The 57671-nt window shown below is 73.8% G+C and carries 23 protein-coding genes (2 of these 23 only partly in view); 12 read left to right on the forward strand and 11 right to left on the reverse strand.

The window, feature by feature from the left end; genetic code table 11:
• From IEZ08_RS16285 to IEZ08_RS16300, 4 genes are all read right to left on the reverse strand, one after another.
• On the reverse strand, window positions 1-69 hold the beginning of the coding sequence (locus IEZ08_RS16285; RefSeq protein WP_229803159.1) for a branched-chain amino acid ABC transporter permease. 951 nt of this gene lie to the left of the window's left edge; 69 of the gene's 1020 nt are visible here — the first part of the coding sequence; it begins with the start codon at window positions 67-69; its stop codon lies beyond the left edge, outside the window.
• Window positions 70-154: 85 nt separating this feature from the next.
• On the reverse strand, window positions 155-1036 hold the full coding sequence (locus IEZ08_RS16290; protein WP_189242412.1) for a branched-chain amino acid ABC transporter permease: 882 nt from the start codon (window positions 1034-1036) through the stop codon (window positions 155-157).
• A gap of 2 nt (window positions 1037-1038) precedes the next feature.
• Window positions 1039-1764 carry an ABC transporter ATP-binding protein gene (locus IEZ08_RS16295; protein ID WP_068923261.1) on the reverse strand — a complete coding sequence of 242 codons (726 nt, stop codon included), beginning with the start codon at window positions 1762-1764 and terminating at the stop codon, window positions 1039-1041.
• Complete coding sequence (locus tag IEZ08_RS16300; protein WP_068923260.1) at window positions 1761-2519, reverse strand: ABC transporter ATP-binding protein; 759 nt, start codon at window positions 2517-2519, stop codon at window positions 1761-1763. The genes IEZ08_RS16295 and IEZ08_RS16300 overlap by 4 nt, the downstream gene beginning before the upstream one ends.
• A 234-nt stretch (window positions 2520-2753) precedes the next feature.
• On the opposite strand from IEZ08_RS16300, the gene IEZ08_RS16305 reads away from it, so the two are divergent.
• Both IEZ08_RS16305 and IEZ08_RS16310 read left to right on the forward strand, forming a co-directional pair.
• Complete coding sequence (locus IEZ08_RS16305; protein WP_068923259.1) at window positions 2754-4151, forward strand: PucR family transcriptional regulator; 1398 nt, start codon at window positions 2754-2756, stop codon at window positions 4149-4151.
• The gene (locus IEZ08_RS16310) at window positions 4138-5616 is read left to right on the forward strand and encodes a long-chain-fatty-acid--CoA ligase (protein WP_068928733.1); all 1479 of its coding nucleotides are present in this window, start codon (window positions 4138-4140) and stop codon (window positions 5614-5616) included. Before IEZ08_RS16305 ends, IEZ08_RS16310 begins: the two co-directional genes overlap by 14 nt.
• A 122-nt stretch (window positions 5617-5738) precedes the next feature.
• On the opposite strand, the gene IEZ08_RS16315 is transcribed toward IEZ08_RS16310, so the two are convergent.
• From IEZ08_RS16315 to IEZ08_RS16325, 3 genes are all read right to left on the reverse strand, one after another.
• On the reverse strand, window positions 5739-8000 hold the full coding sequence (locus tag IEZ08_RS16315; RefSeq protein WP_141703923.1) for a hypothetical protein: 2262 nt from the start codon (window positions 7998-8000) through the stop codon (window positions 5739-5741).
• Between the two features lie 15 nt (window positions 8001-8015).
• Window positions 8016-17561 (reverse strand): calcium-binding protein, encoded by a 9546-nt coding sequence (locus tag IEZ08_RS16320; protein ID WP_189242413.1) that lies wholly within the window; start codon window positions 17559-17561, stop codon window positions 8016-8018.
• A 218-nt stretch (window positions 17562-17779) separates the two neighbouring features.
• Window positions 17780-18619, reverse strand: coding sequence for an alpha/beta fold hydrolase (locus IEZ08_RS16325; protein WP_068923256.1), 840 nt, complete (start codon window positions 18617-18619; stop codon window positions 17780-17782).
• A 717-nt stretch (window positions 18620-19336) separates the two neighbouring features.
• Between IEZ08_RS16325 and IEZ08_RS16330 the strand changes: the two genes are divergently transcribed.
• Genes IEZ08_RS16330 through IEZ08_RS16370 form a run of 9 tightly spaced genes read left to right on the forward strand, consistent with a single transcriptional unit; the run spans window position 19337 to window position 36897 of the window.
• The gene (locus IEZ08_RS16330) at window positions 19337-25171 is read left to right on the forward strand and encodes a non-ribosomal peptide synthetase/MFS transporter (RefSeq protein WP_189242414.1); all 5835 of its coding nucleotides are present in this window, start codon (window positions 19337-19339) and stop codon (window positions 25169-25171) included.
• Window positions 25168-26676, forward strand: a complete 1509-nt coding sequence (locus IEZ08_RS16335) for a class I adenylate-forming enzyme family protein (protein WP_068923254.1) — start codon at window positions 25168-25170, stop codon at window positions 26674-26676. The genes IEZ08_RS16330 and IEZ08_RS16335 overlap by 4 nt, the downstream gene beginning before the upstream one ends.
• Before the next feature lie 4 nt (window positions 26677-26680).
• On the forward strand, window positions 26681-28297 hold the full coding sequence (locus tag IEZ08_RS16340; protein WP_189242415.1) for a condensation domain-containing protein: 1617 nt from the start codon (window positions 26681-26683) through the stop codon (window positions 28295-28297).
• A complete protein-coding gene (locus tag IEZ08_RS16345) occupies window positions 28291-28530 on the forward strand; it encodes an acyl carrier protein (RefSeq protein ID WP_068923252.1) in 240 nt (79 codons plus the stop codon). The genes IEZ08_RS16340 and IEZ08_RS16345 overlap by 7 nt, the downstream gene beginning before the upstream one ends.
• A complete protein-coding gene (locus IEZ08_RS16350) occupies window positions 28527-29921 on the forward strand; it encodes a condensation domain-containing protein (RefSeq protein WP_068923251.1) in 1395 nt (464 codons plus the stop codon). Before IEZ08_RS16345 ends, IEZ08_RS16350 begins: the two co-directional genes overlap by 4 nt.
• Entirely contained in the window at window positions 29918-30106 is a 189-nt protein-coding gene (locus IEZ08_RS16355) for an MbtH family protein (RefSeq protein ID WP_068923250.1), read from the forward strand. Before IEZ08_RS16350 ends, IEZ08_RS16355 begins: the two co-directional genes overlap by 4 nt.
• Entirely contained in the window at window positions 30103-31611 is a 1509-nt protein-coding gene (locus IEZ08_RS16360) for a condensation domain-containing protein (RefSeq protein ID WP_176728477.1), read from the forward strand. Before IEZ08_RS16355 ends, IEZ08_RS16360 begins: the two co-directional genes overlap by 4 nt.
• Window positions 31612-31615: 4 nt before the next feature.
• Entirely contained in the window at window positions 31616-33544 is a 1929-nt protein-coding gene (locus tag IEZ08_RS16365; protein ID WP_084780039.1) for a non-ribosomal peptide synthetase, read from the forward strand.
• Window positions 33541-36897 (forward strand): AMP-binding protein, encoded by a 3357-nt coding sequence (locus IEZ08_RS16370; protein WP_189242416.1) that lies wholly within the window; start codon window positions 33541-33543, stop codon window positions 36895-36897. Before IEZ08_RS16365 ends, IEZ08_RS16370 begins: the two co-directional genes overlap by 4 nt.
• A 145-nt stretch (window positions 36898-37042) precedes the next feature.
• On the opposite strand, the gene IEZ08_RS16375 is transcribed toward IEZ08_RS16370, so the two are convergent.
• The 4 genes from IEZ08_RS16375 to IEZ08_RS16390 form a co-directional block, all read right to left on the reverse strand.
• On the reverse strand, window positions 37043-37372 hold the full coding sequence (locus tag IEZ08_RS16375) for a nuclear transport factor 2 family protein (protein ID WP_084780980.1): 330 nt from the start codon (window positions 37370-37372) through the stop codon (window positions 37043-37045).
• A 91-nt stretch (window positions 37373-37463) separates the two neighbouring features.
• Window positions 37464-39641 (reverse strand): PLL family lectin, encoded by a 2178-nt coding sequence (locus IEZ08_RS16380; protein WP_189242417.1) that lies wholly within the window; start codon window positions 39639-39641, stop codon window positions 37464-37466.
• 54 nt (window positions 39642-39695) lie between these two features.
• A complete protein-coding gene (locus IEZ08_RS16385) occupies window positions 39696-42914 on the reverse strand; it encodes a Tc toxin subunit A-related protein (protein WP_189242418.1) in 3219 nt (1072 codons plus the stop codon).
• Between the two features lie 18 nt (window positions 42915-42932).
• Window positions 42933-49496, reverse strand: a complete 6564-nt coding sequence (locus IEZ08_RS16390) for a neuraminidase-like domain-containing protein (protein WP_189242419.1) — start codon at window positions 49494-49496, stop codon at window positions 42933-42935.
• Between the two features lie 174 nt (window positions 49497-49670).
• Here IEZ08_RS16390 and IEZ08_RS16395 point away from each other — a divergent pair, with 174 nt between their 5' ends.
• Window positions 49671-57671, forward strand: partial view of a SpvB/TcaC N-terminal domain-containing protein gene (locus IEZ08_RS16395; RefSeq protein ID WP_189242420.1) — the 5' portion only. The gene runs 87 nt beyond the window's last position; only the first 8001 of its 8088 coding nucleotides appear in the window; its start codon is at window positions 49671-49673; its stop codon lies off the right edge, out of view.

The following is a 57671-nucleotide window of genomic DNA, read 5'->3' on the forward strand; positions in this document are numbered from 1 at the left end:
GGGGGTGATGCTGCGCGCCAGGGCCCTGCCCCGGGCGGGCGCGTCCGTCCGCGCGGGTCCGTCCGTCACTTCCGCCGGCCCTCTCATACGATCCCCTCGCCCGGCGGCTCGCAGCCCGTGTCCGCGGACACCCCGCGCCTGCTGGTCGGCTCGCTCATACCCGCTCCACCACCGCTCGGCCGAACAGGCCCTGCGGCCGCAGCAGCAGGACGAACAGGATGATGGCCAGCGGCACGCCCACCTTGAGGTCGGATCCGATGAAACCGACGTACGCGCCGGCGAGCGTCTCGGCGACTCCGACGGTGAGCCCTCCCGCCACCGCTCCCGCCGGGCTGTCGAACCCGCCGAGGGTCGCCGCGGCGAAGGCGTAGATGAGGACGCCGCCCATCATGTTGGGTTCCAGGAAGAGCAGCGGAGCCACCAGGATCCCCGACACCGCGCCGACGGTGGCGGCCAGTCCCCAGCCGAGGGCGAGCATCCAGCCCACCCGGATGCCGACGAGCCGGGCCGAGTCGGGGTTGGCCGCCACGGCGCGCATCCCCAGGCCGACCTTCGTGTGCTGGAACAGCAGGTACAGCAGGCCCATCACCACGGCGACCACGGCCAGGACGCCCAGCGTCGAGTAGCCCACGCTGAGCCCGCCGGCCTCGACCGCGCCGCCGGGGAACGGGTTGGGGAAGTCCTTGATGAGGAAGGTCCAGATCCATCCGGCCGCGGCGTTGACGAAGATGAACAACCCCACGGTGACGATCACCACGGTCAGCTCGGGGGCGCCCTCCACCGGGCGGATGACGATCCGCTCGATCAGCATGCCGCCCGCGAAGGACACCGCCAGCGTGAGCACCAGGGCCAGCCAGAACGGCAGGCCCGCGACCGTGAACTGCCAGGCGATGTAGGTGGAGAACATCGCCATCTCCCCCTGGGCGAAGTTGACGATGCCGGTGAACTGGTAGATCAGCACCAGGGCCAGGGCCAGGCTGGCGTAGACGGCGCCCGCGCCGAGCCCCTCGACGAGCTGCTGCAGGAAACCGGCCATGGCTAGACCCGGTATCCGAGATACGACTGGGCGACCTGCTCGTCCGCCCGGATCTCGTCCGCCGATCCCGAAAGGACGATCCTTCCGCTCTCCAGCACGTGGGCCTGCTGGGCGATGTCGAGGGCGAGATGGGCGTTCTGCTCGACGACGACCACGGTGGTGCGCTCCTGTTCGTTTATCGTCCGCACGATGCGGAACAGCTCCCGGGTGACCAGCGGGGCGAGCCCGAGGGACGGTTCGTCCAGCAGGAGGAGCCGCGGTCGCGACATGAGCGCCCGGCCGATGGCCAGCATCTGCTGCTCGCCGCCGCTGAGGCTGCCCGCGACCTGCCGCAGCCGTGTCTTCAGCACCGGGAAGTAGCCGTGGATCCGGTCGAGGTCGGCCTCCACCTCGCCGCGTCCCCGCCGGGTGAAGGCTCCCAGGCGCAGGTTCTCCTCGACGGTCAGCGGCATGAACGTGCCGCGCCCCTCCGGCACGTGCGCGACCCCGCGCCGGGCGATCGCGTCCGGTGAGCGCCGGGCCAGGCCGGCGCCGTCGAGCCGGACGCTCCCGCGCGTCCAGACCGCGCCGGACAGCGCCCGCAGCAGGGTGGTCTTGCCCGCCCCGTTGGGCCCGAGGATCGCGCAGATCTCCCCCCTGCCCACCGAGAGGTTCACCCCGTGCAGCACGCGGGCGTCCCCGTAGCCGGCGCTCAGGTCCGAGATCGTCAGAAAGGAGTCGGTGCTCATCGGGCCGTCCCCAGGTACGCCTCGATGACCGCGGGATCGCGCTGGACCTCTGCGGGAACCCCCTCGGCTATCTTGCGGCCGAAGTCGAGGCACACGACCCGGTCGCAGATCCCCATGACGAAGCCCATGTGGTGCTCGACCACGACCACCGTCACGTCGAACTCCTCGCGGATCGCCCGGAGGGTGCCGGAGAACTCCGCGACCTCCCCGGAGCTGAGCCCGTTGACGGGTTCGTCGAGCAGCAGCAGCCGGGGCCGCCCGGCCAGGGCCCGGGCCAGTTCCACCCGCTTGAGCGTGCCGAACGGCAGCCCGGTCGCCGGGTGGTCGGCGACGTGGGTCAGCGCCAGCCGCTTCAGGATCCGGTCCGCCTCGGCGCGGAGCCCGGCCTCCTCGCGGCGCACCCGGGGCAGCCACAACGACGCGGTCAGGAACCCGGCCCCGCCGCGGTGGTGCGCGCCGACCAGGACGTTGTCACGTACCGACAGGTGCGGGAACAGGCCGAGGTTCTGGAAGGTCCGCGCGATGCCCGCCGACGCGATCGCGTGCGGCGGTACGGCCAGCAGGTCTTCGCCCTCGTACCGCACGGTCCCCGCGTCGGCGCCGTAGCGCCGGGTCAGGCAGTTGAACAGCGTGGTCTTGCCGGCGCCGTTCGGCCCGATGAGCCCCACCATCTCACCGCGCTCCACGGAGAAGCCCACGCCGTCCAGCGCGGTGATCCCCCCGAAGCGAACGGTGAGGTCGTGTACCTCCAGCATCCGGCCTCCTGGAAGCGGCGGGTGAAGCACGCGGGCGTGAGCACGCGAACGCGGGCACACCATCGGAAGAACAATGTTCTGAGGCTGTGGCCAGCGTAGGTTCCGCCCGTCGAGGACCGCATTGGGCGCGGGCACCCAAGATGTGCCGGAGGGTGTTGTCCACCGCGCACAGCGTCCGTCTCGGACCGGTCACGAGTCGTTGACCTCCCGGCGACCAGCGGGGACCATCCCGACATGTCCGGTGGTTTCAGAACGGGAACATCCACTGCGCCGGGAGCGGTCCGCGCGGAGCGCGCGCGCATTCTCTCCGAGATCCTCGACGATCTGGACGAGCTGGCCGGCACCGCCGTCAGGACCATGCGGGCCGAGATCCCCGCGTACGCGGCCCAGGACGAGGCCTTCCACGCGGACGTGCGCGACCAGGTGATGCGGCACTACCGCAGCAAGCTGGCCGTCCTGTTCGAGGACCGTACGGTGACGCTCGACGACATCGCCTTCACCCGCCGGGCGGCGATGCGACGGGCCCGGGCCGGGGTCGCCCTGGCCGACTACATCAACGCCTTCCGCGTCGGCCAGCAGGTCTTCTGGGAGTCGGTTCTCGAACGCGCCGGCTCCTCCTTCGCCGGGCACGACGCCGCGCTCTCGCTGGCGGCCCCGCTGATGCGCTACTGCGACTTCGCCAGCACGCACGCGGCCAACGCGTACATGGAGTTCCAGCAGTACGCCGCCGCCGAGGCGGTGCGCGAGAGCAGGGACCTGCTGGAGACCTTCCTGACCGGGAGCGCGCCCACCCGCGGCCGGCAGCTCGCCGCGGCCCAGGCCCACGGCCTCGGGCCGGACAGCTCGGCGCCGCTGCTCGTCGTGATCGCGGTCCTGCTGCCGCGCGTTCCCGGGCCGCGCGGCCACGCCGTGCCGACCGGCCCGGACCAGGGCGCGGACGCGCGCCACGCGGCCTGCGCGGCGATCGCCCGCACCTGGGGGAACGGCACGAGGACGCTCTCGGTCGTACGGCACTCGGAGATCGTGGCCGTCCCCGTGCTCGGCCCGGGGACCGGCCCCGGCGAACTGTGCGACCGGCTCCAGGCGATACGGGAGAACCTGCTCAGCGAGCAGATCGTGCTGGCGATGGGGGTCAGCACCGTGATCGCCGAGACCGCCCAGATCCCGCAGGCCTACCAGGAGGCCCGTGCCGCGCTGGAGTTCCTGCCCGAGGAGGGAGGGGTGGCGGCGCTGCCCAGGATCACCCCCTTCCAGTACCTGGCGCTGAAGGCCGACGACACCGCCCGGCACCTGATCGACCCGCGGGTGACGTCCCTCCTGGCCGAGGACCGGGCGCGCGGCGGCGTGCTCACCGCCACGATCCGGGCCTTCGCCGTCGCCGACCTGAACCTGCGCGCCGCCGCCGAGCGGCTGCAGATCCATCCCAACACCGCCCAGTACCGCCTGCGGCGGATCCGGGAGCGTACCGGGCGCAACCTGCGCCGGGTCAACGATCTCGTCGACATGCTCGTCGCGATCGCTCTCCACGACTCCCTGCCGCCGGACACCGACCCCGAGCGGAGAACACCGGTGACCGCGGCCGATGACCGCCGTGCCGGCCGGACGTACGGTCGTTCCGATGAACCTCGCTGACCGGCTCCTCCTCACCGCCGGACGGCTCACCGGGAGGGCGGCCGTCACGCTCGACGAGGTGGAGATCACCTACGGCGCGCTGGAGCGCATGAGCGGGCGCGTCGCGACGCTGCTGCGGCGCCGCGGGATCCGCGCCGGCGACCGGGTGGCGATCATGTTGCCGAACGTCCCGGAGTTCGCCGTCGTCTACTACGGGGTCCTGCGGGCCGGCGCCGTGGTCGTCCCCCTCGACCCGCTGCTGAGGAGACGGGAGATCGCCGCGTACGTCGGTGACTGCGGGGCACGGCTGCTCATCGCCTGGCACGCCCTCGCCGAGACCGCGGAGGCCGGGGTCGCCGGCACCGGCGCCGACTGCTTCTTCGTGGTCCCCGAGGAGTTCCGCCGGCTGCTGCGCGGCCTGACGGCCGAGCCCGGGACCGCCCCTCGGGGGGCCGGCGACACCGCCGTCATCCACTACACCTCCGGGACGACCGGCCGGCCCAGGGGCATCGAGCTCACCCACGCCAACCTCGGCGGCAACGCCGCGACGGTCGCCCGCATGCAGGCGCTCGGGGTGGACGACGTCCTCCTCGGCGCGCTGCCGCTCTACCACTCCTTCGGGCAGACGTGCTCGCTCAACGCGAGCGTCCACGCCGGCGCGCGCCTGACGCTGCTGCCGCGCTTCGAGCCGGGCCGCGCGCTGGAGGTGATCCGGCGCGACGGCGTCACGGTCTTCCAGGGCGTGCCCACCATGTACATCGCGCTGCTCGACCATCCCGGGGCCTCCGACATGTCGCTTCTGCGGGTCTGCGTCTCCGGCGGGGCCGCCATGCCCCTGGACGTCCTGCGGGCCTACGAGACCCGGTTCGGCTGCTCGATCGTGGAGGGGTACGGCCTCAGCGAGACCTCCCCCGTCGCCGCGACCAACCGCACCGGCCCCGGCCGCAGACCCGGGTCGATCGGCTGGCCCGTCAAGGACGTCGAGATGAAGGTGGTCGGCGAGGACGGCCGCGAGGTGCCGTGCGGCCAGGTCGGCGAGATCGTCGTCCGCGGCCCCAACGTGATGAAGGGCTACTGGAACGACCCGGCGGCGACCGCGGAGGTCATCCGCGACGGCTGGTTCCACACCGGCGACCTCGGCAGGGTCGACGCCGACGGGTTCTTCTTCCTGGTCGACCGCCGCCGCGACGTGATCATCCGGGGTGGCTACACGGTGTACCCCCGCGAGGTGGAGGAGGTCCTGTACGAGCACCCCGCCGTACGGCAGGCGGTGGTCGTCGGGGTCCCCCACCCGGAGCTCGGCGAGGAGATCGCGGCCGTGGTGGCGCTGCGCGCCCCGGCCGAGCCCGACGAACTGCGCGACTTCGCCAGGGAACGGGTGGCGGCCTACAAGTACCCCCGGCGCATCTCCTTCACCGACGAGCTGCCCGTCAGCCCCACCGGCAAGGTCCTCAAGCGCGTCATCACACTGTCGCTGAACGACTGACCCGCTCCCCGGCGGCGTCTGCGGGCGCCGCCGGGGAGCCGGTCGCACGGGTGAGGGCTGAGCGGGCGGGGATCACATCCGGGCAGAGATCACGTCCGGCGGGGATCGCGTCCGGGCAGAGATCACGTCCGGGCCAGGAGGACTCCTCCCTCACCGCTCTTCCTGATCACGATGACCGCGTAGACGCCGGTCACCTTCGGATCCGTGATGGTGACCCGCTCGGCCTTGTTCGGGCCGCCGCCCGCCGAGCCGCGGGCGCTGGAGCGCGGCAGGCCCCACTTCGCGGAGTCCGGTGCCAGCACGAAGAGATCGACGTCCTGCCCGTTGCGCGGGACGACGCTGAGCGTCGCGGGCACGCCCTTGTCGATCCAGGTCGTGCGGATCTCCACCAGCCGGTCGGCGCCCATGCTGAACTCCATGGGCGTGCCCTTCTCCAGGTCGCCGTCGGGTGCGACGGCCACCTCCGTCAGGTGCTCCTGGTAGTCGGTGCCGGAGGTGACGGTCGCCGCGAAGGGCTCGTCGCCGGGAGTGGGCTGCACGGCGACGAAGTCCGGGCTCGAGGCGGACCACTGCGCGCTGGTGACGGCCGACTGCGGGTCGCGGGCCACCTTCAGGTCCACGTCCGAGCCGTCCGCCCCGGAGGGGGTCGTCGCCACCACGGACCAGCTGCCGGCCACGGAGAAGAAGTCCTGGACCAGCGGGACGTTCGCGGGCCGGTACGCCGCCTTCCTGTCGTCGAGGATCTCGTAGTGGTCGAGCCGGACGGTGTTGTGGAACAGCACCGCGCGCGCCTCGGCCTGGTTCTGGGCGGGCAGCGCGGCCGCGAAGTCGTGGACGCCGGCGACGGGTGCCTTCAGGAAGGCCGCCACCACCCCCTCGGGCCCCAGGCTGGAGACGTCCCAGTACTTCTCGTTGCGCGTCCCGGAGTCGGCCAGGTCGAGCAGGGCGCCGGCCACGCGACCCTCGGTCCAGTCCGCCTTGACCCCGCTCGGCCAGCCCTCGCTGAACCAGCGCGGGCTCTCCAGGTCGATCGCGGCCTCGGTGCCCCAGCGGTAGTGCGTGTCGCCGTAGGTCTGGACCGCCACCCAGTCCGCCCACCCCTCCACCCAGGCGCAGACCGGGCCGGAGGGCTCCTTCATGTAGTGCTCCTGGCAAGCGTCTTCGGGCCGGGGCAGGGAGCCGTGGGTGTAGTCCATGATGAAGTGCCCCAGCTCGTGCGCGACGGTCATCTTCCGCAGGTGAACCGGCGCGGTCAGCTGGATCTCGTACCGGTCGGCGCACTTGCCGGGAACGGTGCCCGGACAGTAGTAGGAGCTGTCGAGCACCCTGTCGGGCGCCCAGACGACGGTGACCAGCTGGCACGACGCCTGGCCGGGTTTCCAGCAGTCGTTCCCGGGCCGGTTCAGCCAGCCGGTGTAGGCCTTCCAGGTGTCGAAGGCGGCGGTGAAGACCCGGAAGGCGCCCTCCACCGGGCTGCCGCGCTCGCTCTCGTAGTCGATGATCGTCAGGTTGGTGCCGGCGGGCACGTCGTGCGTCACCTCGCCGGTGGCGATGTAGTCGTCGTAGTCGTCCCCGGCGTCCTCGCCGTCGGGCCTCACGACCTGCCAGCGGTAGCCGATCGGCCTCACTTCGAGGTAGACGTCCTGGCCGCTGCCGTCCTCCTCGGTGCCCGGGAAGCACACCGTGTAGTCGCCCGCCTCGTCGGTCAGCGCGAACCCGATCTTCTGGGACCCGCCGCCGCCGTCGTCGTCCCGCGCCTCCACGGACACCATGGGCACGCCCCTGACCGTGCCGTCCTCCGCCTGGACGTGCTTGACGCGCCCGCGCACGCACGTGTCCCCCGCCAGGGAGGTCGTCCGCGCCGGCGTCCGCGCGCGGCGTCCGCCCTCGCCCGGCGGCATGCCGAAGATCGACGACTTCTCCCCGATCGTGAGGTAGACCAGCCCCTCGCTGACCGGACCGGGCCGCGCGTCCCGCGCCCAGGCACGGACCGCGGCGGGGCCGGGCGCGACCGCGGTGACCACGCCCTCGTACCGGACCGGCGTCCCGCGCCGGACGCGCCCGGTGCGGGCGGCCCGGTCCACGGGGCTGCGCCCGATCATCGCCGCCGTGCGGGTGAGCCCGGCGGGCGGGCTCGCCCACCGCAGGGTCTCCGGCAGCTCGATGACCGTCGTGGCGTCCGGCACGTCCTGCCCGGCGACCACGTCCACGGTGAGTTTCGCGCTCTCTCCCACCGCCGGGGCCCGGTCGAGGGAGACCTTCACGGTGAAGCAGTCACCCGGATCACACGAGGGCGATCCCGCGTGGGCGGGAGCGGGGGCCGCGGCGAGTCCCGCGGCCACCAGCCCGCCGGCCAGCACGGCCGTCAGCAATCGGCGCAACATCGGTATATCTCCTGATCATTCCGCGCAGGCGATGGGGTCGTCGAAGTGTCCGGGTGAGGTGGGGTACGGCGAGCCGCTGTCGTTGGCGGGGATCGCCAGCTCCCGCTGTCCCGAGGCGTCACCCGGGCTGCGGCCCGCGCCCGCGCCCCAGGCCACCTTGGCCAGGAAGTCCCGCATCGCCGGGGAGTGCTGGCGGACGATGTTGTGCCCGCCGTTGGCCGGGCCGCAGTGCGTGAACAGGTTGAACGAGCCGTTCCAGTCGATCATCTTGTCGCCCGGGTTGGGTCCGTTGGCGGTCCGGTCGCCCTGCATCACGTCCCGGTCCGCCCCGCCGTACTGCCAGTCGACTCCCTGGTGGTGCTGGTCGTCGGGGACGGCGGCGTTGTCCTTGCCGGTCATCCGGAACCACAGGCAGGGATCGACGACGGTGGTGAGCGTGCCGTCGGGCATGCGGCCCGGTGCGCAGTTGCCCGGGTAGGAGCCGCGCGGGTTGTAGTCGAGCAGGTCGGCTCCGGCCCCGCCGAAGACGTGATCGACGAAACGGTCGCCGGTGCCCCGGGCGGCCGGGTCGAACACGCCGCCGGTGCGGCAGTCGGCGGTGGCCGCGTCCAGGACGGGGTCGCAGCCCTTGCCACCCCAGATGACGTCCGCGCCGTCGCCGCCGAAGACCTCGTCCCCGCCGCTGTCACCGTTGATCAGGTCGTCGCCCGCACCGCCGTGCAGGCTGTCGCGGCCCGGCCCGCCGCGCATGCGGTCGTCACCGCCCGCGGCGAACCCGTCGTGCGCCATGACCGCCGCCACCCAGGTGTCGCCGTCCGCGTCGTGCAGCAGGTCGGTGCGGCGGTCGTAGGACCCGACCGGGAAGCCCCGGTAGGTCTCCTTCGGCGGGGCGTTGAGGCTGACGGTGAAGCCCAGGCGCTGGGCGTCCGCGGCGTCGATGCGCTCGTTCACCACGCCGCCGCGGTCGCCGAGCATGGCGTCCTCGCCCTCGCCTCCCTCCAACTGGTCGTCGCCGAGCTCGCCGAACAGGTCGTCGTCGCCCGCGCCGCCGGAGAGCCGGTCGTCGCCGTCCTGCCCCCAGAGCCCGTCGTCGCCCGCGTCGCCGTACAGCTGGTCGGCGCCGGAGGAACCCGCCGGCTCACACGTCGGCTGGGCCTCGGTGCAGAACCGGGTGGAGCCGCCGGGCAGGGCCGGGTCGTGGGTACGGCTGCGCGTCGCGTCGGCGGGCGCCTGTCCGGCCGGGTAGCGCTGGGTGTAGGCCCGCTCACCGGCCGGAGTGAGCGTGCGGACGAGCGAGCCGTTGTCACCGAGCAGCGCATCGGCCCCGCCGCCGCCCTCGATGGCGTCGGCCCCGTCGGCCGCGCCCGGGGTGGCCGAGCCGCCGATCAGGTCGTCCTGGCCCGGGGTGGCGTCCTGGCCCTCCAGCTCGGCGGGCCCGCTCCCGGTGCCGCGCCAGTCCGGGTGCTCCAGCGGCTCGGCGGCGGTCTGGGTGGAGGCGGCCGACAGCGGGAGGTCGCCGCGCAGCTGGTCGGCGCCGCCGCCGCCCTCGGCGTAGTCGCCGTGGCCGCCGCCGGAGAGGTGGTCGTCGCCGTCCTGTCCCCACAGCACGTCCACACCCGAACCGCCGGAGATCCGGTCGGCGCCCGAACCGTGGCCCAGGAGCCTGACCGCCCGCGGGGTCATGGGCGTGCCGTCCGCCCCGGCCCGGACCGTGACCCGGGCGGGCCCGCCCGCCGGAGCGGCCGGAGCGCCGTCGTCTGTCCGGGCGGCCGGGGTCCCGCCGCTCTCCGGAGCGGCCGGAGCGTCGCCGACCAGCGTGACCAGGGCGTTGTCGCCCGCGACGACGTCGTCGCCGGGACCGCCGAACAGCGCGTCGTCGGCGTCGGCCGCCGCCGTGTGCGAGCCGCCCACCACGTCGTCGTCACCCTGGTCGCCCTCGACCCAGTCGATGCCCTGGCCGCCTTCGGCGTAGTCGTCGCCCTCCTGGCCGCGCAGCCGGTCGGCGCCGCCCTGCCCGAAGATCGCGTCGTTGGCGGGGCCGCCGTCGGCGACGTCCGCGCCCGAGCCGCCGTCCAACAGCTCGACCCGGTGCGCGCGGAGCTGGCCGGTCCTGGCCGCGACCGGGGTCGCCGTGCCGGACGTGCTGAGGACCGCGTTGTCTCCGGCGATCACGTCGGGGCCCTCGCCGCCCAGCAGGGTGTCGCCCGCGTCGGGGTGCGGCCCGGAGCCGCCGCCGACGAGCTCGTCCTCACCCGCCTCGCCGGACACCCGGTCAGCGCCGTTGCCGCCCTCGAGGTGGTCGTCCCCGCCGTCGCCGTGCACCTCGTCGGCTCCGATCCCGCCGAAGGCGGTGTCGGCGTCGGCCCCGCCGTGGATCACGTCCGGGCCACCGGCCTCCCCGGGGGTGCCGTCCCGGTCGAAGGAGCCCGTGGCGTCACCGTTGTCCCCGACCAGCCGGTCGGCCCCGGTGTCGCCGTAGAGCGTGTCGCCCTCGTCGGGCTCCCCCGCCGTACGGCTGCCGCCGACGACCAGGTCGTCACCGGAGCCGCCGAACGCGGTGTCCTCACCCCGCTCGCCCGCGACCGTGTCGTCCTGGGCCCCGCCGTACAGGGCGTCGTCGCCCGTGCCGCCGGTCACCTCGTCGGCCCCGTCGTCGCCGAAGGCGGCGTCCGCCCCCGAGCCGCCGGTGACCGTGTCGGCGCCGGTCCCGCCGTACAGGGCGTCGTCGCCCCGCTCACCGCAGACCCGGTCGTCTCCGCCCCCGGCCTCGACCCGGTCGTCTCCTCCCCCGGCCGAGACGATCTCTTTGCCCGAACCGCCGAGGACGAGGTCGCGGCCGTCGCCGTCCGCGTCCGTCCCGGTGCAGGGCTCGGCGCGCCACCGGTCGCCGAAGACGGTCGCGCCGCCGTCGCCGCCCACGATGTGGTCGTCGCCGTCGCCGCCGACCAGCAGCTTGGCCGAGGGCTCGACGCCCTGGGGAAGCGGCAGGCGCCGTACCTGCCGGGCCGGGCCGTAGTCGTCGCGGCCCGCGGCCTCGCCGACGTCGGACGGTTCGGCGATCACCCAGTCGTCACCGGGTCCGCCGAAGATCTCGTCCTTGCCGTGGCCGCCCGCGAGCACGTCCTCGCCGCCGCCTCCGTGGATCTTCACGACCTCACCGGGCCGGGAGCCCCCGGCGACCAGGTCGACGGCCTGCCCGCCGTACACCGTGTCGTCGCCCGCGCCGGTGTCGACGGTGTTGGGACCCGAGTCGGCGGGGCCCGCGGCGTCGGGGCCGGTCTCCTCCTGCGGTCCGGTGTAGATCTCGTCGTCGGCGGAGCCGCCGGTGAGGGTGTCCCGGCCCGGGCCGCCGACCAGCAGGCTCCGCTGGGCGCGGAAGCGCGGGGAGGGATCGGTGGCGGCCAGCGGGCTGTCGGAGGCCACACCGATGGTGTCGTCCCCGCCGTTGCCCCACAGCCGGTTGCGGCCGAGCCCGGCGGCGATCCGGTCGTCGCCGTCGCCCGCGCCGTCGCCGGGCGCGCCGGGCAGGCCGTCGGCGTCCCAGTCGGCGACCTCGACCTCGCCCACCCGGCGGCTGCCGGGGTTCAGACGGCCGTCACCGGCGACCCAGCCGCCCGCGCCGCCCACGGTCAGGTAGTCGTCGCCCGGACCGCCCGCCACGATCACGGCCGTCGTGCCCTGCTCGTCGTACTGGTCGGTGCTGGTGATCTGGTCGTCACCCGCGCCGCCGTCCACCACGTTGTTCCCGGCCCCGGCCAGGATCAGGTCGTCGCCGGAGCCGCCGAACGCGACGACCTTCCGGTTGAAGGAGTACGGCGTGCCGGAGCCGTCGGCGTACCCCTGGAAGACCATCCGCAGGCTGCCCGTGGCGCCGCGGCCGTCGGCCAGCACCCGGTCCATGCCCGCCGTACGGTGCTCCTCGCGCACGCCCAGCGCGCTGACCACGAAGCCCTCGTCACCGGGGAGCTGGCTGACGGTCCACTGCTCGGCGTCGTCACCGGGCTCGGCGGTGCTGCCGCCCCTGGCCCCGCGCATCGGGCCGATGTGCAGGACCAGCGCGTCGCCGCTGGCGGTGGCGAGTTTGGGCGGCGGCTCGTCGCACTTCGGCCTGGCCGAGAAGTCGAGCAGCGTGGCCTCGACGATGGTCCAGTCGAAGCGCTTCTTGAAGATCGAGACCCCGATCTCCACCCAGGCCCTGAGGTAGACCTTGAGCTTGCCGTCCATGGTGAACAGGCACAGCGGGTTGCGCAGCAGGACGGCGGAGAACTCGGAGAACCTGAACTTGCCGTCGTTGGTCGGGTCGGCCCAGTTCATCGAGACGGTCAGGGTGATGCCCCCGCTGACCCCGGCCTTGACGAGCAGCAGGTCGACGGCCGCTCCGGCCTCCAGCCGGCCGGACAGGGTGATCGCCGGCAGGGGTTCGCCCCGCTCGTCGGTGGTCTTCAGATACAGGCTGTCGAGGATCTGGAGATCGACCTTGCCCTGCTCGATCGCCTTGCGGATGCCGTAGGTGTCGAAGCCCGCCCTGATCCGCGCCTCGACGCCGGCGGTGCCGGAGATGACCACCATGATGGGCGGCGGCGCGTAGACCGGGCCGAAGGACTGGCTGTAGGTGAAGCCCAGGCGCAGCGGGCCGGAGTCGAACTCGACCAGCTCCACGTCCTTGCCCATGAGCAGGCTGAAGATCGACCGGCCGGCGTTGTCGAGCACCGGGAAGGTGAAACCGGCGCTCGCGGCGTGCCGCATCGGCCCCTGCCCGGCGGCGGTCGCGGTCCTGTCCCCGGGATCGCCTCCCGTCTCGTCCCCGGTCTTGTCCCCGGCCTCGCCCTCGGTCTCGGTCTCGGCCTTCGCGCAGTTTCCGGCCCCCTGGTCGAGCGCCGCCAGCAGGTCGTCCGTCTCGGGGCTCACATCCTCGATCAGCGAGTCCGCCGTGTCCGGCGAGTTCTCGACGGCCAGCGCCCGGTCGCCGGCCACGGTGAAGCCGCCGAGCGGGATGTGCAGCTCGCCCTGGCAGTCGGGCAGCGCGGAGGCCAGCTCGACCACCTCGGTCACCCGCTCGACGAACTGCGTCGTACGGTTGCCGCCCAGGGTGTTGAACTTCTTGGCGATCGTCATCAGGTTGACGTCGCCGCCGCCCGCGGCCCGGCTCAGGTCCGACAACACCGGGATGGGCGCGTAGAGCTGGTCGATCACCGGTCTCACCGGGTCGGTGACCCGCTTGACCTGGGTCACCACCGGGCCCAGGACGCTGCGGAAGAAATCACCGGCCTCCAGGTTCACGTTCGTGAAGGCGATGGTCAGGTTCGCCGGATCGGGGGCGCCGCCCTTCGTCAGGTCCCAGTCGAGGTGGAAGTCGCCGAACAGGCCCGGGAGCATCGGCGAGCCGGGGGTCACGGTGAAGCGCCAGTCGACGGCGGCGTCGGCGCGCAGCGAGGTCTCCACCAGGTCGGCGGCGTCGGCGAGCTGCCGCAGCCCGATCCGGCCGACGGGCTTGAGCCCGACGGTGAAGGTGCCCGCGAACAGGTCGGGGGCCTGCTGCGCGGTGTTCTTCAGGGTGACGTCCAGGATCGCCAGCTTGGCGTTGATCTCCTCGGGGAGCGAGACGTTCACCCCGATACCGGCCCGGGGCCGGTTGTCCTGCGCGGCCTCCAGGAAGAAGCCGCTGGTCCGGTCCAGCCCCACGGTGGCCTCGAGGTGCCAGCCGATCTCGGCCCGCACGCCCTTGCCCGGCCCCTGGCGCAGCGCGAGACCGGGGATGCCGATGTCCAGCGGGCGCTCCAGGCCCTCGCAGTCCTTGACGCAGCCCCGCTCCGGGTCGATGGTGCCCCTGCCGATATTGATCTTGAATTTGATGCCGGTCAGCTCCGCGCCCTTGGCCTTGTCGCAGGCGGCGGGGTCGGTGGGCTCCGGCGCCTGCACGCAGGTGATCACCAGTTCCGCCCCCGAGCCGATCGTGGGGGCCAGCTCCGCCTCGTACCACTTGCGCAGGTCCTCGCCGGTGAGGGCCTTTCCGCCGTTGGGCAGTTTGCCGATCGCCGCCTTGATCTCCAGGCGCTTGGCGCCGACGAAGTCCGCGCCCTGCTGGAGGTCGTGGCCGACCAGGGGCAGCTTCCCGCCGTAGGCGGCGGTGCGCATGCCCGACTCCAGCGCGGTGAGGTAGCGGTCGATGCCGTCGCCCAGGTTGGCCCAGTCCAGCTCCATGTCGGCGGGCAGGGTGGAGAAGTCGAAGGCGGGCAGCTCCAGCCGGTCGATGTCGCCGGGCAGCTTCGCGGTCAGGTCGAACATCTCGGCCAGCGGGGCGGCCCTGGGCAACCGCAGGACGAGCGCGTGCTTGCCGTCCGCGGTGATCGGGCTGCCGTTGAGGTAGGCGGGCAGCATCGCGCACAGCGCCAGGTCGGTCTCCTCGCGCCGGGGGTCGCGCTCGCACGTGACCGGCTCGCTCGTCTCGTTGAGCGCCAGGTCGAGCCCGGCGAAGAAGTCGGCCGGCGGCACGGCCTCGCCGGGCTCGCCGGCGTAGCGGAGGGTCACGCCGTAGCCGAGCCTGGCCTGCAGCGGGTCGTCGCCCTCCTTGCCGACCGCGACGGGCAACGGCCCGATGTCGGCCTTGATGGCGCCGTCGAGCTGCGCCCTCGCCTCCAGGCCGAGACTGGAGTCGGTGTCGATGAGCAGGTCACTGGCGGGGTTGAAGTCGCGCTTGAGCGCCACCCGCAGGCCCAGCTGGATCTGGCCGTCGATCGTGGCGTCGAGCGTGCCGGAGCCGACGGCGCCGACCAGGCTGCGCTCCCCGAAGGAGAAACGCAGCGGCTCCTTCAGCGCCGCCTTCTTGTCGTAGGCCAGCCCGAGCCGGAGCCGTCCCTCCTCGTAGCCGATGTTCACCTGCCCGCCCAGCGCCTTGTCCAGCTCGGCGGCCAGCGCCTGCACGGTGTCCGGCGGGGCGGCGGTCAGCCGGTCGACCGCGTCCCTGAGCGGCGAGCGCAGCGTGTAGGCGGTGCCCGGTCCGGGGAGGGCCTGGCCGAACGTCGTGGTGAAGGCCATCGTGTGCGTGTCGCAGACGGCCGCGACGATCATCAGCCGGGTACCGATGATCACTCCGCGTCCCACGTGCGCCGGGGTGAAGGTACGCGAGGGGTCGGTGACGAAGCCGTTCTGGCTGCCGCAGGCGCCGTTGCCGTAGACGACGCCGGGACCCGCGCCCATCTCCTCGGCGGCGACCAGGTCGGAGAGGGAACGGCCCAGCAGCGGCAGCTCCGCCGTCATCGCCTCGCCCACCGGTCCGCTGCCCTTGACCTGGTCGAGCCGGTCGGCCAGCGTGTTCAGCGAGGTGATCAGGGCGCCGAACAGCGCGCGCGGGTTGCCGGGGTCGAAGGCGAACGCCTTGACCTTGCCGAGCTGGTCGAAGCCGTGGAAGAGCACCGTGTCCGGCGCGGTGATGTCCGGCATCTCCACCTCACCGGTCACCTTGCCGCCGAAGAAGTCCGCCATCCCCGGGACGCCCACGGTCAGCCGGGCCCGGGCCGCGGCGTCCACCTGGGACGTCAGGAGCTCTCCCGGGTTGCCCACCAGGCGCTCGAAGAACTGCGTCAGCCGTACGTCGCCGACATCCTTCAGCGCCACCTTCACCAGGTCACCGCCGCCCCTGCCGGACATGGCGAGGTCTCCGGTGAGCCGTACGCCCAGGTAGCCGGCGACCGCGTCGACGTCGACCGGGGTGCGCACCGACACACGCGCGCCGAACAGGTCGCGGCCGGTGCGCAGCATGATCCGGTCGGCCGGCCGGGGCAGCTCGGTCACCACGGTCGAGCTGCCGTCGGGGTTGGTGTGCCGGTAGGGACAGGCTTTCTGCTGGCCGTCGGGCCGGGTGGCGCACGCCTGCCCGGTGGCCGGGTCGCCGAGGTCGAGCACGACCGTGGCCTCGGCGTGGTAGCCGCGCATCACACCGGCCGTCGAGGTGGCCGCGTTGAGCTGGGCGAGCCCCGCGCGGCTCGCGAAGGTGTCGCCGAAGACGACCTGGCCGGTCATCGGGTCGGCGGCGGCGATCCGGTACGGCGCGCCGGCCGCGGGCACGCCCCCGCGCCACCCGTCTCCCGCGATGGTGACGGTGTCGGCGGTGTTGCCGGACACGATGCCGCTGGAGGCGCCCGCGGTGACCGTACGGCCGGTGAACTCCCCGGGCGTCCACTTCCGGCCGGCGTGCTTGAGGGTCGTGGCCGTGTAGCTGACACCGGTACCGGTACCGCTGCCGGCCTGGCCCGCGGGGTTGAGCGGCTCGGGCGCGGGGTTGACCGGACGGTCGATGACGAGCGTGAAGACGATTTTCTTGGTGGCGTCGTCGTAGCCCGCGCCGGCGACCTTGATGATCGCTCCGCCGGGCAGGTTCCGCGCCTTGCCGAGCGCGGCGAACAGGTCCTGGATCGAGGTGAACGTCGGCTGGCCGGTGGTGCGGTCGACGTTGTCGGCGACGAACTTCTCGATCGCCTCGGAGACACGTACCGCGTCGGCCAGGGAGCCGCGCATGAACGGCAGATCCACGTCGCCCTGGCCGCCCTGACCGTTCTGACCGCCCCAGCGGGCGCGCTGCGCGGCGGTGATCGCGTTGGCCAGGTGGGTCAGGCCGTCGAGCAGATCCTTCGGGGTGAGCGTCTGGAACCGGGCGAGCCGGTCGAGGTCGGGCTGGCTCACACTCACCTGCGGGCCGCCCGTCGCGAGGTCCGGCCAGCTGACGTCGACGGTCGCGGTGGCCCCCTCGACCTGGGCGCCCGCGAACGGCTGGGCCGTCACGCCCAGCTTCGCGGTGGCCGAGCCCTTCCTGGCGACGGTGAACAGCCCGGCCGCCGCGCCGTCCGCCCCCAGCTCCCGGAGGTCCAGCCGGCCGTCGCCGTCGGGGTCGGTGGAGGTGGAGGTGAGCGTGGAGGTGAAAGCGAGCTGCGAGCCCGCGGACAGGTCGACGCCGAGAATGCCGAAGGCCCCCGTGGGCCGGGCCCCCGCCGCCAGTCGCCCGTCGGCCTGGACGGTGACCGTGGTGTCCCTGCCCAGCCAGACGGATGTGGTGGCCGGATCGTAGAAGAAGGAGAGCTTCGCGCCGAGCTTCAGGGTGACGTTCACTCCTCCCGAGGTGACCAGCGAGACCCGGGGCTGGGAACTGCTGACGGACACGGGCCTGTCGGCGACCGTCCTGGTGATCTCCAGGGTCAGATCGAGGCGTCTGACCTGGCCCTCGGTCCCGGCCTTCGCCAGCAACCGGCCCGAGCGGGACCCGGTGATCGGGTACTCGTCCTTGAGGTCGGCCAAACTGGTGAGGTCTTCGAGCTGGTCGCGCACCGCCACGTCGAACAGGTCGTTCAGGCCCAGGCCGTGCTCGCCGCCGGGGACCAGGCCGACCAGGGGCAGTTGCGCCCCCATCGGGCCGAGGGTTTCCAGGCCCTTGCCGACCCGGGCGAAACGCTCGATCGCCGACAGGAAAGCGGTGGTCTCCGCGTCCCGCCGGACGGCCGCCGCGGCGGCCGTCGGCAGAGCCGGAATCAAACCCGCCAGGAAGCCCAGGACGCACAGGACTCTCAGCAATCGTTGCCTTACCACCACAGACCCCCATGGCCAGCCCACGACTATTCAGGGAGCTGTCTAGTGATCACGACTTGTGGATCACTTGGAGATCGGTTGGAGGCTCTCTCCACCCCACCGGTCCCACGGAGATCGCTCGGCGGCGTCACCCATCCGCCTGCGCACGGCGGACCCTGTCCCGCGGTCCATCGCGCCGGCGGCCGGGTTCACGCACCGATCCGTCAGCGCAGGAACCCCGCCAGCGTCTCCGTGAACCACCCGGGGTCGTCGAGCCAGGGATAGTGACCGCCACCCGGCAGCACGGCCAGCTCGGCCCCGGGGAACAGGCCGGCGTACTCGGCGGCCCGCTTCGGCGGGAGCGCCACGTCGTACTCCCCCGCGACGAGCATGACCGGCGCCCGGAGTCGGGCGAGGGCGGATCTGACGGCTTCCGGGTCGAAGGCTCCGGCCGAGTAGTAGACGGCCGCCGCGTCCGCGTTCTTCTGGCTCGCTCCCCGGGCGGCATGAGCCTGGGCGGCGGCGTCCCACCGGCCGTGGAAGAACGGGGTGATCGCCTCCCAGTCGTCCTCCGTGGCCCGGCCCGACCAGATCCGCTCGAACGCGGCGAAGGCACCCGGGAACCAGGGCTCCCCTCGACGGGGTTCGGCGCACTCCCGGCGGTCCAGGTCCGCGATCTCCAGGTCGACCACCCGCGGGCTGGGAGTGATCAGAACGAGGCGGCCGACGCGGTCGGGGTACCGGGCGGCGTACAGGAGGGCGACCGCCGCGCCGGCGGAGTGCCCGGCCAGGTCGAGCCGGTCCAGCCCGAGGTGGACGCGCAGTGCCTCGACGTCCTCCGCCTGCCGGTCGCACCGGTAGCTCGCCGGGTCCGCCGGGACGGCCGACTCCCCGGTCCCGCGCAGGTCCAGCAGCGCCAGCGGGTGACGCGCGGACAGCCCGCCCAGATCACCGAGGTAGGCCGAGGCCTGCATGGGACCACCGGGGACGCACACCAGCGGGCGGCCCTCGCCGGTCCGGTGGTACACGAGCCGCGTGCCGTCGGCGCCGTCGAAGATGACCATGCGGAGATCATATGCGCCGAGATCGGTAAGAGATCGTCAGGAGGTCACACGGCCGGACTGGCGGAGATCCTGACGGCTGCCTGATCGCCGTCGATCGACCGCGCGTACCGCGCGCCGGCCACGATGCCCACGCCACCTTCGACGCCCGTGTGTTCATCATTCCCGGCCCTGTCGAGGTCGCCGACCACTTCTTGTGACGGCAGCGCGACCGCGTCCGCAACAGCATCGCCATGGCCGCCCAGGCGGTGTTCCCCACAAGCGGTTCCACGGCGGCTCCACCGGTCAGATGCGGGAGATGCCATGGAGATGGCGGGTCTTCCTGTCGTGGGCAGCGCGTAGGGCAGCCCAAATAAAAGCGGGCGATACCCCACAAATCATGCATAAACCAGTGCGGGAGCGCTCCCACAACGCCCGGAAAACGCCCCTAAAACTAGGGAAGCGGTAGGGGAGTGTCAAGAAATCAGGAAGGCGCCGTATCCACATCCAGCGTAACTATCGGTGTAATCCTCGTGAAACACCAGGCCAGGCGTTTAACCCGCCAGTAATGCCCAAGTAACGCCTTGACGCGTTCGATCACGGCTACCTACTCTGCTCCGCAGTGGGAGCGTTCCCACGACTTCTGGCGGCCCTCGACGGCGACCCCTCGACGGAGAGACGCCCTCCATCCCCCACCGCCTCATCCTCGGCGGGTTCGTCCCGACATGAGGGAGAAGAACCATGCTCGACGAGCTGGACTCGCGCGTCGCCGCGTTGAGCCCCGCCAAGCGCGCCCTGCTGCTCCAGCGGTTGCGCGGTGGTGCCGCCGCGGCGGTCGCGCCGATCCCGCGCCGTCCCGCAGGCGCACCGGCTCCGCTCACGTTCGGCCAGGAGCGGATCTGGTTCCTCGACCAGCTCGACCCCGGCGACGTGGCGTTCAACATGTGCCTGACACAGCGGTGGCGGGGCAGGCTGGAGCTGGACGCCCTGCAGAGCGCCGTCACCGCCGTCGTCGGACGGCATGAGAGCCTGCGCACCCGCTTCCGGGCCGAGGACGGCACGCCGGTGCAGGAGGTCGTCCCGGAGGCCGCCGTACCGGTCGAGTTCCTCGACCACTCCGAGGCGGGGCCGGACGCGCCCGCGCCCGGGGAATGGGCGCGGGCGGCGGTCGCGGCGCGCACCAACACCCCCTTCGACCTGGCGCAGGCGCCGCTGCTGCGGGTGAGCGCGCTTCGCCTGGGCGCGGAGGACCACGTGATCTGCGTGGTCTGCCACCACATCGTGGCCGACGGGGTGTCGCTGAACCACTTCGCCGACGAGCTGGCCGCCCGGTACGGCGCGGGCCCGGCCTACGAGCCGCCCCCGCTGCCCGTGCAGTACCCCGACTTCGCCGCCTGGCAGCGGGAGCGCCTGACGGAGGAGGCGGTCGGGCGGTCCCTGGCGTACTGGACCGCGCGCCTGGCCGACCCGCCCGTGCTGGAGCTGCCCACCGACCGGCCCCGGCCGGCCGTGCACTCCTCCCGCGGCGACGTCGTCACGGTCACGCTCGGCGCGGAGCCGGCCGCGGCCCTGGAGGAGCTGGCCTCCCGGCACGGCGCGACGCTGTTCATGACCCTGCTCGCGGCCTACCAGGCGCTGCTCGCGCGGCACACCGGGCAGGAGGACATCTGCGTCGGATCCCCCGCCGCGGGACGGGACCGGGTGGAACTGGAGCCGCTCATCGGCTTCTTCCTCAACACCCTGGTGCTCCGCGGCGACCTGTCGGGGGACCCGGCGTTCCACGAGCTCCTCGACCGCACCCGCACCGCGGTGCTCGACGCCTTCGACCACCAGGACATCCCCTTCGAGCAGGTGATGGGCGAGCTGCGCGTCGAACGCGACCTCAGCCGCTCCGCGCTGTTCCAGACGATGTTCGTGCTGCACACCCAGAACGAGGGACGGGGCCCCGCGGTCCCCGAATCCCTGAGGGACCGGGGGATCGAAGAGATCACCGGATTCGACACCGGTTACACCGCGGCCAAGTTCGACCTGTCCCTCGACGCCTGGCGGACCCCGGACGGGCTGAACCTGGCGTTCGGGTACGCCACCGACCTGTTCGACCGCGACACCGTCACCGCCCTCGCCGGGCGCTTCACCCGGCTGCTCGCCGCCGTCGCCGCCGACCCCGGCCTGCGGCTGTCGGAGATCGACCCGTTGTCCGGGGAGGAGCGCCGGCGGATCCTGGAGTGGAGCGTCAACACCGCGCCGCCCTGCGCGGACACGGTCCCCGGCCTGTTCGCCGCGTCGCTGGCCGCCCGCCCCGACGCTCCCGCGGTGACCTGCGGCGGTCGCACGCTCACCTACGCCGAGCTGGACGCGCGCGCCGACGCCCTGGCACGGGCGCTGCGCGCGGCGGGAGCGGGCCCGGAGTCGGTGGTCGCCGTCGCGATGGACCGCTCCCCCGACCTGATCGCGGCCCTGCTGGCCGTCTGGAAGGCCGGCGGCGCCTATCTGCCGCTCGACCCGGCCTACCCGCCGTCGCGCCAGGCCGCCATGCTCGCCGACAGCGGCGCGCAGGTGGTGCTCACCACCACGGCGCTGCGCGAGCGCCTGCCGGACGGGCCGTACCGGGTGCTCCGCGTGGACGGCGAGCTGCCCCCGGGCACGCCGGACCCGCTGCCCGCCCCCGATCCCGGCCGCGCCGCCTACGTGATCTACACCTCCGGCTCCACCGGACGGCCCAAGGGCGTCGTGGTCGAGCACCGGGCGCTGGCGGCCCGGGTGGGCTGGATGCGGGAGGCGTACGGTCTCACCCCGGACGACCGGGTGCTGCAGTTCGCCACGGTCAGCTTCGACACCCACGCCGAGGAGGTCTATCCCTGCCTGGCCGCCGGGGCCGCGCTCGTACTGCTGCCCGGGGGCGGGGAGTTCCTGCCGGACTTCCTGGCCACGCCGTACGCCAGGGACCTGACCGTGCTCGACCTGCCCACTCCCTACTGGCACGAGCTGGTCACCGACCTGGAGACCGTGGACTGGCCGCCCGGCCTGCGGCTGACGATCCTCGGCGCCGACCAGGCGCAGGCGGCGGCCGTGACGGCGTGGCACCGGCACTTCGGCGGCCGGGTGCGCCTGATGAACACCTACGGCCCCACCGAGGCCACGATCATCGCCAGCGCCGCCGAGCTGCGCGCGGGCGACCGGCGCCCGCCGATCGGCAGGCCCATCGCGGCCACCTCCCTCTACGTGCTGGACGAGCGGCGGCGGCTCGCCCCCGTCGGGGTCCCGGGCGAGCTGTACATCGGCGGGGCCGGACTGGCCCGCGGCTACCTCGGCCGGCCCGATCTCACCGCCGAGCGCTTCGTCCCCGACCCGTACGGCGGCGGCCGCCTCTACCGCAGCGGCGACCGGGCCCGCTGGCGGGCCGACGGGGAGCTGGAGTTCCTCGGCCGCGCCGACGACCAGGTCAAGGTGCGCGGCTACCGGATCGAGCCCGGCGAGATCGAGTCCTGCCTGCTGGCGCATCCCGCGGTCGCCCAGGCCGTGGTCCTCGCCGAACGGGGAAACCTGCTGGCCTACGTGGTCCCGGCGGCCGAGGCGCCGGCAACGGGCGGCGCCCCGGGGGCCGACATGACCACGGGCGGCGCCCCGGCGGCCGGGGCCGGGCTGGGGCCGGAGCTGCGTGAGCACGTGGCGCGGGCCCTGCCCGCCCACATGGTGCCCGCCGCCGTGACGGTCGTGGACCGCCTGCCGCTGACGCCCAACGGCAAGCTGGACCGGGCCGCGCTGCCCGCCCCCGAGTTCGGCGGAGGCGGTTACGCCGCCCCCGCGACGCCCACCGAGCAGGCGATCGCCGGCATCTGGGCGCAGGTGCTCGGGACCGACCGGGTCGGCGTCGAGGACGACTTCTTCGAGCTGGGCGGCCACTCCCTGCTGGCCACCCAGGTCATCGCCAGGATGCGGCGCGCGCTCGGCGCGGGCGTCTCCCTGATGGACCTGTTCCGGCACCCCACCGTCCGCGCGCTCGCCGCCCTGGCCGACACCCCCGCCGACGCCAGGCGGCCCCGCCGCCTGCTGCACGAGCTCACCCCGCCGCTCCCGCAGGACCGGTGCGTGCTCACCTATGTCTGCGTGCCGTACGGCGGCGGCAGCGCGGTGGTCTACCAGCCGCTGGCCGACGCCCTGCCCGAGGGGTACCGGCTGCTCTCGCTGGCCGTGCCGGGGCACGACGTGGGCCTGACCGAGGATCCGCTGCCCTTCGACGAGCTCGCCGCCCGCTGCGTGGCCGAGGTCCTGGAGCGGGTGCGGGGCCCCGTGGTGGTCTACGGTCACAGCAGCGTGGGCTCGGCCCTGGCCGTGGAGGTCGCCCGGCGGCTGGAGGCGGCGGGCCGGGTGCCGGAGGCCGTCTACATCGGGGCGGCCTTCCCGTTCGCCCGGCCCCGCGGCCGGGTGATGAACGCGCTGTCCCGCCTGGCCCGCGCCTCCGCCGTGGCCTCCGACCGGGCCTACGGCAACTGGCTGGCCTCCATGGGCGTGGACCTCAGCGAGCTCACCCCCGAGCAGGCCCTGCACATCGTGCGCACCATGCGCGCCGAGGCCGAGCACGCCGAGCGGTACTTCACCGGTCTGCTCGACGGCGGGACCGCGCGGCTGCGGGCTCCGCTGGTCACGATCGCCGGTGCACGCGACCCGGCCACCGAGTACTACGAGGAGCGCTACCGCGAGTGGCACTTCCTGACCCCGACCAGTGTCCTGGTGGTGCTGGAGGAGGCGGGCCACTTCTTCGTCCGCTACCGCGCCGGGGAGCTGGCCGAGATCATCACCACCGCGCACCTCGCCGCGGATCCGGCGACGGACCCGGCGCAGAGGTCGGCGGCGGACCCGGCGCAGGGGCCTGCGGAGGGAGCGGAGGGGCGGCCGGCGGCGGGAGACGCGGCCGCATCGCCGCCGCGGCGCGAGGCCGGCGCGACCTGGTGGCTGGAGGCCGTCTCACGCTCCCCCGAGGCCGCGCGGCCCGCGGAGGCGACGGAGGTGGCGGAGGTGGCGGTGTCCTCGGGATCCGGGGAGGCCGCGGGGTTCGCGAAGGCCGCGAAGTCTGGGGAGGCCGTGAGGTCCGCGGAGGCCGCGGGCTCCGCGGGACCGGAACCCAGCATGCGGCGGTTCCTCGCGGTCGCCTCCGGCCAGCTCGTCTCGATCACCGGCTCCGCGCTCACCGAGTTCGCCATTCCCATCTGGATCTACCTGACGACCGGCTCCGTGGCCAGTTTCGCCCTGTTCGCGGTGCTCGGCCTGGTCCCCGGCCTGCTGGTCGCGCCGCTGGCGGGGGCGGTGGTCGACCGGGTCAGCCGCAGGAAGGTCATGCTCTGCGGTGACATCGCGGCCTTCGGCACCCAGCTCGCCCTCGGCGGCCTGATCTGGACGGGGAACCTGCAGACCTGGCACATCTACCCGCTCCTGGTCTGCCTGTCCGTCGCGCTCACCTTCCAGCGCCTGGCCTACGCCTCGGCCATCCCGCAGCTGGTCCCCAAGCGGTACCTGGGCCACGCCAACGGGGTCAACCAGATGGTCACCGGCGTCTCCCAGCTGCTCGTGCCGCTGGTCGCCGCCGGACTGGTGGCGGGCATCGGCCTGGAGGGCATCCTCGTCCTGGACGTGGTGAGCTACCTGTTCGCCATCGGCGTGCTGCTGGCCGTGCGTTTCCCCCGGACCATGGCCCACCGCCGCCGGGAGACGGTGACGGCCGAGATCGTCGAGGGCTTCCGCTACTCGTGGGGGCACCGCGGCTTCCGGAGCATGCTGCTCTTCTTCGCGGTCCTCAACGTCTTCCTCGCACCGCTGTTCCTGATGATCTCTCCGCTGGTGCTGTCGTTCGGGACGCTCGGCGACGTGGGACGGGTCTCCTTCGCCTCGGGGCTGGGCGTGTTCCTCGGCGGCCTGGTGATGAGCGTGTGGGGCGGCCCGAGGCGGCTGCGGGTGCGCGGGATGTTGCTGTTCACCCTCGTCCTGGGCCTGTTCTGCCTGGTCACGGGGGTACGGGAGGACCTGGTCGTCATCGGGGCGGGCGCGTTCGGCATGGGGATGGCGCTCACCCTGGTGAACGGGATCTACGCCACGATCGTCCAGGTCAAGGTGGCGCAGCGGTTCCACGGGCGGGTGTTCGCGCTCAACACGATGATCGCGTGGTCCACCATGCCGATCGGGTTCGGCCTGGTCGCACCGTACTCGTCGGCCGTGCTGGAGCCGCTCATGACACCGGACGGGCCGCTCGCCCCGACCCTGGGGGCGCTCCTGGGCACCGGTCCCGGCCGGGGCATCGCGCTGATGTACGTGATCTGCGCCGTGATGATCCTGGTGATCGCCGGTACGGCGCTGCGCCTGCGCTCGCTGACCCGCTTCGACCGGGAAGCGGTGGACTCCGTCCCCGACGACGTGCTCGGGTCCGTCGCCCTGGTCCGCCGGCGCCGGGCGGTCGGCGGCGCGAGCGACCGCGACGTGGGTGACGGCGCCGCAGGTGACGGCGGCATGGACGGCGGCATGGACGGCGGCATGGACGGCGGCGCGGATGAGCGCGTCCCGCACCGGGAGAAGGAGCTGCGATGACGGACACGCCGGTGGTGCGGACCGTACCGGACCTGCTGCGGCTGCGCGCCGCCCAGGACCCCGGACGGACCGCGATCGAGGTGGCGGGCGGTGACGCGCTGACCTTCGAGGAGTGGGAGCGGCGTTCGGACGCCGTCGCCCACGGCCTGCTCGGCCTGGGGGTGCGCCCCGGCGACCGGGTCGGGCTGCTGTTCGGCGGCGGGGACTGGACCGGCTTCGCCGTCGCCTACTGCGCCGCGCAGAAGGCCGGGGCGGTGGCCGTGCCGCTCTCCGACCGCCTCGCCGCGCCGGAGGCCGGGTACATGCTCGACCACTGCTCGGCCTCCGTCGTGGTGCACGCCGAGGGACTGACCCCGCCGGCGGGGCCGTACCCCGCCGTGCCCGCCGCGCGGCTGGAGAACGGCGGCGAGGGTCCCACCGGGATCCGGGTCCGGTCGGGCGACCTGGCTCAGATCCTCTACACCTCGGGCACCACCGGGCGGCCCAAGGGCGTCAGCGCCAGTCACGCCAACCTGGTCCACGGCTGCGAGACCCGGCCGAAGCGGCGCCGCTTCCGGCACTCCGAGCACCTGCTGCACGCCTTCCCGATCGGGACCAACGCCGGTCAGAGCATGCTGATGAACGCCCTGGACGCCTACCCCACGGTCGTGACCCTCGCCCGGTTCACCCCGGGCAGGTTCGCCCGGCTGATCGAGTCGTACCGGGCCGGAACCGTCTTCGTCGTGCCCGCGATGGTGATCGAACTGCTCAACTCGGGGCTGCACGAGCGCCACGACCTGTCGAGCGTCGTGCTCCTCGGCTCGTCGGCGGCGGCCCTCCCCCCGGCGCTGTCCGCCCGGCTGGCCGCGGCCTTCCCCAACGCCACGGTGACGAACTACTACACCTCCACCGAGGCGGCCCCCGCCCAGACGATCATGATCTACGACCCGGCCAGGCCCGCCGCGCTGGGCCGCCCGGCCTTCGGCGGCGCCCTGCGCGTCGCCGACCGCGAGGGCCGCCCGCTGCCGCCCGGCGAGACGGGCGAGATCTGGCTGCGCTCCCCCGCGGCCACCCGCAGCTACTACGGCGACGACCGGGCCAGCGCCGAGACGTTCCGGGACGGCTGGGTGCGGATGGGGGACGTCGGGCACCTCGACGCCGACGGCTACCTCTACCTGGACGACCGGGAGAGCGACGTGGTGAAGACCGGGGCCTTCAAGGTCTCGACGCTCCAGGTGGAGGCCGCGCTGTACGAGCACCCGCAGATCAAGGAGGCGGCGGTGGTCGGCGTCGCGCACCAGGTGCTGGGCACCGTGCTCGCCGCCGCCGTCGTGCCGCGCTCCCCGGACCTGTCCACCGGCGAGCTGCGCGCCTTCCTGATGGACCGGCTGGCCCGGCACGAGCTGCCCGAACGGGTGCTGGTCATGGACACGCTGCCCAGGAACCAGTCCGGCAAAGTCATCAAGGGGCGCCTGCGGGAACTGCTCGACGGCCCCGCGGCCCAGGCACGAACGGAAGGTGCGTGACGCCATGCGATCATCGGTAACCGGGGACCGGGCCTCCCTCGCCCAGCACGGGATGTGGCTCACCGAGCGGACGGGAGTGAGCGGGGGTGCCGCGCACCACATGCCGCTCGCCGTGCACCTGGAAGGGCCGCTGGACGAGGCCGCGCTGCGGGACGCCTGCGCCGCCGTCGCCGCCCGCCACCCCGTTCTCGCCTCCGCACTGGTGGAGGAGGACGGTGAGCTGCGGCTCGTCCCCGGCGCGGCCGGACCGCCCTTCACCGTCGAGGACGCGGCCGAGGACGACGTGCCCGCCGCCCTCGGCGAGGAGGTGGCCCGCCCCTTCGACCTGTCCGCGGGGCCGCTCGCCCGGTTCACGCTGTTCCGGCTGGATCCCAAGCGGCACGTCCTGCTGGTCGTCGCCCACCACGCCGCCTTCGACGGCATGTCGAAGGACCTCCTCCTGCGCGACCTGGCCGCCGCCTACGGCGGTTCTCCCCTCGCCGCGCTGGAGACCTCCTACGGTACGGCGACGGCCGGCGAGCACGACCGGGTGGCGGCGGAACTGGAGGCCGCGGCGGAGTTCTGGCGCCCCCGCTGGAAGGACGGGGGCGGGCTGCTGCTCCCCGGACTGCGGCGTGTGTCGCTGCGGGCCGCTCCCGGCGGCACGGTGGACGTGGCCCTCGGCTCCGGCCTGGGCTCCGCGCTCGGCCCGGCCGCCGAGCGGATCGGCGTCACCCGCTTCGAGCTGCTGCTGGCCGCGGTGCACACGCTGCTGTACGGCTACGGCAACGCCCCGGCCACCGTGTCCGTGGACGTCTCGACGCGGACCGGGCAGACGCGCGACCACGTGGGGATGTTCGTCAACGAGCTCCCGGTGACCGCCTCACCGGGCGGGACGCCCTCCCTGGACGGGGCGTCCTCCCCGGACGGGACGTTCGCCGCCTTCGCCCGGTCGGTCCGTGACGAGCTGCGCGCGGCGTACCGGTTCAGGGAGGTGCCGGTCGCGCGCGCCCTGGGCGGTGTCTCCCCCCGCGCCTCGCTCACCCCGGTCTCGATGAGCTACCGCAGGCGTGGCGAGGACCCCCTCTTCCCCGACCTCGCCTCCCGCGTCGAGTGGACGATGTCCAACGGCACGGTCCGGGGGACGCTGCACCTGCAGGCCGTGGAGGCTCCGGACGGTGGCGTCACCGCGCTCCTGCGGTTCGACCCCGAGTGCCTGGACCGCGCCTCCTGCGAGGCCGTCGCCGGGCATCTGACGACCCTGCTGCGCGCCGTCGCCGCCCGCCCCGACACGCCGATCGCCGAGCTGCCGCTCCCGCCCCGGCAGCAGGGGGCCACGGTGACGGCCGCCCCCTCCGCCGCCGGGTCCGCCGCACTCACCTCTGCCGGGACCGCAGTCACAGGCGGGTCCGCCGTACTGGAGGAGGTCCTGGAGATCTGGCGCGAGGTCCTCGGCTTCGACGACATCGCCCCGGACGACGACCTGTTCGACCTCGGCGGCCACTCGTTGTCCATCACGCAGATCATCGCCAGGGTCCGCGACCGGATGGGCGTGGAGCTCTCCTTCGAGGTGTTCATCGACACCCCGACCGCCGCGGGCGTCGCCGCCGAGGCCGACCGGCTGCGGGAGGAGGCGTGCTGAGGCGGCGCCTGGCCGAGCTGCTCTCCCGCGCGAGCGACGGTGACCTCGGCGTCGAGGAGATCATGTCGGCCTCCGGCTCGCTGACCGCCCTGGGCGTCACCTCCCTCACCTACCTGCGGCTGATCGACGCGGTGGAGGAGGAGTTCGGCGTCGAGCTGGACGGCCCGGCCGTCCTCGACACCCTGGACGGGCTGGCCGCCCACATCGCCGACCGGCAGGCGGCGCCGCGATGACCGGGCGCCCCTTCGCCCGGCTGCGCTCGACGACGGTGGAGTTCACCGGGGAACGCGGCGGCGAGGCCCCGCTCACCTGGGGGCAGCGGTCCATCTGGCGCATCACCCGGTGGCTGGAGGACGGCGACCCCTACTTCAACACGCCGTGGGTGCTCCCCGTCCTCGGCAGGCCGGACCTCGACACCGTGCTGCGGGCGCTGGGAACGCTCGTCGAGCGGCACGAGTCCCTCAGGACCACCTGCCGGGAGACCCCGGCGGGGCCCGTCCAGCGGGTCGCGTCCGGCGGGCGGCTGACCGTCGGGATATACGACGCGGTGGACGCCACGCCGCGGCAGGTCGCCGCGGAGCTCGCCGCCGAGCTCGCCGCCGAGGGCTTCGACTACGCCGCCGAGCTGCCGCTGCGGTGCGCCGTCGTGACGGCGGACGGGCGGCCGAGGGCGCTGGCCCTGGCCCTGTCCCACCTGGCCGTCGACGCCTGGGCGCTCGACCTGCTCGCCACCGAGTGGCGGCGGCTGCTGGCCGGTGAGGAGCTGCCGCCGCCCGCGTGGCAGCCGATGGACCAGGCCGCCTTCGAGCGGTCGGACAAGGGCGCCGAGCGCGGCGAGCGGGCCCTGCGCCACTGGCGGTCGGTGCTGGAGCGGGCGCCCGGGACGCTGTTCGACCACCCGCCGGGCACGCCGGAGGATCCGCGGTTCGTCAGGGTCGGCATGGAGTCGGCCGCCGTCGCGGCCGCCGCCCGGGTGCTGGCGGAGCGCTGGTCGGTCAGCACCACCAGCGTGCTGCTGACGGCGAGCGCCGTGCTGCTGACCGCGCTGACCGGCCGCGGTACGGCGGTCATGCAGTTCATCGTGGGCAACCGGCACGACCCGCGGCTCCGCGACATGGTGGGCACCGCCGTACAGGACGGGTTGTTCGTGCTCGACCTGCCGGACGGCACGTTCGCCGACGCCGTCCGGGCCGGGCACCGGCAGGCGCTGATCACCTACCGGCACGCGCACTACGAGCCGTACGCGATGATGGCGCTGCGTGAGAAGACCGGGCCCGTCGACCTGTCGGCCTACTTCAACGACGTGCGCACCGTCCCCGCCTGGCCGAACCTGCCCGCCCAGGCCACCCGGGACCCGGCCGCGCTCACCGGGCGGACGAGGACCTTCCACGTCGGCTCCTGGGCCGAGGTGGACGCGAAGGTGTTCTTCGCCACCGGGCCCGCCACCCACACCTGCCAGCTCTACCTGCTGACCGACACCGCGTACCTGCCGCGTCCCATCGCCTACGCGCTGCTGCGGGGCGTGGAGACGCTGCTGGTGCGCTGCGTGACCGAGGAGGTGCCGCTCGGCCGGGTCGCCGGGATGTGCGGCCTCGTCGGCGCCCTATCCGAGGAGATGACATGACGGACGGTCCCATGCGCGTGGTCGTCAACGACGAGGAGCAGTACTCCGTCTGGTGGTCCGGCAGGGAGCTGCCGCCGGGATGGACCGCCACCGGGTTCGAGGGCTCCCGGCAGGAGTGCCTGGACCACATCGCGACGGTGTGGACGGACATGCGGCCGCTCAGCGTCAGGAACCGGGCACTTTGACCGGAAACTCCCTGACCGGAAACTCCCTGACCGGAAACTCCCTGACCGAGAACTCTCCGGCCGAGGGCCCCCTGACCGGACAGGACCGGCGGCAGGCGCTGCTGCGGCGTCTGGCCGCCCTGCCCCCCGCCCGCCGCGAGGCCCTGCGCCGCGCGATGACGGGAGCGTCCGCCGTTCCCGGTCTGCCGCTCTCCTCGGGTCAGGAGCGGCTCTGGTTCCTCAACCGGTTCGACCCGGCGGACAGCAGCAACCACATCCTGTGGTGCCTGCGGCTGCGCGGCCCGATCGACCCGGGCGGGCTGGCCGCCGCCTTCACCGCGGTCGCCGGGCGGCACGAGGTGCTGCGCGCGCGGTACCGCATGGACGGCGACCGGCCGGTCCAGGTCGTGCCGCCGCCGGAGCCGGTCGTCCTGGAGCTCGCCGACGGCGGCGCCGACCCCGACGCGGCGGTGATCGCCCTGTTCGACCGGCCCTTCGACCTGGAGCGCCATCCCCCGATCCGGGTGGCGCTGATCGAGCTGGGGGAAGGGCACGCGCTGCTGTGCATCGTGCTGCACCACATCGCCGCGGACGGCTGGTCGCTGAACGTCCTGATGCGGGAGGTGGGCGAGTGCTACGCGGCCCACCGCGAGGGCCGGCGGCCCGCGCTGGAGGAGCTGCCGGCGCGGTACGCCGACTTCGTGGCGTGGGAACGCGGCCAGGCCGAGCGGGTGGGACCGGCCAGGCTCGCGTTCTGGACGGAGCGGCTGGCCGGCGTGCCCGTGCTCGACCTGCCGGCCGACCGTCCCCGTCCGCCCCGCTGGACGGGCCGCGGCGGCAGGGTGGAGCTGCACGTGCCGGACGCGGAGGTCGTCCGGTTCGAGCGGGTGGCCGGCCAGCAGCGCAGCACCCTGTTCATGGCGCTGCTGGCCGCCTTCCAGGCGACGCTCGGCGCCGCGGCGGGGCAGGACGACTTCTGCGTGGGTGTGCCGGTCGCGGGGCGCGGCCGTACCGAGTTCGCGCCGTTGATCGGCTACTTCTCCAACACCATCGCGCTCCGCGCGGACCTGTCGGGCGACCCTTCCTTCCGCGACCTGCTCGGCCGGGTCCGCCCGGCGACCCTGCGGGCGCTGCAGCACGCCGGGGAGCCCTTCGAGCGGATCCTCGGCGCGCTGCGGCTCCCGCGCGACCTGAGCAGGCCGCCGCTGTGCCAGGCGATGTTCAACCTGACGCACAACCTGCCCAAGGACGACCTGCTGCGCACGGCGATGGGCGATCTCGGCGTGGAGGTCTACCCGCCTCCGGAGACCGGCCGGACCAGGGCCGAGATCTCGGTGGACCTGTACCGGGGGCCGGAGGGGCTGGGCGGGTCCCTCGAGTACGGCAGCGACCTGTTCTCGGCCGGGACCGCGCGGCGCGTGGCCGCCGCCTTCACCGCCCTGGTGACGCGTGCCGGGACCGACCCGGACCTACGACTTTCTGAACTTTCCCGGCTTTCCGGCATTTCCGGGCTGAAAGGTGAATGACGACATGGGGACGACACTGGACCTGATCCGGCAGTGGTGCGAGCGCACGCCCGAGGCGGTCGCCGTACGCGCGGCCGACGGCGAGCTGACCTACGGCGCGCTGTGGCGGCGGGCGGAGGACCTGGCGGCGGTGCTGCGGGAGCGGGGGGTGGGGCCCGAGACCCCCGTCGGCCTCTGCCTGGAGCGCACCAGCGGGATCCTCGTCGCGGTGCTGGCCGTCTGGGCCGCGGGCGGCGCGTACGTCCCGCTCGATCCCGCCTTCCCCGCCGACCGGCTCACGCTGACGCGCGAGGACGCGGGGGTCGGCCTGGTGCTGACCCAGCCCGGGGTGGACCGCGCCCTGCTGGAGGACGTGCCCGAGGTGGTCGAGATCTCTCCCGGCGGCGTCGCCTCCCTCCCGGCCGGTACGGCCTCCGTCCCCTCCGCTGTCTCCCCCGCCTCCTCCTCCCCGGGCGACCTGGCCTACCTGATGTACACCTCGGGGTCCACCGGCCGGCCCAAGGGCGTGGCGGTCCCGCACGGCGCGGTGGTCAACCTGCTGGAGTCCTTCGCGGACCGCCTGGAGCTGACCCCCGGGGACGTCTGGCTCGCGGTGACCACCCTGTCCTTCGACATCTCGGTCCTGGAACTGCTGCTCCCCCTGACCTGCGGCGCGCGCGTGGTCATCGCCTCGGGGACCGCGGACGGCCGGGCCCTGCGGGAGCGCGCGGTCGCCGAGGGCGTCACGGTCATGCAGGCCACCCCGGCGGGCTGGCGGATCCTGGTGGAGTCCGGCGGGGTCCCGGAGGGGATCCGCACCCGCCTGTGCGGCGGTGAGGCGCTCCCCCGCGATCTCGCCGACGCCCTGCTCGGCGGCGGGCCGCGCGGGGACGGGCCGGACGGCGACGGATCGGACGGCGAAGGGGCGCACCGGGACGGGATCCGGCTGTGGAACGTCTACGGGCCGACGGAGACGACCGTGTGGTCCTCCGCGGGCCTCGTCGCGCCGTCGCCCGCGGCCGTCGACCTGGGTGAGCCCATCGCGCGCACCCGGCTGCACGTCCTGGGCCCCGACGGCCTGCCGGTTCCCGCCGGGCAGGTGGGCGAGCTGCACATCGGCGGGGCCGGGGTGGCCCGGGGCTACCACGGCATGCCCGCGATGACGGCCGGCCGTTTCCTCCCGGACCCCTTCGCCGACCGGCCCGGGGCCCGCATGTACGCCACCGGCGACCTCGTCCGGGTCACGCCCGCCGGCCGTCTGGAGTACCTCGGCCGCGCCGACCAGCAGGTGAAGATCCGGGGGTTCCGGATCGAGCTCGGCGAGATCGAGACCGTCCTGCGCTCCCTGCCCGGCGTACGGCAGGCCGCCGTCAGCGCCTGCGACGGCCCGGACGGGCTCGCCCGGCTGGTGGCCCACATCGTCCCCGAGACGCTCCCCGTACCCGGCGGACTCTGGCGCGACCTGCGTGACCGGTTGCGCAAGCGCCTCCCCGAGTACATGGTCCCCGCGCACCTGAGCGTGCTGGAGGCCCTGCCGCTCACGCCCAACGGCAAGCTCGACCGCGCGGCGCTGCCCCGTCCCAAGTGGAGCAGGACCGCGACCGCCGCCTACCGGGAACCGCGCGGCGCCTTGGAGGCCGACTTAGCCGTCATGTGGGCCGAGGTGCTCGGCGTCACCGAGCCGGTCGGCGCCGACGACGACTTCTTCGACCTCGGCGGGCACTCGCTGACCGCCACCCAGATCATCGCCAGGATCCAGGAGCGCTTCGCGGTCACGGTGCCGCTCGCGCTGTTCTTCGAGCACCCCACCGTCGCCGGGCTCGCCCGGGAGATGGACCTCCTCGACCCCGACGACCTGGACCTGGCCGAGGTCGCCGCGCTCCGCGACCAGCTGGACGGCCTCAGCGCCGAGGACCTGGACGCCCTCTTCGACGAACTGTCGCCGAGCACATGAGGGCACCGCTCTCCCCCGCCCAGGAACGGCTCTGGCTCCTGCACCGCATGGATCCCGGCGACGCCTCCTACGTCGTGTACCTCGTACGGCGGCTGCGCGGCCCGCTCGACGAGGACGCCCTGCGCGGGGCACTGGCCGACTTGGCGGCCCGGCACGAGAGCCTGCGCACCCGGTTCGTGGAGGAGGACGGCGTGCCGTGGGCGGTCGCGGAGCCCGCCGGATTCCCGGACTCCGCGAGCCCCGCGAACTCCCCGGGGCCGTCGGGGTCGTCGAGCTCCGCGGGCTCCACGGGCTCCGCGGGCTCCGCGGGTCCGCCGGCCTTCGAGCGGCTGACGGCCGGTGGGCCGGAGGAGGCCGAACGGCTGGTGGCCCAGCGGGTCAACGCGCCCTTCGACCTGTCGGCGGGGGCGCCCGCGCGCGTCGCCCTGATCAGGATCGCCGGCGACGACCACGTGCTCTGCTTCACCCTCCACCACATCGTCGCCGACGGGTCGTCGCTGAACGTGCTCTTCGACGACCTGGCCGCCTGCTACACGGCCCGCGTCCAGGGGCGGGAGCCGCGGTTGCGCCCGCTGCCCGTCCAGCCGAGCGACTACGCGCGCTGGCAGCGCCGCAGGGTCGAGCGGGCGGTGCCGTACTGGCAGGGGAAACTGGCCGGCCCGCCCCCGCCCGAGCTGCCCTTCGACCGGCTCCGGGAGGACATCCGGCCGGGACACGGCGCGTTCCACCACATCCGGGTGGACGCCACGGTGACGAGCGCGCTGGACCGGCTGGCCAGGCAGCGGCGGACCACGCTGTTCGCGGTGCTGATGGCGGCCTACCAGGTGCTGCTGTTCCGGCACACCGGGCAGGAGGACGTCCTGGTCGGCACGGCGGTCGCGGGCCGCGACCGGGTCGAGCTGGAGCCGCTGGTCGGGTACGTCGCCCAGACCGTCGTCCTCCGCGGTGACCTGAGCGGGAACCCCCCGTTCACCGAGCTGCTCGACCGGACCCGGGGCGAGGCCCTGGAGGCGCTCGGCCGACCCGGGGTCCCCTTCGAGCGGATCGACCACCCGCTGGGCACGCTGATGCCCACCATGTTCATCCTGCACAACCAGAACGGCGGCGCGTCCCCGGCCTTCGGCGATCTGGCGGTGTCGGGGTTCGCCGACGGTTACCGGCAGGTCAAGGGCGACCTGCTCACCGAGGCCTGGTGGGAGGGCGACGAGCTGATCGTGTCGTTCTGCCACGATCCCGGCGTGGTCGCACCGGCGACGATCCAGCGGCTGGCCTCCCGGTTCGCCCTCCTCCTCGAGTCGATCGCGGCGGACCCGTCCGTGCCGATCGCGGAGCTGCGGATCTGGACCGCCGCCGACCACGCGGCGATCCGGGAGCTGGCGGGGGACGGCACGGAGGGGTCCGCGGAGCCCGGTCCCTCGGTGCCCGAGCTGATCGCCTCCGCCGTACGGCTCCACCCCGACGCCGTCGCGGTGGTCTGCGGCGAGCGGTCCGTCACCTACCGTGAGCTCCACGCCGGGGCGGAACGGCTCGCCGCCGTCCTGCGCCTGCGCGGGGTGGAGCGCGGTGACGTCGTCGGTGTCCGCCTGCCCCGGTCGGTCGAGGCGATCACCGCGCTCCTCGCGGTCTGGCTCGCGGGGGCGGCCTACCTGCCGCTCGACCCGGACGATCCGGACGAACGACTTGTCTCTTCCCTGGAGAACCTGGCACGACGGGGTGACGGGCCCCCGTACCTCATCACCCTGGGCGAGGGCCCGGAGTCCGCCGTCGTGGTCGACCCCACCGGGACGGCCCCGGTCGCGGAGGCGCCGGAGACGGGCCCCGCCGGCCCGACGGACCCCGCCGGCTCCGCCGGCCCCGCGGAGGCCGTGAGGCCGCACCCGGCGGACGCCGCCTACGTCATCTCCACCTCCGGCTCCACGGGGCTGCCCAAGGGCGTGCTGGTGGAGCACCGCAGCGTGGCCGCCCGCGTGCGATGGATGCGGCGGGAGTACGGCCTCGCCCCCGGTGACCGCGTCACGCAGTTCGCGTCGCTGAGCTTCGACGCGCACGTCGAGGAGGTGTTCCCCACGCTGGCCGCCGGGGCCGCGCTGGTGCTGCTGCCCGACGGCGCGGCGGCCCTGCCCGACCTGCTCGCCTCCCCCGCGGGCGGCGGGATCACCGTCCTGGACCTGCCCACCGCCTACTGGCACCGCATGGTGGAGGAGATCGAGACGATCTCCTGGCCGCCTGCCCTCCGCCTGGTGATCCTCGGCGGGGAGCAGGTCGCCTCGGCCGCCGTGCGCCGCTGGCGCGCCCGCTTCGGCGACGGCGTCCGGCTCGTCAACACCTACGGCCCGACCGAGACCACGGTGATCGCCACGGCAGCGGACCTCACGCGGACGGCGGAGCCCGGAGAACTCACAGAGCCCGGGGACCTCGGGTTCCGCGAGCTCACTGGGCTCCCCGGGCTCCATGACCCCCATGACCCCCATGACCCCAGCGAACCCCACGGCTCCGGCGCGACCGCGGGCAGAGTGCCGATCGGCGTGCCCGTCGGGGCGACCTCCGTCCACGTGCTCGACGCGCGGGGCGAGCCCCTGCCGCCGGGCGCCGTGGGAGAGCTGGTCGTCGGCGGGGCCGGGGTGGCGCGCGGCTATCTCGGCCGCCCCGCGCTCACCGCGGCCGCCTTCGTGCCCGACCCGCACGGCCCGCCGGGCTCGCGCCGTTACCGTACCGGTGACCGGGCGCGGTGGCGCGCCGACGGGCGGCTGGAGTTCCTGGGGCGCTCCGACGACCAGGTCAAGGTGCGCGGTTTCCGGATCGAGCCCGGCGAGGTCGAGAGCCACCTGCTGGCCCACCCGGCGGTGGGCCAGGCGCACGTCACCGCCCGCGGTGACGACCTCGTCGCCTACGTCACCGGTACGGCCTCCCCCGACGAGCTGCGCGCCCGCCTCGCCGGGGTCCTCCCCCGCCACCTCGTGCCGACCCTGTGGGTGCGCCTCGACGAGCTGCCGCTCACCACCCGGGGGAAGATCGACCGTGCCGCCCTCCCGGATCCGGGGCGGGCGTCCGCCGCCCGGGCGGTGCACGTACCGCCCCGCACCGACGCGGAGCGCCTGGTGGCGGCCATCTGGTCCGAGCAGCTCGGTGTCACCGCCGTCGGCGCGTCCGACGACTTCTTCGCCCTGGGCGGCCACTCGCTGCTGGCGACCAGGATCACGGCCCGGCTTCGGGCCGAGACGGGGCTGGAGGTGCCGATCCGGACGGTGTTCGCCCACCGCACGGTCGCGGCCCTCGCCACGGCGGTGGAGGATCTGCTGGTGGAGGAGCTGGCCGGGCTCACCGACGAGGAGGCGGCCGCTCTGCTCGGTTAGGGGTTCCGGGGACGACCCGGCGCCGTGACGATGGACGGGCCCACCCGGCGGTTCCCCTGACCGCCGGGTGGTCATCAGCGGGACGCCGCCGCCGCGGCCCGTTGATCCTCCATGTCCGCCCGGGGATGCCCGGATGGCGGCCGGCTCAGGACATGAAGATCACGCGGTCGATCACGCCGTCCTTCACGCGATAGGAGACCAGCAGGTCGAAGTCACCGCGCGCGGTTCCCACCGCGTGCTCGTGGTCCACCACCCAGTCGCCCTCGGCCATCCGGCCCAGCAGGTCGGCGTGGCAGGACTTGGCGGCGAACTGCGGCGAGTACCGCTCGCGCAGGTAGTCGTGGCCCCTGCCCTGGACCTGGTCACCGGCGAGCACGACGACGTCCTCCGCGTAGCACGCGATGAAGGCCTCGAGGTCGTGGGCGTTGTAGGCGTCGAGCTGGCGCTGGGCGAGATCGGAAGGCGTAGCAGTCATGCCGCACAGCATCCCAGACCGCCACAGGAGGCACGACATCCCCCCAATCCCCCAGAACCGACAGGAGACACGGGCTCCTCCCAAGGAACGATCACGGCGAGAGAACCGGCGTCACGGCGTGGACGAGGCGCTCGCCGTCCAGGACCAGCGCGCACGGCAGGACGTCGAGGAGCAGCGCGGCCTTCCCTCCGGTGACGGTGGTCGCGGCGAACTGGGGATCCCAGCGCGACCACGCCCCGCCCGCCGAGGAGGTCGCCCAGACCTGGTGGTCGTTCCCGACGACCACCACGAGGCAGCCCGCCGGGTTCGCGGGGTCGGGCATGGTGCCGACGGCGGCGCGGATGCGGGCGTCGGCGGGACGCCCGTGCGCGGTCCATCCCGTCGTTCCCCCCGGCGGCCATCGATGACTCCACACCTGCCCGCTCGGCGAGCCGACCACCACGATGTCCAGCATCGGGGGCCCGCCCGGGACGGTGACGACCTCGATGCCGATCCCTGCGACGATCTTCTCCGCCGCTGCGGGGACGCCCTGGTCGGTCCAGCGAAACGAGGCGCCGTCCGGGACGCTGACCCACAGGTGCCCGTCGCCGGTGACGACGGCGGCGACCGGGATCCGGCCCTGCGCGGTCGGCAGGAGGGCGGCGCCCGCGATGGCGAAGATCAGCTGGCCCGGCGGCGCTCCGCGATCCGTCCAGCTCCAGCCGCCGCCGGACGCCGAGCGCATCCAGAGCCTCCCGTCGTCGGCCAGCACGTGGACGGCCGGCGCGCCGGGCGGATCGGCCGCGATCGGCGCCACACCGGACTTGACCGACCGGCCGGCGGGGGCGCCGTGGTCGACCCAGGTCCAGCCGGCGGCGTCGGCCGTCCTCGCCCACAGCCGCCCGTCGTCACCGATCACGAACACCCAGGCGGGCTGCGGATCGCCGCCGGCCAGGGTGATCGCCCCGACGCCCTTGGCGCACCCGACGCCCGGAGCGGGCCGGCCGTGGTAGACCCAGGATTCGGAGGAGACGAAGAGCCCGGTCGAGTTCCCCCACGTCACGCAGTTCCACAGTTCACCTCTCTCGTCCAGGGCGGCCACCACGACCGGGCGGTCGAGGGTGTCGTGAAGAGGAGGGTCGGTGTAGGCCCCGACGATCGAGGCCACCGGTCCGGGCCTGCCGTGGTCCTCCCACCGCGCGCCGGCGGCGTCCGACTGGAGGGTCCACAGACCGAACGCCCAGGAGACACCGGCCATCCAGATGAGTCTCCCGCCGTCGGCCGCCTCGATCTCGAAGGCGGCGTTCGGGCTGACGACGGCGACGTCCTGCGGCGTGGTGCCCAGATCCGTCCAGTCGTCGCGCAGCGAGCGCGTCCAGATGTTGTGGCCGACGCGGACCACGACGACGGGCTCGTCGCCGGGCCGGGGGTCGGGTCCCTTGAGCGCGACCACCAGCGCCCCGATCTCGCGCGGAACGGGCGGCCTCCCGAGATCGACCAGCTGCCACTCCCGGCCCGAACCGATGATCATGCTGACGGTGCCCTCCCCCGTCAGCAGGACGGTGCACGCCAGGAGCATGCCCGCGGCGTCGCGGAAGCCGGTCGCCGTCAGCGCGGCGAAGTGCTGGCCGTCGGGCGCGGGAGCCCCCGGATCGATCCAGGTCCAGACCCCCTCCTCATGCACGGCGACCCGCAGGCCGAGGTCACCGCTCTGGCGGTCCCGGACCACGGCGAAGACGTGCTGCTGGGGTTCCGCGCCGGGTGCGACGGAGGCGAGGGCGGTCGCGAGTTCCATGGCGATCCAGTCGTCGTCCGCGGCGATGCGGAACCAGGTGCCGTCGGGGTCGACGCCCTGGCGCATCCACGGCCGTCCCGCGGGGCTGCTGACCACGAGGGTGTGCTTGGGCACGGCGCCGCGGCGGGCGGTGCTCGCGACGATGTCGCCGCACTCCGCGAAGAAGGGGAGCCCCGGGTCCGGCGCGGGACCCGCCAGCCCGGTCCACGGCGTGGGCGCGGCCCCCGGCCGGTGCAGCCAGACCTTCACGTCGCCTCCGACCACGACGGGCGTGACGCCGTCCGCCCCCTCATCGGGGAGCAGGGCCGCGTCGAGCACCTCATCGGCGGTGGGCGGGACGCCGACGTACTCCCACCGCCACGAGGTCCCCGTACGTCTGCGCAGGTAGAGGTGGCCACCGGAGGTGCCGACGGCGATGGCGGAGACGTCACCGGCGGCCTTGGCCCAGATGACCTCACCGGGACCGCCGAGCCGGGTCCACTCGACGGGCGCCATCAGCGCGCCGCCGTACGGGCAGTGCTCATCGCGGTTCTCCTCCTGCGGGTGTGGTCAGCGGATCGTGTAACGGACGATGAGGTGGGGGTCGGCGGCCCGGTCGTGGCGCACGACGGTGTCGTCCGCGGGAACGGCCAGGGTGAGCTCGCCCGTCTCGGCGAGTTCGGCGTCGAGCGCCGGCAGCGCCGCGGCGGCCACCGGGGAGGGGCCCCGGACAAGGTCGTCGCCGGAGATCCCGTACAGCTCGATCGCGCTCAGTTTGATCTCGGCGGACTGGGTGAAGTACGGGAACCAGCTCCTGCCGATCCGCACTGACAGGCCGGCGGCACCGGCCAGGAAGGCCGCCCACTCCGTCGGGAAGTCATGGCGCAGGCTGAACGACCGCGCGAGGGTCCGGCTCGCCGCGGTGGCGAAGCGTTCGCGCAGGTCGGCGACCACGGCGTCGGACCGCACCCCCGGGCGGGCGGTGTATCCGATGTGCAGCACGGCGTCGGAGACGCTCGAATAGTCGAACGTGCGCAGGCCCGAGGGCAGGTTCAGGGCCCAGGTGCTGATCGCGCCCGCCCCCTCGAACGGCAGGTAGCGGTCGTCGCGCGCCGCGGCGTCGAACAGCCCGGCATCGCGTACGGCGGAGCTGGTCACCACCGACTCCAGGGCGCCGGGGTAGTCCAGGAACCGCGGGTCCTCCCCCGGCATCCGGGCGTACCGGTTGTCGATCAGCCCGGGGCCGCGGCGGACGGAGCTGCGCTGCAGCGACAGCGTGGCCGTGACCGACGTGTAGGGGCCGGTCACGGCCGGCAGGCTGAGCGCCACGGTGCGGATGCGGCGCAGGTGGTGCCCGGGCGCCTCCAGGTCGAACAGCCATTCCGGCACGGTGAACTGGCACGCCCCGCGCGAGCGCAGTTCGAGCAGGGCCAGCGGGTCGAGCATGCGGAGGGAGACGTGGGTGGTCAGCTCGAACTCGCGCCGGTCGTGCTCCAGGTAGGCCAGTTGCAGCCGGGTGAGGTCGTGGTGCAGCCGCTCCCCCGCCTGCAGCCCCCGTCTGCCGGTCTCCCAGTGCGAGAACCCGATGAAGGTCTGCTCGTCGACCTCGGGGCGCATCAGCTCCCGCTTCACGGCCTGTTCGGCGGAGCGGGCGACGTCGACCGCCATCCGGTAGCACTCGGCGAAGCTGCGCGACACCTCGCCGTGCAGCCAGGTGTACAGCTCGGTGTTGGTGTCCTTGGAGGCCAGGAAGGCGTCCACCTCCTGGGCCCGCCGGATCTGGTCGCGGCCGAGGTCGTAGTCGCGCCGCGCGACCTGTTCGTGCACGAGCGCGGCGATGAGCTGGCGCCCGTTCTGCATCAGCTCCAGCGCGGCCTGGTTGCTCTGGTGGACGAAGTCGAGGTCCCGGCGCTGGTACCCGGCGATCGCGGCCGCCCGGTTGCCGTCGTAGACGTCCTGCTCGGCGGCCCCCCGGATGGCGGTGGCGAGGGTCCTGCCCACCGACGACAGCAGCGGCCCGCCGAACTCCACGTGGCCGCCGATGCCGAAGGGCTCGATGTCGACGCCCATGTTCGGCAGCATGCCGAGCACGCCGAAGATGGTGTCGACGGTGGTGGCGTCCTTCTGCTTGTCCCGCGCGGCCGGCAGGTGGATGTTCAGCTCGGCGAACTCGTTGGGGATCAGGTCCAGTGATCCCTGGCTCTGCGCGCCCGACTGGACCTGCGGGTCACCGTCGCGCGCCAGCTGCGGCGCCGGGCGGCTCTCCTGCGCGATCGCGGTCGCGTACTGCCCGACCAGCTTCTGGAACACCTCCGGGAAGGTCTCCTCGGTCACGGGCGACCGGGTCAGGGTGACCTCGCGCAGCTTGTCGACCTCGGACTCGGGGCGGCCGAGCAGCAGTTGGAAGTGGCGGTAGCGGGCGAAGGCGGCGGCGCGGGTGCGCAGCAGCGCCTCGGTGTTCGCCTCGGCCTCCTTCCAGGCGAGGAAGCGGACGTCACGGCCGAGGCGGGCCATGCCGATCTCGTGCCCCTGCCGCAACCGCGCGAGCTCCTCGCCGTCGCGCCGGTCCATCGCGGACAGCAGCGCGGCCCCGGCCGCCCTGACCTCCGCCGTGATCTCCAGTGCCTTCTGGATCAGCAGGGTCGCCCGTACCGGCGAGACCGGCGCCCGGGTGCCGGCGACCGCTCCGGCGACGTCGATCCCGGCCGCGGTGGCGCGGGTCAGGAGACCGGGGTCGAGAACGGGCGCGAAGAGCGAGAGCTGACGGACGACTCCGGTGATGTCCTGACAATTGCGGATCTTGAAGAGGCGATCGGCGACGGTGTCCCAGAGCATGAGCAGCCGGTCGTTGCGCGGGACGCAGAAGTAGAGGCTGCGCCCGATCCCCAGCAGCGCGGTGCCGTTCGCCCCGACCCCGGCCGCCCCGGGAGCGGGCGTCCCGGCGAACGGGAGCTGGTTCTCCAGCTTGACCAGCGCGTTCCCGAACGCCCCGAGACCGGCCTCCTTGAGCTGGCGGTAGCTCATCCGGGGAGCGGCCCGGTGCCGGGGCACCTCCGCCGGGCGCGGGCCGAGGATGTTGCCGGCGAGCACGTACAGCTGGGTCGCCTCGTTGACCGACTCCGCGGTGTCGAGCCGGAACAGGCTGTCGCCCCAGGCGATGAGGTTCTCCAGGTACTTCATCACCACGTAGTACTGGTAGGCCACCACCCGGGTCCTGGCCACCCGGTGCGGCCGGAAGGGCTCGCGGCGCAGCCCCTCGTAGCTCAGCGCGGCAGCGGCCAGCAGGATCCGCTCCTCGGGGGTGAGCTCGGCGGGCGGGCGGCTCAGCACGGCCACCAGCTCGTCGACCCGCGGCATGTCGCCCGGCCGCGGGTCGCGGAACCGGACGAACTTCCAGAACCGCTCGGGCACCGGCGTGCCGGGGTCGGTGGCGGTCGGGTCGAAGACGTGGTGGAACCAGCGCTGGGCCTCGGCGAAGCGCTGGTTCTTGCTCAGGTGCACCGCGATGGTCACCGGGGCGTGGAAGAACAGCTCCCAGTTGTAGACCGAGTACGGCCCCGCCTCGCTGACGTCGATGTTCTTCGGGGACGCGGTGACCGTGAAGCTCGGGTCCCCGCCGGGCGCGGACGGGTCGTTCGGGTCGTAGATCCGGTCGAAGAACGGTTCGGAGACCTGCTGGACCGCCAGGTCGAGCAGGCCGTCCACGGACCGGTGGTTGAGCCGTTCCACCAGCATCCCGACGTAGGGATGGAAATGGTTCTCGAACACGAACGACGTCGTGTCGGCCATGGCGGGTCCTCTCCGCGCTCAGCTGGGGATGATGATCGTGTCCAGGCCGGGGAAGGCCGCCGGCGCGGCCAGCGGTCCGGGGAAGCGGCCGAACGGCTGCAGCCGCGACGGGCCGGCCGGGTCGGGGTGGACGTAGAAGACGTGCCTGCTGTCCTGGAAGAAGAACGGCGCCCGGCGCGCGTCCTTCAGGCGGTGCATCGGCCCCATCCCCCGGTAGGGCGACCGGCTGGCGCGCAGCACCGTCAGCTCGTGGAACGGGTCGTCGCGGTAGCTGACGACGAACGGGCCCATGCTGGAGAACTGCCGGTCCGCGAGGAAGCCCGGCGAGCCGCCGGTGTCGTCCTGCTTGCGGACCGGCAGGCTGTGGGTGGTGTAGAGCCGGAAGTGGGAGTTGCCGGTGCCGCCCGCGCTGGGATTGAGCACGATGACGCCGAGGCTGTCGCGGACGCCGGTCTCGTCTTTCTCGATGTCCGAGGCCAGGCGGAGCGAGAGCGGGTCGCCGACCACGCTGAACTCGGCGCCCAGATCGATCGGGCGGTCGGGGTCGGAGGTGCGCGGCGACTGCCACCGGCCGTTGTAGTACTCGCTCCAGAACAGGCTCACAGTCAGGGTGGCCGTCGCGCGCAGGGACAGATCCCGTACGGCCAGATCGCCCAACCGGGCGTCCGGCGAGGCCGTCGCGGCGAACGGGCCCGGTTGCCGGTGGTCGGGCTGCTTGGAGACCGACAGCCAGAACAGCAGGAACCGGCCCTTCCAGATGACGGGCAGCACCGGGTCGTCCGGGATGTCGACGTTGACCCGCTCCCAGGGCCTCCACGTCCCGTCCAGCGTCCGGTGGTAGTAGCCGCGCCTGGCCCCGGACGTGCGTCCGATGACGTGCACCAGCGGGTCGGGGACGCCGGTGCCCGCGGCCTCGCGCTCCTGCAGGTGCATGCCGGCGATCTCCAGGTTCGCCACCTCGTCGAGCCGCTCCAGGTAGTGGCCCAGCGCGACGGCGGCCGCCTGGTCGGTGATGTCGGACTGGAGCAGCTCGGACTCCACCTCCCGGAAGAACGGCGACTTGTCGTCGCGCAGCTCGGGGTCGAGCCAGTTCTCCGGGAAGAGGAACACCCTGCGGTTGGCCTCCCAGATCCGGTAGCGCTTCATCGCCTCCCAGCGCTGCGGGTCGATCGACTCCGGTGAGACCTCGGGCTCCAGGTTGAGCAGGCAGCGCGCGACGAACAGCTGCACGGTCGAGATCGCCTGGGCGATGCGGGACGTCGTCATGCAGGGGTCCATCTGCACGTCGACGAGCAGCTTCTCGTAGAGCCGGTCGGGAGAGGCGAACCCGCCGGTGACCTCGTCCACGGACAGGTCGGGGTCGGGATTCTCCTGGTGCAGGACCCGGCCGACCAGGGCGTCGCGGGCGGCGCGCCGCAGCTCGTTGTGGATCGGGCGCACCGCCTCGGCCCACGCGGCGTCGTCGTAGCGCGCGCGTACGGCGTCCCGCAGGTCGCGTACGTCCTGCGCCGACGGGGCGGCCCGGACCATCCGGGCCAGCGCCGTGACCGGCAGCACGACGGTGCGCGACAGCTCCAGCACCTCGGCCACCCGCCACAGCCCGTCGAGCCCGCCCGACACGGCCGTCTCCATCCCCAGATGGGCCGCGGCGTCGTCCACGGCCGCGGGGGTGACGCCCGCGAGTGCCGCGACCGGCTCCGACGGCGGACCCGGCACGGAGCCGTCGAGCAGTTCGGCGATCGCGGTGCCCGTGACCCCCCAGCGTTCGCGCAGTCGCCGATAGCGGGCCAGGGCGGCGACGGCGCGCACCAGCGCCCGCGAGGCGGCCGCATCGCCGGTGCCGGGCACCGCCGACAACCAGCCGACGTCCCCGATCCGGTACTGCGGGGCACGCGCGAAGGACAGCAGCTCCCGGATCGAGAGCCGGAACGCGGCCGCCAGTTCCAGGGCCGCCAGCAGCCGCCGGTAGGCGCCGGTGAACGCCTCGACGAGATCCGCGGGACAACACGCGGCGCCCGGCAGCACCACCTGGGCGACGCCCTCGGCCCGCCAGTGCAGTCTCAGCGCGGCGGCCAGCCCGGACGCGGTCAGTTCGAGCCGCACCGGCCGCCCGGCCACGAGCCCGACCGGATCCGCCGTCCAGACCCCGCCCTCACGCCGCAGCGGCACCTCCCGGCCGTCGAGCCGGAGCGCGACCGCGGAGCCGTCGGCCTCGGCCGACAGCGTGTAGTCCCCCGAGACCGCCGGGTCGACGAAGGCGCTCCACACCGCGCTGATCGGGCCCGTGGCTATCCCGGACGCCTCGCGCAGGTCGGTCCCGCCCGGCCCGTAGTCCACCGCGGGGGCGAGCGAGGTCCTGGCCGGGGCGCCGGGACCGGCCGCGGAACCGGCCCAGAAACGTGCGCGCAGGCCGGTGGCGGTCACGGCGGCCAGGTCGTCGCCGGCCGGCAGCCGCGGCGCCGAGCCCGGCATGGCGACGGGGTCCTCGACGAGGGCGGCGACGGCCTCGGGGTCCGTGCCCGTCGCGGCGCCGAGCACCTCCCCCAGCCGCCTGCGCCGCAGGCGGGGGCGGAGATCCTCCAGCAGCGCCGTCCCCAGGGCCGCCCGCTTGGCCTCGCCGCCCGGGTCGGCGGGGTCGTCGGGGGTGGCCGCCCAGACGCGCCAGTGCTTCTGCAGGACCGGTTGGGCGCGGAACAGCGGCAGGTACTCGGCCTGCCCGGCGTTGGCCAGGCCCGAGACGGCCTCGGCCAGCCGCGGGGGCAGGCCGGGAAGCGCCGCCACCCGCGCGGCGGCCTCCGGGGTCAGGACCCCGCGGTGGATCAGCAGCGACCGGGCCGCGTCGTAGGACAGGCCGGGCGCGATCGCCGGCACCGGTTCCGGCAGCTCCGCCTGGTCCTGGGCGTAGGCGATCGTGTAGGTCGAGGCCCCCGCGAGGAGGCCGAGGAACGCGTCGCCGACGTCCGGGGGGAACACCGAGGTCAGGACGGTGCGCAGGGCCGACTCGCTCCACCACGCCCCGGCCGGCGCACGGCGGTCGGTGAGCGCGGCGCGGACCGAGCGCAGGACCGGCATGATCCGGGGATCCAAGGTGCCGTCCCCGGCGTCCGGGGTGCCGTCCTCGCCGAGGGCCAGCGCGACCAGACGCGCGACGGGGAGGCCGGAGTCCCGTACCGCCTGCACGAGGCGCACGAGCTTCAGGAAGTCCGGGTCGGGCCCGTCGAGCGGCTCGAACGGCTTCCAGCCGGTCGCGTCGATCACGCCGGCCAGTTCGGCCACCCCGATCCGCAGCGCGCGGGCCAGATAGCCGTGGCGGAACAGCAGGCTGACCGAGGCGACCGAGAGCGGTGTCTGCGGGCCGACCGCCGCCGCGCGTACGACCACGGCGAACTCCTCGGCGGTGAGTTTCAGCGCCGCCTGCAGGGCCGGGCCGTGGTCGAGCAGCCGGGCGTCGGGCCGGGCCGGGGGGTTGCCGTCGGGGCCGGGACCGAACACCGGATCCGTCCCCAGCAGCGTGGAGGCGGGGAACAGCCTGCGGTACGGGGACTGGGGGCCTCGCGTCCCCAGCGGCGCGAAGCAGCCCAGCAACCACGGCAGATCGTCCTCGGCGTCGAGCCCGAGGAGATCCGCCGCGGCCAGCAGGTGCCCGAGCCGGATCAGGACGGTCTCGAAGCCGGCGTCGAGGGCGCGCCGGACCTCGTCGGCGGGCGCCGTGACCGGTGTCGCGGCGGGCCAGAGCGCGGTGACCACCTCGTCGGTGCGCTCGACGCTCCAGCCGAGCCGGGACCGGAGGCGGACGAACCGGGCGATCGCCAGCAGGTCGACCGCCCGGATCCGGTTGCGCTCCGGGTCGGGCAGCGCCCGTCGCAGCTCCATCGCGGCGAAACCGCCGGTCGAGTCCCCCGCCGGGGGTTCCCGCCCGCTGGGGTCGGTGAGCACGATGACGTTCATGATCCGTTCGTGGCGGGCCGTCAGCCAGGCGACGACGTCCCCGCCGAACGGCGTGGTGTCCAGGCCGGGGCGGAGCGCCGCCCGGAACTCCGCCGGTGTCATCGTCCCGTCGTGCAGCTTCTGGACGGCGGTCAGCCCGACGCCCAGGGTGCTCATCGGGACCAGCAGGTCGGCGTCGGGGTTGACGAACCGCGTCCGGAGCAGGCTCACCAGTTCCGCGGGACTGAGCCCGAGCCGGCGGGCGAGCCGGCGGGCGTTGCCCGCTCCGGCGACGAGCTGGGCCTCCGTCACCCGTGCCGGGTCGTCGCCGTACAGCGCCTGGGCCGTCACCGCGGGCCCGCACAGCACGTCCCGCTCGGCCGGGCCGACGCCCGCCCGCTCCCGCACGACGTCGCTCCACGACCGGCCGCCGCCGTCGTCGGGAGCGAGCACGGCCATCGCCTCCCGGAGCGTCAGGCCGACCTGGGCGAGGTAGGCCCGCAGGGCGGCCAGGCGCTGGTCCCACGGGAGCAGCAGCGGGTAGCAGGCGGTCCGCAGGACGGAGTAGGCGGCGTCGTTCACGAACTGCGGCGAGGCCAGCAGCTCGGCCGTGCCGGTGCCCGGCGCCACATCGTGGCCCCGGTAACCGTCGATGGAGGCGTGGACGACGAGGTGTTCGAGGATCTCGTTCGCCAGGTCCACGTAGGGCAGCTCGATCTCGGTGTTCTCGCAGCTCAGGGCGGTGTGCTGGAGGTCGGGGCGGCGCCGCAGGAGCACCTCCAGCGCATTGCCGCCGCCCTCGGTGGCCGATTCGGTTCCGAGGAACTCCAGGAGGTCGACCAGGTACGCGGCCGGGCTGAGCACCGACTCGCACTGCTCACAGGCGCCGGTGTCACCCGGCCCGAACAACGTCTCCAGGGTCGGCAGCGTCCGTGGCCCGGCCGAGCGCGCGGCCCCGTGCGCGGCCCGGGCCGCCGCCACCGGGCCGGTGGCGGCGGCGGGCCCGCCGCGCGGCACCGCGAACACCTCGGGCGCGGCCCGGGCCACCAGGTGGCTGGTGGCCGTGGCCAGCACGGCGCTGTGGACCTGGTCGCTGCGCCGGAAGGTCTCCCGGGCGGCGTCCTCGCCGCCGAGGGCGTCGGCGAACCGCGCCACGAACGGGGCTTCCCCGTACAGGGCGACGGCCCGGGCGGAGTCGAACCCGAGGGCGCGCAACCCGCGCACCGCCTGCGGCGTCGGGGCGACGGCGACGATCCGCTGAAGGGTCGCGATCTCCTCCCGCACCGGCGGGGGAAGCTCGATCGACCGCGCGCCGAGGTAGTCGTCGACGGGGTGCACGGTCAGTTCGAACCGGTCGTGGTGCTCGGCGAGGAAGTCGGCGACCGCCCGGCCGGTCCCCACCGGGCCGCCGACCGGGATCGCCCCCTCGGCCACCTCGGCGCCCAGCACGGCGGTGGGGTGCCGCAGCCGCAGTTCCTCGGCCAGGATCTCCGCGTAGGCGTCCCGCCGCGCGTCCTCGTCCTCTCCCGGGACGTCGTCGGGGACCGGTACGTCGGCGGTGAGGTCCCGCCGCCACCGGCTCGCGTGGTGGTAGCCGGCCGCGGCCAGGTCACCGACCCGCGACGGGGCGGGACCGGCGTGGAGTCCGGCGATCAGGGGGGCGTTGTTGCGGGTCAGGGCGGCCAGCGCCCCGTCGAGCTCCAGCCGGGCGGCGCTGCCGGGGAACTCCTCGCGCACCCTCGCCCACAGCGCCGCGGGCGAGCCGCCGTGCTCGCGGTGGATCTGGGCGAAGCGGAGGCGGTCGGCCTCGTCGGGCAGGGTGTCGCGCAGCAGGTCGCCCAGGCGCCCGTCGCCGGCCCCGCCGGGCAGGTCGAGAACGGCCTGGCAGGCGAGGCCGCGGGCCGTCTCCAGACCCGCGGGGATCTCCGCGGTCAGCTCCGGCGCGATGATCCCCTGCTCGGCGGCGCGGACCCAGACGGTCTCGATCACGGCGGTCGGCGCGAGCGCCCACAACCGCGGGCCCGCGGGCAGTCCGGCCCGGTAGAGCGCGTAGTGCAGCGGGGCGGGGATACCCGTGCGGTCCGCCTCCCGGTCGGCGAGCGAGGCCATGGCGACGGCCCGGGCCTGCCATCCGCTCTTGGCCGCCGCGAAGGTCACGTCCCGGCGCTCACCGTCCTCGACGAGATCGGCCGGCCGTACCGGATCCCCGCCCGCGCCCGCCAGCCCGCGGCCGATGTCGGCGACGAGGCGGCTGTACTCGTCGAGGGCGGGTACGGCGCCCGCCGGGAGCACGACGTCCACCTCCTCCCGCGGGCCCGCGTCGAAGCGGGTCGCGGAACGGGCGATCACCTCGCGTGCGGGACGGGTGGCCGCCCCGCCTGCGGGCCCGGCGGTCGCCTCGCGCCCCCGCGCCGCGTCTCCCGGCGTCCGGACGACCCGTACGACGAGATCCAGGCTCGCTCCGGGACCGCACCGGGCCGACTCGGGATCGAAGGACAGCTCGAACGTGCCGTCCGGCCCGACTCCGGCGGTGCCGACCAGGTGCTCGCCGCCGACGCGGAGGTCGGCGACCTCCACGGCGACACCGGCCGTGACGGGAGAGCCCGCTTCGTCGCGCACCGTCCCGACGACCTGAAACCTCGTATCGGGTGTCATCGCGACCACTCCTGCCGAGACGGTGCTGTCGGGCACGGTGGGTTAACAGGCCACTACAGGCTGGCACACGGTGTGGCGCCTGGACAGGCGGCGCGCCGCCTTGTCCGCTATCTGACGGCGGCGTACAAGTGGACCCGGGACCATCGAGTCGAGGATGTCAAGGGCGGTGGCTCGATGCGTGAACCCAGCGAGAAGCACCCGGCGGAGCCGCCGGGCGCCGGCCTCCGCCCTCCGTCGGTCCAGGTGCCCAGGGGCGGCGGGGCGATCCGCGGCATCGGCGAGAAGTTCGCCGCCAATCCGGTCACCGGGACCGGCTCGTTGTCGGTGCCCGTCGCCACCAGCCCGGGCCGTTCGGACTTCGGCCCCCGGCTCTCCCTCGCCTACGACTCCGGCGCCGGCAACGGGCCGTTCGGCTTCGGCTGGAGCCTGTCGCTGCCCTCGATCACCCGCAAGACCGACAAGGGCCTGCCGCTCTACCGCGACGCCGCCGACTCGGACGTCTTCGTTCTCTCCGGTGCCGAGGACCTGGTGCCCGTGCTCGTACGCAACGAGCGGGGCGAGTGGGAGCGCGAGCGCTCGCCCGTGCGCACGGTGAACGGGGCAGGCTACCGCGTCGACCGGTACCGGCCGCGCGTCGAAGGGCTCTTCGCCCGCGTCGAACGCTGGACGAACACCGCCGACGCGACCGACGTGTCCTGGCGCTCGATCTCCGGGGACAACGTCACCACCTGGTACGGCAGGACCGCCGAGAGCCGCATCTCCGATCCCGCCGACCCGGGCCGCGTCTTCAGCTGGCTGATCTGCCAGAGCCACGACGACAGGGGCAACGTCATCGTCTACGGCTACGCGCCCGAGGACTCCGCGGGGATCTTCGAGGACGCGTCGGGCAGGCGGCTCTCCCCGGCCCGCGAGCGCAACCGCACGGACGCCTCCCGCTCGGCCCAGCGGTATCTCAAGCGCATCCGCTACGGCAACCGCGCGCCGTACCTCCCGGTGCTGGACGAGCGGGCCCCCTGGCCCGAACCCCCCGGCGCCGGGGCGCCCGACGCGGGCGACGCCTGGCACTTCGAGGTCGTCTTCGACTACGGCGAGCACGACGCCGAGGCGCCGGCGCCCGCCGCCTCGGGCACCTGGCCCGTACGCGTGGACCCGTTCTCCTCCTACCGCGCCGGATTCGAGATCCGGACCTACCGGATCTGCCGGCGCGTCCTGATGTTCCACCACTTCCCGGACGAGGCGGGCGTGGGACGCGGCTGCCTGGTGCGCTCCACCGACCTCGCCCACTCCGACGAGCTCGATCCGGCCGGCGTCCGCAACCCCGTCCACACCTTCCTGCGCTCGGTCACCCAGACCGGTTACCGCCGCGACGGCGACGGCGGCTACGACCGGCGCGCCCTGCCGCCCGTCGAGTTCGAGTACACCGAACCCGTCGTGCGGGACGTGGTGGAGGAGGTGGATCCGCAGAGCCTGGAGAACCTCCCCATCGGCCTGGACGGCACCGCGTACCGCTGGACCGACCTGCACGGCGAGGGTGTCCCCGGGATCCTCACCGAGCAGGCCGGCGCCTGGTTCTACACCCGCAACCTGAGCCCGGTCCCGGAGGGCGCCGAAGGGGTCGGAGCCCGCTTCGCGCCGCTGGAGGCCGTCGCCGGCAAGCCCGGCGCCAGCCTGAACGGCGGGGCCGAGTTCATGGACCTGGCCGGCGACGGCCGGCCCGACGTCGTCGTGGAGAGCCCCGTCCCCGGCCTGTACGAACACGACGGCGCCGAGGGCTGGCTGCCCTTCCGCCCTTTCACCTCGCGGCTGAACCGCGACCTCCGTGATCCGAACCTCAAGTTCGTCGATCTGGACGGCGACGGCCGGGCCGACGTGCTCATCACCGAGGACGACGCCCTCGTCTGGCACGCCTCGCTGGGCGAGGACGGCTTCGGCCCGGCCAGGCGCGTCGCGCGGGCGCTCGACGAGGAGAAAGGCCCGCGGATCGTCTTCGCCGACGGCACGCAGTCGGTCCACCTCGCCGACCTGTCGGGGGACGGCCTGACCGACATCGTCCGCGTCCGCAACGGCGACGTCTGCTACTGGCCCAATCTGGGCCACGGCCGCTTCGGCGCCAAGGTGACGATGGACAACGCGCCGTGGTTCGACCATCCCGACCAGTTCGACCACGGGCGCATCCGCCTGGCCGACATCGACGGCAGCGGCACCGCCGACATCGTCTATCTGCACCGCGACGGCGTCCACCTGTACTTCAACCAGTCGGGCAACGGCTGGAGCCGGCCGCACCCGCTGAAGGCCTTCCCCCGCGTCGACGACCTGGCCGCCGTCGTCCCCGTCGACCTGCTCGGCAACGGCACCGCCTGCCTGGTCTGGTCCTCGCCCCTGCCGGGCGACGCGCGGCGGCCGATGCGCTACGTCGACCTGATGGGCGGCCGCAAACCCCACCTGCTGGTCAAGACGAGCAACAACCTCGGCGCCGAGACCCGCGTGGACTACGCCCCCTCGACGAAGTTCTCCCTGCGGGACGAACGCGACGGCAGGCCCTGGGTCACCCGGCTGCCGTTCCCGGTGCACGTGGTCGAGCGCGTCGAGACCGTCGACCACGTCAGCCGCAACCGTTTCACCGTCCGCTACGCCTACCACCACGGGCACTTCGACGGCGAGGAGCGCGAGTTCCGCGGCTTCGGCATGGTCGAGCAGTGGGACACCGAGGAGTTCACCGGGGAGTTCACCGCGGAGTTCGCGACCCTCTCCGGCGGCATCCCGGCGGAGAACACCGCGGCCGCGTCGCACGTGCCCCCGGTCCACACCAAGACCTGGTTCCACACCGGCGTCCACGGGGATCGTGACCACGTATCGGACTACTTCGCCGGGTTGCTGAACGCCGCCGACCGGGGCGAGTACTTCCGTGAACCGGGCCTGACCGACGCCGAGGCCCGCGACCTCCTGCTCCCGGACACCGTGCTCCCGGCCGGGCTGACCTCCGAGGAGGAGCGCGAGGCCTGCCGCGCGCTCAAGGGCGTGATGCTGCGCCAGGAGATCTACGCCGACGACGCGGGCCCCGGCGCCACGCCGGAGCAGATCCTGCGCGCCCGCACGCCCTACACCGTCACCGAGCAGGATTTCACCGTCCGCTCCCTGCAGCCCCGGGGCGTCAACCGCCACGCGGTCTTCCTCACCCACCCACGTGAGGCGATCAGCTACCACTACGAGCGCGACGCGGCCGATCCGCGCCTGCGGCACACGCTGACGCTGGAGGTCGACGACTACGGCAACGTGCTGAAAGAGGCCGCCGTCGGCTACGGGCGCCGTACGCAGATCCGCGCCGTCGACGCGGCGGGGGGCGTACGGCCGGTGCCCAACCCCGGTCTGACCGGGCTGCACCCGGCCGACCGGGCCAAGCAGACCACCCCGCTGATGACCTACACCGAGAACCGCGTCAGCAACGCCGTCGAGTCGCCCGACGCGCATCGCGCCCCCCTGCCCTGCGAGGCGGTCGTCTTCGAGCTGACCGGCTACCCGGCGACCGGGCCGGCCGGCCGTTACCGGTCCGCGGACCTCGTCGAACCGGATCCGGCCGCTCCGGGCCGCCTGCGTCACCGGTTCACCGCCCCCGAGGTCGCCTACGAGGCCACGGCGGCCGGTGACCGGCGCCGCCGTCCCATCGAGTGCTCGCGCACCCTCTACCGCCGCGACGACCTGGACGGCCTGCTCCCCCTCGGCGTCCTGCAGCCGCTCGCCCTGCCCGGCGAGGACTACCGGCTCGCCCTCACCCCCGGCCTGCTCGCGCAGGTCTTCCGGCGCCCGCGTCAGGGACAGCCCGCCGAGCCCCTGCTGCCCGACCCGGCATCGGTGCTCGGCGGCCAGAACGGCGGCCAGAACGGCGACCGGGGCGGCTACCTGCCGGGCCAGGCGCTCAAGGCGGACGGCCGCTTCCCGGCGGGCGACGCGGACGGCCACTGGTGGATCCCGTCGGGACGGGCCTTCCACAGCGCCGACCCCGCCGACGACGCCGCCGCCGAGCTGGCCCGGGCCCGGGAGCACTTCTTCCTGCCCCGGCGCCACCGCGACCCCTTCGGTCAGGACGTCGTCGTCGACTACGACTCCTACGACCTGCTGACGGCCGGAACCCGCGATCCGCTCGGCAACCGCGTCACGGTGGAGGCCCATGACTACCGCCTGCTGCAGGCGCGGCTGATCAGCGACCCGAACCGCAACCGGACCGAGATCGCCTACGACGCCCTCGGCATGGTGGCGGGCACGGCGGTGATGGGCAAGGCGCCGCCCGCGCCGGTGGAGGGCGACACGCTCGACGGTTTCACCGCCGATCTCCCGCAGGCGCGGCTCGACGGCTTCTTCGAGGCCGCCGACCCGCGCGCCGCCGCGGCGGAACTGCTCCAAGGCGCCACCACGCGCATCGTCTACGACCTCGACCGCTTCCGGCGCACGCGGCGGGCCAACCCGGACGACCCGGCCAGGTGGCTGCCGCCCTGCGCCGCCACGCTCGCCCGCGAGACCCACCTCGGCGCGCCGCTGCCGCCGCAGGGGATGAGGATCCGGCTCGACTTCTCCTACTCCGACGGCTCCGGCCGGGAGGTCCAGAAGAAGACCCGGGCCGAACCCGGGCCGCTGGACGCCGACGACCCGCGGGCGCCCGTCGCCGATCCGCGCTGGGTCGGGAGCGGATGGACCGTCCTGAACAACAAGGGCAAGCCGGTCCGCCAGTACGAGCCCTTCTTCAGCGCCACGCACCGCTTCGAGTTCGGCGTCGCGACCGGCGTCAGTCCGGTGCTGTTCTACGACCCGGCCGAGCGCGTCGTCGCCACGCTGCACCCGGACCACACCTACGAGAAGATGGTCTTCGACGCCTGGAGGCAGACCGCCTACGACGTCAACGACACCTGCGCCGCCCGCGACGCCCAGACGGGCGACCCGCGCACCGATCCCGACATCAGCGGTTATGTCGGTGAATACTTCGCGACGCAGCCGCCCACCTGGCAGACCTGGCACGCGCAGCGCGTCGGCGGGGCCCTCGGACAGGACGAGCGCGACGCCGCCCTGCGCGCCGAAGCCCACGCCGACACGCCCACCACCACGCATTTCGACGCGCTCGGCCGCCCCTTCCTGGCCGTGACCCGCAACCGCGTCGTCTGCCCCGGCCACGACCTCGACGGCAGCGAGGACAGCCTCGCCACCCGTATCGAGCTGGACATCGAGGGCAACCAGCGCGAAGTGCGCGACGCCGTCCAGCAGGCCGGCGACCCGCTCGGCCGCGTCGTCATGCGCTACGCCTACGACATGCTGGGCAACCGCCTCCATCGGCTCAGCATGGAGTCCGGCGCGCGCTGGACGCTGAACGACGCGGCCGGCAAGCCCATCCGCTCCTGGGACAGCCGCGGCCACACCTTCACGACCGCCTACGACGCGCTGCGCCGCCCGGTCGAGCAGACCGTGCGCGGCACCACGGCGGACTCCGACCCGCGCACGCTGGGCCGCGACATCCTCATCGACAGGATCGAGTACGGCGAGGGCCGGGCCGGCGCCGAGACGCTCAACCTGCGCACCCGCGTCTACCGTCACTTCGACTCCGCCGGCGTCGTCACCAACGCGCGTCTCGACGCCCGCGGCGACCCGGCCGAGGCCTACGACTTCAAGGGCAACCTGCTGCGCAGCACCCGCCGCCTGGCCGGCGACTACACGGCCCTGCCCGACTGGCGGCTGGATCCGCGGCTCGACGACGAGAGCTTCGAGACCGGCACCCGCTACGACGCGCTCAACCGCCCCGTCCAGTCCGTCACCCCGCACAACGATCCGGCCGGCGTCAAACACAACGTCGTCCAACCGGTCTTCAACGAGGCGGGCCTGCTGGAGCGGGTGGACGTCTGGCTGGAACGCGCGGCCGAGCCCGCGACGCTGCTCGACCCCGGCACCGAGACGCCGTCGCCGGTCGGCGTCGCCGCCGTCGACTACGACGCCAGAGGCCGGCGCCTGCGCATCGGCTACCGCAACGGCGCCGTCACCTCCTGCGCCTACGACCCGCTCACCTTCCGGCTCACCGGGCTGCTCACGCGCCGCGCCCCGGACGCCTTCCCCGGTGACGACCCGCAGCCCCCCGTCCCCGGCTCGCCGGGCCGCCACGTCCAGAACCTGCGCTACACCTACGACCCCGCGGGCAACATCACCCGCATCCGGGACGACGCCCAGCAGACCGTCTACTTCAGGAACCGGCGCGTCGAGCCGGGCAACGACTACGTCTACGACGCCCTCTACCAGCTCGTCCAGGCCACCGGCCGCGAGCACCTGGGACAGCTGGCGGACGGCGGGCACAGACCGCCGACCGCGCCGGACGGTTCCGGCGCCTTCCCCACCCGGCTGGACCACCCCGGCGACGGCAACGCCATGGGCGCCTACGTCGAGCGCTACGTGTACGACGCGGCCGGCAACATCCAGCGGATGCGGCACCGCGGCGGCGACCCGGCGCACCCGGGCTGGACGCGCTCCTACGACTACCTCGAACCCAGCCTGACCGAGGGCGGCGACCCCGGTGACCCCGTCGACCCCGTCGGTCCCGGCCCGCCGCGCAAGACCGGCAACCGCCTCAGCCGCACCGCGCTCAGCCCCGGCCGCACCGACCCGCCGCGGATCGAGCCCTACGAGCACGACGCCCACGGCAATCTGGTGCGCATGCCGCACCTGGGCGGCGGGCGGCCCGGGCCGAACATGCACTGGGACTGCAGGGACCGGTTGCGCCGGACCGACCTGAACGGCGGCACGGTCTTCTCCGTCTACGACGCGTCGGGCGAGCGCGTGCGCAAGGTGTGGGAGAAATCACCGGGCCTGGTCGAGGAGCGCATCTACCTGGGCGGCTTCGAGATCTTCCGCAGGCACGACGGCCCCGTCGGTACGGGCACCGCCACGCTGGAACGCGAGACGCTGCACGTGACGGACGACGGGCGGCGCATCGCCCTGGTGGAGACGCGCACCCGCGACACCGCCGGCGACGACCGGGCGCCGCGGCGGCTGATCCGCTACCAGCTCGGCGACCACCTCGGCTCGACCGGCCTGGAGCTCGACGACCGGGCGCAGATCATCTCCTACGAGGAGTACACGCCCTACGGGTGCTCGGCCTATCAGGCCGTGCGCAGCCAGACGGAGACGGCGAAGCGATACCGGTACACGGGGAGGGAGCGGGACGAGGAAACGGGCCTCAGCCGGCACGGCGCACGCTATTACGCCTGCTGGCTCGGGAGATGGTCCAGCGCCGATCCGGCCGGGCTCGCCGACGGGCCGAACCTCTACCGGTACGCGCGGGGGAACCCGGTCACCCTGATCGATCCCGACGGGCGTCACGCGGCCGAGGCCCTCGATCCGCAGACGGTCCTCACCGCGGCCACCGCGCTGCAGCGGGCGGCTCAGGCATGGCGGACGGCCACCGTCGTCACCGCAGGCGCCACCGCCTCGGCGGTGCCGGCGGCCGGGCCCTCCGCGGCACCGGCGGCGGGCGGTTCACTTGCCGCCGGGGGCGCCGGGGCGCTCCTGGCCGCCCACGCCGCCGCCTCCGCCGCGATGGTGCTCGCCCTCCGGTGGCACATGCAGCGAGCGGGCTCGATCGCGACGTACGGCAATCCGTACGGGATGCCGGCGAGGGACGCCGCGTTCCCCGCACTCAGGAGCGTTCAAGAGCGGAGAAACGAGCCCTTCCCCATACCGGAGCCGATGACGGAGCCGATCTCGGACAGGAAGGAGCAGAGACAGCCGATAGCCGGACGGGTGTACGTGACGTACACCAAGTACAACTCCCTCACCAAGACCTCCTATTCGGGCCGGACCAGCGCCGTGATCGACCTCACCCGTCCCTGGCGGCCGCAGGCGGAGGCGGCGGTCCGGGCACGCGACCTGAACCATCATGTCGACGAGCGGGGCGAGCCGTCCGATCCGAACTTCGGACCGGCCGTTCTCGACAAGTTCGCGGTCGGTTATGCGGTGAATTATGACCAGCGTTATCGGGACATGGGATATCTGGCGATCCGGGGAAGAGAGCAGCAGCTCATCGACTACCATGGAAAAAACCGCTCCACCGAACTCGGGCTCAGCGGATTCAGCGGCGGCGCGCATTCGGACACGGATCCGGGCCCGCAGCTGACGGAGAACGCCTTCCGCGGCGTCGGCAAGGACAAC

It is taken from the genome of Planobispora rosea, from assembly GCF_014648175.1.
GTDB lineage: Bacteria > Actinomycetota > Actinomycetes > Streptosporangiales > Streptosporangiaceae > Planobispora > Planobispora rosea.

Excerpts from the sequence above, each read along its gene's own strand:
- IEZ08_RS16290 (WP_189242412.1), bottom strand. The coding sequence starts at position 1,036 with ATGGCCGGTTTCCTGCAGCAGCTCGTCGAGGGGCTCGGCGCGGGCGCC.
- IEZ08_RS16295 (WP_068923261.1), bottom strand. The coding sequence starts at position 1,764 with ATGAGCACCGACTCCTTTCTGACGATCTCGGACCTGAGCGCCGGCTAC.
- IEZ08_RS16300 (WP_068923260.1), bottom strand. The coding sequence starts at position 2,519 with ATGCTGGAGGTACACGACCTCACCGTTCGCTTCGGGGGGATCACCGCG.
- IEZ08_RS16305 (WP_068923259.1), top strand. The coding sequence starts at position 2,754 with ATGTCCGGTGGTTTCAGAACGGGAACATCCACTGCGCCGGGAGCGGTC.
- IEZ08_RS16310 (WP_068928733.1), top strand. The coding sequence starts at position 4,138 with ATGAACCTCGCTGACCGGCTCCTCCTCACCGCCGGACGGCTCACCGGG.
- IEZ08_RS16315 (WP_141703923.1), bottom strand. The coding sequence starts at position 8,000 with ATGTTGCGCCGATTGCTGACGGCCGTGCTGGCCGGCGGGCTGGTGGCC.
- IEZ08_RS16325 (WP_068923256.1), bottom strand. The coding sequence starts at position 18,619 with ATGGTCATCTTCGACGGCGCCGACGGCACGCGGCTCGTGTACCACCGG.
- IEZ08_RS16330 (WP_189242414.1), top strand. The coding sequence starts at position 19,337 with ATGCTCGACGAGCTGGACTCGCGCGTCGCCGCGTTGAGCCCCGCCAAG.
- IEZ08_RS16335 (WP_068923254.1), top strand. The coding sequence starts at position 25,168 with ATGACGGACACGCCGGTGGTGCGGACCGTACCGGACCTGCTGCGGCTG.
- IEZ08_RS16340 (WP_189242415.1), top strand. The coding sequence starts at position 26,681 with ATGCGATCATCGGTAACCGGGGACCGGGCCTCCCTCGCCCAGCACGGG.
- IEZ08_RS16350 (WP_068923251.1), top strand. The coding sequence starts at position 28,527 with ATGACCGGGCGCCCCTTCGCCCGGCTGCGCTCGACGACGGTGGAGTTC.
- IEZ08_RS16355 (WP_068923250.1), top strand. The coding sequence starts at position 29,918 with ATGACGGACGGTCCCATGCGCGTGGTCGTCAACGACGAGGAGCAGTAC.
- IEZ08_RS16365 (WP_084780039.1), top strand. The coding sequence starts at position 31,616 with ATGGGGACGACACTGGACCTGATCCGGCAGTGGTGCGAGCGCACGCCC.
- IEZ08_RS16370 (WP_189242416.1), top strand. The coding sequence starts at position 33,541 with ATGAGGGCACCGCTCTCCCCCGCCCAGGAACGGCTCTGGCTCCTGCAC.
- IEZ08_RS16375 (WP_084780980.1), bottom strand. The coding sequence starts at position 37,372 with ATGACTGCTACGCCTTCCGATCTCGCCCAGCGCCAGCTCGACGCCTAC.
- IEZ08_RS16380 (WP_189242417.1), bottom strand. The coding sequence starts at position 39,641 with ATGGCGCCCGTCGAGTGGACCCGGCTCGGCGGTCCCGGTGAGGTCATC.
- IEZ08_RS16385 (WP_189242418.1), bottom strand. The coding sequence starts at position 42,914 with ATGGCCGACACGACGTCGTTCGTGTTCGAGAACCATTTCCATCCCTAC.
- IEZ08_RS16390 (WP_189242419.1), bottom strand. The coding sequence starts at position 49,496 with ATGACACCCGATACGAGGTTTCAGGTCGTCGGGACGGTGCGCGACGAA.